The organism is Bacillus sp. SRB_8, from assembly GCF_003264205.1.
Lineage (GTDB): Bacteria > Bacillota > Bacilli > Bacillales > Bacillaceae_G > Bacillus_A > Bacillus_A mycoides.
The window spans coordinates 1-48,462 of record NZ_NADT01000049.1 but is presented as its reverse complement, the minus strand read 5'-3'; the positions used below and the strand labels follow the sequence as shown (position 1 = coordinate 48,462).

Here is a 48,462-nt window from a genome sequence, read left to right as displayed (position 1 = left end):
CCGTTCCCATACCGAACACGGAAGTTAAGCTCTCTAGCGCCGATGGTAGTTGGGACCTTGTCCCTGTGAGAGTAGGACGTCGCCAAGCAAGATAAAAACACAAGTCTTTTGACTTGTGTTTTTTTGTTTTTAAACAGTACATGAAAGAAGTAAAGGGAATACATAAGTAATACAAACACGTTGCCCAAGAATAAATCATATTATATAAGAAATTGATGTATATTTTCCAGAAATTTGTTAAGGAATAGAGGTATATAATATGTTTATTTAAAAAGGGAGGAAAGATTATGAAATTACCAAGTGAAATTTGCATTGTTTGTGAGACAAAAAGAGGGGAAGGAATATATGTATATAATAATTTAATATGTTACGAGTGCGAAAGAAATCTGGTGAATACTGAGACAACTGACCCGAAGTATATACATTATTTAAAACAACTGCGAAAATTAGAAGTATCATATTTTTAAATAGGCATTATGCCTATTATTTTTTTTGCCCTAATATCTGTATAATAGATACAGAATGAATAATAAGGAAGATATATATATATGAATCAAAATCGTATGCCTTTATATGAGGCGCTAATGGAATTTAAAGAAAGGCGACTACTATCTTTTCATGTTCCGGGTCATAAGAATGGTTTAAACTTCCCTCAGAAAGCTTCAGGGGGGTTTAAGGACATATTATCAATTGATGTAACAGAGTTAACAGGATTAGATGATTTACATAGCCCGTTTGAATGTATAGATGAAGCACAGCAATTATTAGCTGAAGTATATGGCGTGCACAAAAGTTATTTTTTAATTAATGGTTCAACAGTTGGAAATTTAGCAATGATTTTGTCTTGCTGCGGCGAACATGATATTGTCCTCGTACAAAGAAATTGTCATAAATCGATCATTAATGGTTTGAAATTAGCAGGGGCTAATCCGGTCTTTTTAAATCCATGGATTGATGAAGTACATAACGTACCAGTAGGTGTTCATGATGAAATTATTAAGGAGGCAATTACAAAGTATCCAAATGCAAAAGCACTTATTTTAACACATCCTAATTACTATGGTATGGGAATTGATTTAGAGGCAAGTATCGCTTACGCACATGCACATAAAATTCCTGTTCTAGTAGATGAAGCACATGGGGCGCATTTTTGTATAGGGGACCCCTTCCCGAAGTCAGCATTAGTTTATGGTGCGGATATTGTGGTTCATTCCGCACATAAAACATTACCTGCGATGACAATGGGATCTTATTTACATATAAATAGCCGTTTGGTGAGCGAAGAAAAAGTTTCCTCCTATTTAAGTATGCTACAATCTAGTAGCCCATCGTATCCAATTATGGCTTCTCTTGATATAGCACGTTTTGCAATAGCAGTTATAAAGGAAGAGGGTCATGATGAAATCGTTGAGTTTTTACGCCGATTTAAAGAAGGATTGCGATCTATCCCACAAATAGCCATTTTGCAATATCCATCGCAAGATGAATTAAAAGTTACGGTGCAAACTCGCTGTCAGTTATCGGGGTATGAATTACAGTCTGTATTTGAAAAAGTCGGTATATATACGGAAATGGCAGATCCATATAACGTCCTATTTATATTACCGTTACAAGTAAATGAGGGGTATATGAAAGCTATAGAGATCATTCGATTAGCTATGCAGCAATATAAGGTAAAAGACAAGATAGCATCAATTCGTTATACTTATAAAGGGGAGATTTCCCCTTTACCGTATACGTATAAACAATTAGAGAGATACGAAACGAAGTTAGTATCTATAGAAGAAGCCGTTGGTATGATAGCTGCAGAAATGGTGATTCCGTATCCACCTGGAATTCCATTGATCATGTATGGAGAGAGAATTACTCAAGAACATACAAAGCAAATTACTCATTTAGAGAAAACAGGGGCTCGTTTTCAAGGTAGTACGAAATATATGAACGTGTATGATATAGAAAGTAGGTTTTAGGATGAAGGGATTATTTGTAACAATTGAAGGGCCAGAAGGTTCGGGTAAAACAACATTAATTAAAAGTTTATTACCATATTTTGAGCAAAAGGAACAAAAGGTAATGGCGACCAGAGAACCGGGTGGTATTGCAATTTCTGAAGATATTAGAACAATTTTACATAAACAAGAGTATACGATGATGGAAGCACGTACAGAGGCGCTCTTATATGCTGCTGCACGTAGACAACATTTAGTGGAAAAAGTTATGCCAGCACTTGAGGAAAACTATCTTGTACTATGTGATCGTTTTATAGATAGCTCTTTAGCATATCAAGGATATGCAAGAGGCTTAGGTATGGATAAAGTATTTGAAATTAATCGTTTCGCAACGGAAGATTGTATGCCTAGTTTAACAATCTATTTAGATATTGAGCCAGAGGTAGGTTTAGCACGAATTGGAAAAGATGCAGGACGTGAAGTAAATCGACTAGATATGGAAGATATCTCTTTCCATAAACGTGTGCGTGAAGGGTATTTACAAGTTGTAGAGCGTTTCTCTAATCGCATTGTATTAGTAAATGCTGATCAACCAATGAAAAAACTTATAGAAGAAGTTGTTCAGATTATAGAAGATAAATTGTTATAATAGAAGGAAAGAATGAAATAAGTGAGGTATGCAGTATGATAAATACGTGGGAGCAGCTTTCTGCTATACAGCCCATCGGTGTCAAAATGTTGATGAATAGCATTGCAAAAGAGCGTATATCCCACGCTTACTTGTTAGAGGGAGGGAAAGGGACTGGGAAGTTCGCCACAGCAATTCAAATGGCAAAAAGTTTTCTCTGTTCACAAAGAAATGGTGTAGAGCCTTGTCATGTATGTACGAATTGTCGCCGAATTGATTCAGGTAACTACCCAAACTTACATATTGTAAAACCAGATGGATTATCTATTAAAAAACAGCAAATTCATGATTTACAAGAAGAGTTTTCAAAAACAGGATTAGAAGCAAATAAAAAAGTATATATTATTGAGCATGCAGATCGTATGACAGCAAATGCAGCGAATACGCTCTTAAAGTTTTTAGAAGAACCAAGTAGTGATACAACAGCTATTTTACTTACTGAACAAAGTCATCAGATTTTAAATACAATCTTATCTCGTTGTCAAGTTGTTACGTTTAGGCCGTTGCCTACAGAATCTTTAATTAAGAGGTTAAAGGAAGAAGGTATTACAGTTTCTTTATCTACACTTGCTGCGCAGCTTACAAATAGTTTTGAAGAAGCTTTATTAATGTGTAATGATGAATGGTTTGCACAAGCGAGAGCTTTAGTGATAAAATTATGTGAAGCACTCGAAAAAGATAAGGCCTCTATTTTTTTTGTACAAGAAAAATGGGGGAAGCACTTTGGAGAGAAAGAACAATTACAGCAAGGCTTAGATATGTTACTCCTTATTTATAAGGATTTATTATATGTTCAACTTGGAGAAGAAGATCGTCTTGTTTTTCATGAGCAGAAAGAGATGTTTGAATCCTTTTCTTATGCTCAGAAGCGCATTGTATCAGCTCTCTTTAATATATTAGAGGCAAAAAATAGAATCAACGCTAATGTAAATGCGCAGCTTGTGTTCGAACAGTTAGTGTTGCGGTTGCAGGAGGGATGACCGTTTTGTATGATGTAGTAGGTGTTCGCTTTAAGAAGGCCGGAAAGGTATATTACTTTGATCCAAATCAGTTCGATATCTCAGAAAATGAGTTTGTAATTGTAGAAACGGTAAGAGGTATTGAGTACGGAAAAGTAGTTATTACCAAAAAGCAAGTTGATGAAAATGATGTTGTATTACCGCTAAAAAAAGTTATTCGTATTGCAAATGAAAATGATCGTACCATTGTTGAAGAGAATAGGCATGCTGCGAAAGAAGCATATCAAGTTTGTCAACAAAAGGTAGGAGAACATAATCTTGATATGAAGCTTGTAGATGTAGAGTATACGTTCGATCGTAATAAGATTATTTTTTACTTTACTGCGGATGGTCGGATTGATTTCCGGGAACTAGTGAAAGACTTAGCGGCAATTTTTAGGACAAGAATTGAGCTGAGACAGATCGGCGTTCGTGACGAAGCAAAAATGCTTGGTGGTATTGGTCCATGTGGTCGTATGCTTTGTTGTTCTACTTTTTTAGGAGATTTTGAACCTGTATCCATTAAAATGGCAAAGGATCAAAATTTATCATTAAATCCTGCAAAAATCTCTGGTTTATGTGGTCGCTTAATGTGTTGCTTAAAATATGAGAATGATGAATATGAGGCAGCAAAGGAACAGCTTCCTGATTTAGATCAACGTATACAAACACCGCACGGTACTGGCCGTGTTATCGGATTAAATATTTTAGAAAGATTAATTCAAGTGGAACTAGTAGACAAGGAACGGATAGTAGAATATACGTTAGATGAATTAATGAATAAAGGGGTCGTTTCGAGTCAAACCACAGATTAATGAGGTGGGTGCTTGTGGAGAAAAAGGATATTTTTGCATCGGTTTCTAGTATGGAAGAGCAAATTGGACATTTATACAAACAGTTGGGAGAATTAAAACAACATCTTGCAGAATTATTGGAAGAAAACCAACATATAAAAATGGAAAATGAAAATTTGCGACATCGTTTTGAAGAAGTGCAGAACAAGGAAAAACAAAAAACTCAAAAACGCAAAGAAATGAAGGCGAAGACAGATATTGGTGAAGGCTACGATAATCTAGCGAGACTATATCAAGAAGGTTTTCATATTTGCAATCTACATTATGGAAGTGTACGTAAAGAGGGAGATTGTTTATTCTGTCTGTCATTTTTAAATAAAAAGTGAGATTACCTTTCCAATATAATTGGAAAGGTAATTTTTTATACATGAGAGTAGAATGAAATTTATTTTTACATTAATAGAAGATGAAATAGGGTAGGTTAAGTGTAAGAAAGGGAGCAATATATGAATTTATATGAAGATGAGCGTTTAGATTACTTATTAGCGCAAGATATGAAGATTGTACAAAGTCCATCAGTATTTAATTTTTCTTTGGATGCTGTTTTACTTGCAGATTTTGCTTGGGTGCCAATTCAAAAAGGTAATTTACTTGATTTGTGTACAGGTAACGCAGTTATCCCTCTTTTATTAAGTACAAGGACAAAAGGGAAGATTACAGGTGTAGAAATTCAAGAGCGCTTATATGATATGGGAATAAGAAGCGTTCAATACAATAATTTAGCAGAAAGAATTCATTTAATCCATGGAGATTTGAAAGATATGCCGGAGAAACTTGGACGTCATCAATATGATGTTGTAACATGTAATCCTCCTTATTTTCAAACACCACAAACTTCTGAGAAGAATATGAATGAACATTTAGCGATAGCTCGTCATGAAATTATGTGCACACTAGAAGATGTTGTATACGCAAGTAGCCAGCTAGTGAAACAGGGTGGGAAAGTAGCATTTGTACATCGTCCAGGTCGTTTGCTCGACATCGTCACATTAATGCGTAAATACAAAATTGAACCGAAACGTGTGCGATTGGTTTATCCTAAGGCTGGTAAAGAAGCGAATACATTGTTAATTGAAGGAATTAAGGATGGGAATGCAGATTTAAAAATCTTACCACCTCTTTTTGTATATGAAGAAAACAATGAATATACAAAGGAGCTTCGTTCAATTTTATATGGAGAAGAATAAGCATTGTTTTTATGTGGTGGAGTGTTCTGATGGAAGTTATTATGCTGGATACACGAATCATATAGAAAAACGGATTCAGACCCATAATAGTGGAAAAGGTGCTAGATATACACGCGCTAGACTTCCAGTTGTTTTAAAATATGTAGAGGATTACGAGGATAAACGAACAGCTATGCAAGCTGAGTATCACTTTAAGCAGTTAACGAGGAAAAAAAAAGAAGAATATATGCAAAAAGGAGAACGCTATGTGGCAGCAAAAAAGCTTTCAGCAAAATGAAAAGGGAGTTTTATATTTAGTACCGACTCCAATCGGAAATTTAGAGGATATGACATTTCGTGCAATCCGAATTTTAAAAGAGGCAGACATTATTGCAGCGGAAGATACAAGGCAAACGAAGAAACTTTGTAATTACTTTGAAATTGAAACACCAGTTATGAGTTATCATGAGCATAATAAAGGAGTAAGTGGACGGAAAATTTTAGATAAGTTAGAAGAAGGTAAGACTGTAGCCATTGTGAGCGATGCTGGTATGCCATGTATTTCAGATCCTGGTTATGATATCGTTGTAGAGGCTGTAGCAGAACAATATCATGTTATCCCGCTTCCTGGGGCAAATGCAGCCCTTACAGCATTGATTGCATCAGGACTTGAGACAAAACATTTTTATTTCTATGGTTTCCTGCAAAGAAATAAAAAGGGACGTAAGCTTGAATTAGAAAAACTACGCTATATTCCAACTACAATGATGTTTTATGAGGCGCCACATCGTTTAGATGATACTTTAATCTCTATGCAAGAAGTATTAGGAAATAGGGAAATCGTATTATGTCGTGAGCTAACGAAAAAATTTGAAGAGTTTATTCGTGGAACAATTGAAGAAGCGATTGAGTGGACGAAGCAAAATGAAGTTCGTGGTGAGTTTTGTATTTTAGTAGCAGGTTCAACAGAAGAACCTACTCCAGAAGAACAATGGTGGGAATCTATTTCAGTATATAATCATATTGAACATTATATAAATGAAAAAGGTATGAATTCAAAAGAAGCGATAAAAACAGTCGCTAAAGACCGAGATTTGTCGAAACGAGACGTATATCAAATCTATCATGTGGATAAAAAATAAGCTTCTCATAATTGAGAAGCTTATTTTGCTGTTTCGATATAATCTTGAAGTTCGTTTAAGACTTGTTCAGCGCCTTCTTTACTTAAGATAATTTTACCTTCAGCTAAAGATAGGTTACCATCAGATACTTCACCAGTTACTTGGCAAGTCATGTTTGGTTTATATTTCTTTAAGATGATTTTTTCATCATCAACGTAGATTTCAAGAGCATCCTTTTCTGCAATACCTAAAGTACGGCGTAATTCGATTGGAATTACTACACGACCTAATTCATCAACTTTACGAACGATACCAGTAGATTTCATAATTCTTTTCCTCCTAAATAAATAGTTTATAAGTTTCGAGTCTATTTTTTTGATTCGTCATTTTTCGACAAAATACCCTATGGACATATGATACCAATCATTTACATTTCCGTCAATTATTAAATTCTATATTTTTAAAAAAGATTTATAGATTTTTATACTTCTTATATATGATAGAATGTAAGTCATTTCTACAATTGTTTTGTATTATTTTTTATAATGTTTATACTTTTCGGGAAATATATTGTATATTTTTTTGAATATGAGTAATAGATGATAAAGATATCGAGCATTAACTCGTTTTTATCCCGCATTAACGAGCAGTAAGACTCCCACTTTAAAATTTAGCCGGAGCAAAGAAGTTAAGTGGGAGATCAACTGCTCGTAAAAGCCCGATTGGTGTGAGCTAATAATCCATGGGGGATGAACCCTCCCCACGGATTAAAGTTTCACTTTATATATGAGTTTTTGATATACTGTTTATAAATACATATGAGGTTATTCGGGAGGTCCAAAACGATGAAAGAGGAAAATAAGTCCTTTTATATTACTACCCCAATTTATTATCCAAGTGGAAAGTTACACATTGGACATGCTTATACGACAGTAGCAGGAGATGCGATGGCACGATATAAGCGTATGCAAGGATACAATGTTCATTATTTAACAGGAACTGATGAGCATGGACAGAAGATCCAAAAGAAAGCAGAAGAACTAAATGTTACACCACAGGCATATGTGGATAACATTGTATCAGGGATTAAAGAACTTTGGGAGAAGATGGATATCTCTTATGATGATTTTATTCGTACAACTGAAGATCGTCATAAAGATGTTGTTGAGAAAATCTTCAAGCAGCTAGTAGATCAAGGCGATATTTATCTTGATGAATATGAAGGTTGGTATTCTGTACAGGATGAAACATTCTATACAGCGCATCAATTAGTAGATCCAATTATGGAAGGTGACAAAGTAGTTGGTGGAAAAAGCCCAGATAGTGGTCACGCTGTAGAACTTGTTCGCGAAGAGTCTTATTTCTTTAGAATGGGTAAATATGTAGACCGACTATTAAAGTTCTATGAAGATAACCCTCATTTCATTCAGCCGGAGTCCCGTAAAAATGAAATGATTAATAACTTCATTAAACCAGGATTAGAAGATTTAGCTGTTTCTCGTACTTCATTTGACTGGGGAGTTCGTGTTCCAGGTAACCCAAAACACGTTATTTACGTATGGGTAGATGCGTTGTCTAATTACATTACTGCATTAGGATATGGAACAGAAAATGAAGAGAAGTATAAAAAATTCTGGCCAGCAGATGTCCATTTAGTTGGGAAAGAAATCGTTCGTTTCCACACAATTTATTGGCCAATTATTTTAATGGCTTTAGATTTACCACTTCCGAAGAAAGTCTTTGCTCATGGCTGGATTTTAATGAAGGATGGAAAAATGAGTAAGTCAAAAGGAAACGTAGTAGATCCAGTTACACTAATTGATCGTTACGGATTAGATGCATTGCGTTACTACTTACTTCGCGAAGTTCCATTTGGATCTGATGGAGTATTCACACCAGAAGGATTTGTTGAACGAATCAACTTTGATTTAGCGAATGATTTAGGTAACTTATTAAATCGTACAGTAGCTATGATTGATAAATACTTTAACGGGGAAATCCCTGCATTTAAAGCAAATGTAACTGAGTTCGATGAAACGTTAGTGACATTTGCCAAAGATACATTGAAAAAAGTAGAAGAGGCAATGGAGAATATGGAATTCTCTGTAGCGCTAAGTTCCATTTGGCAATTAGTTAGCCGTACGAACAAATATATTGATGAAACGCAGCCGTGGGTATTAGCGAAGGATGAGAATGATCGCGAAAAACTTGCGTCTGTAATGGCCCACTTAGCTGAGGTACTTCGTCAAACAGGTATTATGCTTATGCCATTCCTAACAGTAGCACCAAGTAAGATGTTTGCTCAACTTGGACTTACTGAAGAGGCGCATAAATCTTGGGAAAGCCTATCTACAATTGGATGTATTCCAGCTGGAACAAAAGTAGAAAAAGGAAACCCAATCTTCCCTCGTTTGGAAATGGAAGTAGAAGTGGGGTATATTAAAGAACAAATGCAAGGTTCTGCTCCTAAAATAGAAGAGAAAAAAGCAGAAGAACCAAAGGCAGAAGAAATTACAATTGATGATTTCTTTAAAGTAGAATTACGAGTAGCTGAAGTAATATCCGCTGAACCTGTGAAAAAAGCAGATAAGTTGTTAAAAATTCAGCTTGATTTAGGTACAGAGAAGCGCCAAGTGGTTTCTGGGATTGCTAAATTCTATTCCTCAGAAGAACTAAAAGGTAAAAAGGTTATTTGTGTAACGAATTTAAAACCTGTAAAATTACGTGGTGAATTATCACAAGGTATGATTTTAGCAGGTGAAGAGAATGGCGTATTGTCATTAGCATCAATTGACCAGAATTTACCAAATGGTACAAAAATCAAGTAATTGAGACAAGAAAAGAGATGTTTCACGTGTAACATTGGTGAAGCGTCTTTTTTCTTTTTACATTCCGTTTTTTGCATTAAAATTGAAGTATTGTTATCGTTAAGTTAGAAAGAGTGTAGTTTTTCTATGAGAGAATTGATTTCAATATAAAAGGAGTTATTTATTATGTTGTTTGATACACATTCACATTTAAATGCAGAGCAATTTGAAGAAGATTTACAAGAAGTTATCGCGAGAATGAAAGAAGCGGGAGTTACATATACAGTTGTTGTTGGATTTGATGAAGTAACGATAAAGAAAGCAATTGAATTAGCAGAGGCTTATGATTTTATTTACGCTGCAGTTGGATGGCATCCTGTTGATGCAATCGATATGAAAGAAGAACATTTAGCTTGGTTAGAAGAATTAGCGGCTCATCCTAAAGTAGTTGCAATTGGGGAAATGGGATTAGATTATCACTGGGATAAGTCTCCAAAAGAAATACAGAAGGAAGTATTCCGTAAACAAATTGCATTAGCGAAAAAGGTGAAATTACCGATTATTATACATAACCGCGATGCAACTCAAGATATTGTTGATATCCTAGAGGAAGAGAATGCAGCTGAAGTAGGGGGCATTATGCATTGCTTTAGCGGTAGTGTAGAAGTAGCGCAGCGATGTGTCGATATGAACTTTTTAATTTCATTAGGTGGGCCAGTAACATTTAAAAATGCCAAGAAACCGAAAGAAGTTGCTATGGAGATTCCGTTAGAAAAATTATTGATAGAGACAGATTGCCCGTATTTAACACCACACCCATTTCGAGGAAAACGAAATGAACCTAGTTATGTAAAACTGGTAGCAGAAGAAATTGCGAATTTAAAAGGAATTTCTTATGACGAAGTAGCACAAGTAACAACAAAGAATGCCAAATCCTTATTTGGTGTTGAATAAAAAAGAATGGGGAGTCCCATTCTTTTTTTGTTTTTTGAGAAGAGAGATAGTAGAAGTGATAAGAACCCACTATTTACTCATAACATAAGTGTAGAAATATTGCGGATAAATTAAGATGGAGATAGAAGTGTTACAATAAGGATAGTGAACAAAGATTTTTCTCTTCTACTTTTTAAAATGTACGATTGGGAAAATAATAATGGAAAAGTCGTCATTTTTTTGTTTTACTAAGTAGAGATGAAAAGAGTGTGGAGGCAAGCATGAAAATTAAAGAGATTATCGTTGTAGAAGGTAAAGATGATACAGTTGCGATTAAACGTGCTGTTGATGCGGATACAATCGAAACGAACGGTTCAGCAATCGGTGATCACGTTATTGAGCAAGTTAAATTAGCGCAGCAAAAACGAGGCGTTATTATTTTCACAGATCCGGATTATCCTGGAGAGCGTATTCGAAAAATTATTTCTGACAAGGTTCCTGGATGTAAGCATGCTTTTTTAACGAAGGAAGAAGCACTTGCTAAAAGGAAAAAAGGTGTTGGAATCGAACATGCTTCTAATGAGTCGATTCGCCGTGCTTTAGAGAATATACATGAAGAAATGGAAGCTTACACAAGTGAAATTAGTTGGAGTGATCTAGTCGATGCGGGCTTAGTGGGCGGAGAAATGGCAAAGAGTCGCAGAGAAAGAGTGGGTAAGCTATTAAAGATTGGTTATACAAACGCAAAACAGTTACATAAACGTTTACAAATGTTTCAGGTTTCAAAGGAATCATTTGCAGAAGCTTATAAGCAAGTAATACAGGAGGAAAAAAAATGAAGGATATCGCAACACCAAATCGTACGAAAGACATTGTTGAAAAGTATGGATTTTCATTCAAAAAAAGTTTAGGACAAAATTTTTTAATTGATACGAATGTATTAAATCGTATCGTTGATCACGCAGAAATCGGTTCAGAAAGTGGCGCAATTGAAATTGGACCAGGTATCGGTGCGTTAACAGAGCAATTGGCGAAGCGTGCTAAAAAAGTAGTGGCTTTTGAAATTGATCAGAGATTATTACCAATTTTAGACGAGACGTTAGCTCCATATAGCAACGTTACAGTTATAAATAAAGATGTACTAAAAGCAGATGTACATGAAGTGTTTAGTGAGCAATTTGAAGAAGGACAAGATGTAATGGTAGTAGCTAACTTACCATACTATATTACAACGCCAATTTTATTTAAATTGCTTGAAGAAAAATTACCGGTTCGTGGATTTGTTGTTATGATGCAAAAAGAAGTTGGGGATCGTTTAGCTGCTAAACCAGGAACGAAAGAGTATGGTTCTTTATCAATTGCCATTCAGTATTATACAGAGGTAGAAACAGTTATGACTGTACCGCGTACAGTGTTTGTGCCACAACCAAATGTTGATTCTGCGATTATCCGTCTTCTAAAGCGTCCTAAACCAGTTGTAGAAGTGACAGATGAAACTTTCTTCTTTGAAGTAGTACGAGCGAGTTTCGCACAGCGTCGTAAAACTTTAATGAATAATTTATCAAATAATTTAAATGGTTTCCCGAAAGATAAAGAGCTGTTGGATCGAATTTTGACAGAAGTAGGAATTGATCCGAAGCGAAGAGGCGAAACGCTATCTATCGAAGAGTTTGCAACATTAAGTAATGCATTAATTCTTCATAAATTGTCATAAGAATATGAAAGGGACAGTTCAACTTGAGCTGTCCCTTTTGTCACCTTTCCTTTCCTAAATTCATACTTTAAAAACAGGTAAGATGGCCTAACGAGTTTGGAGGTAGGAGAATGGATTTACATGTTGGAGAATTAGTTGAACGATATTCTCATAATAGGGATATTCTTTTTCGTATTATAGAAATAAAAGGCGATATGGCAATATTATTTGGAGAGGAAATTAGACTTGTGGCGGATGCACCACTTGCAGATTTAGTTAGTATAGATCAACGAGAACATAAAAATAGAGTGAAGCGTGAAAAAGAAACGATGGAGCGTACTTACCGGTTGTTTCAGCAAGATTACGTGTTGATGAAACAAAGACATGAACATAATTCAACTGGTGGATATACAAGTGAAGTGAATTATTTTCAAATGCCAGGACGTGTATTGCATATAGATGGAGATCCTTTATATTTGCGCAAGTGCTTAGATTTATATAATAAAATAGGCGTTCCTGTTCAAGGTATTCATTGTAAGGAAACGGAGATGCATGAAAAGGTAGTAGACTTAATAGATCATTTTCGCCCAGACATTTTAGTTATTACAGGACATGATGCATATACAAAGTCAAAAGGAGTTATGGGAGATTTAGCAGCATATAGACATTCTAGACATTTTGTACAGGCCGTTCGAGAAGTGCGGAAAAAGTATCCATCGTTAGATCAACTCGTTATTTTTGCTGGGGCTTGTCAATCACACTTTGAGGCGTTGATTCGGGCAGGTGCTAATTTTGCTAGTTCACCGTCTAGAATTAATATTCATGCTCTAGATCCTGTATATGTAGTTGGCAAAATTAGTTTCACTTCATTTATGGAAAGAGTAAATGTATGGGACGTTGTGCGTAATACAATTACTGGCGAAAAGGGACTAGGCGGAATTGAAACAAGAGGGATTTTACGAACAGGATTGCCCTTTCAACATTATGACGAATGAGCAAGGTACATACGTATCTTGCTTTTTTATGTGGAAATGATTTAAATGAGTCTGGATAAAAAGCGGCAAGAACGTGCAGACTATACAATGATACTTTTAGAATATAGTATTTCTTCTATCTATTTGAACGCATGATGCTTTTATAATGATATTGTCTGTGAATTGCGGTTAATAATTGGGATAGATATATCGTGTTTTAAGTGTTCAATCTAAATTACAGCGAGGTGTAGCAAAGTATATGTCAAAACGTTTAGATGAAATTAAAAGCGAATTAGATCACCATCTTGGACAGCGACTTATGTTAAAGGCAAATAGTGGGAGAAGAAAAACTGTGGAGCAATCAGGTGTACTTGCAGAAACGTATCGTTCTGTGTTTGTTGTACAATTAGACCAGCAAGAAGATGCATTGCAACGTGTATCTTATAGTTATGCAGATGTTTTAACAGAGACAGTAGAGCTAACATTTTACGATGAATCTCAAAATGAAGTATTTTATAATTAATGTATTTTTTGTTACATATATTCCCATAAATGAAAAGCTATATTATTTTGCATACTAATTATACCGTAGCAAAATAAGGAGGGACTCTGCATTGAGTAGACGAAGAGGAGTCATGTCAAATCAATTTAAAGAAGAGCTTGCAAAAGAGCTTGGATTTTATGATGTTGTTCAGAAAGAAGGATGGGGCGGAATTCGTGCGAAAGATGCTGGTAATATGGTGAAACGTGCTATAGAAATTGCAGAACAGCAATTAATGAAACGAAACCAGTAGTTGTAAGATACTTTCTATGCTACGGTAGCCGAGGAGAGATTCCTCGGCTTTTTGCACGCTAAAAGGTGCCATCATTTGACATAAGTAGTTTCATTCTGAATGCTTTTCGATATAATTAGGGAAGTGTCATCGTCTTACTATAAATTTATGGTAAAATAAACGATAAAAGATTGAGTACATAGAGTGGGTGAATAGATTGAAGCTACTAGTGAAAGCACCAGCAAAGATTAATCTGTCGTTAGATGTACTGGGAAAAAGACAAGATGGATATCATGAAGTGAAAATGATTATGACAACAATCGACTTGGCAGATCGTTTAGAGCTAACGGAATTAGCAGAAGACCGTATTGAAATTTTGTCCCATAATCGGTATGTCCCAGACGACCAACGCAATTTAGCTTATCAAGCAGCGAAATTATTAAAAGTGAAGTTTAATGTAACAAAAGGTGTGTCTATTACTATTGAAAAAACGATTCCAGTAGCCGCTGGATTAGCAGGTGGAAGTAGTGATGCAGCAGCGACATTACGTGGCCTTAATAAGTTATGGAATTTAGGGCTAACAATCGATGAATTAGCAAAGCTTGGCGCAGAAATTGGATCAGATGTATCGTTCTGTGTATATGGTGGAACTGCTATTGCCACTGGAAGAGGAGAAGAAATTGAACATATAAAGACTCCGCCTTCTTGTTGGGTTGTTTTAGCAAAGCCCCACATTGGTGTATCTACTGCTGACGTGTACGGAAATTTAAAATTAAATCGTGTTACTCATCCAAATGTAGATAAAATGGTTGAAGTCATTAACCATGGCGATTATAAAGGAATTTGTGATACTGTTGGTAACGTTTTAGAAGATGTGACGTTTGCGATGCATCCCGAGGTTGCACGTATTAAATCACAGATGAAACGCTTTGGAGCAGATGCCGTATTAATGAGTGGAAGTGGCCCAACTGTATTTGGTCTTGTACACCATGATTCGCGAATGCACCGCATATATAACGGGTTAAAAGGATTTTGCGAGCAAGTATATGCAGTGCGTTTATTAGGAGAGCGAGAAACGCTTGAATAAAGACGTATAATACGTTATGATTTGTTTAGAATATTCGTGATTTGAGGTGAGAGTATGAAAATTAGACGAAGTACAAGATTGGTCGATCTGACGTATTACTTGTTACAAAATCCTCGTCAGCTAGTTTCTCTCACTTTTTTTGCTGAAAGGTATCAATCGGCTAAATCTTCCATTAGTGAAGATTTAGTTATTATTAAGCAAACGTTTGAACAACAAGGTGTCGGCACATTGCAAACGGTACCAGGAGCAGCAGGAGGAGTGAAATATATTCCTTATATAAGTGAAGAAGAGGCAAATCTGATTATTAACGAGCTTTGTAGCTTATTTGAAAACCCAGACCGTATTTTGCCTGGCGGTTACTTATATATGACGGATCTTTTAAGTAATCCTCGCCAGATTAATGGCGCAGGTCGTTTATTTGCTTCTGTTTTTGCTAGGCAACCAATTGATGCGGTTATGACGGTAGCGACAAAAGGAATTCCGCTTGCTTATGCAGTAGCGAACTACTTAGATGTACCGGTAGTAATTGCGAGAAAAGATAATAAGGTAACAGAAGGACCCACTGTTAGTATTAACTATGTATCAGGTTCCTCTAAGCGAATCCAAACGATGACTTTAGCAAAGCGTAGCCTTCCAGAAGGGTCCAATGTTTTAATTATTGATGACTTTATGAAAGCTGGCGGAACCATTCAAGGTATGATGAGCATGCTAGAAGAGTTTAAAGCTAATGTTGTTGGGATTGGCGTATTAGTAGAGTCTACGGATATTGAAGAAAGACTTATTAATAACTTTGTATCATTAATTCGTCTGTCAGAAGTTGATGTGAAAGAAAAAGCGATTCAAGTGGAAAAGGGGAATTATGCACTTGCACCATTTGATAAAGGGCTTGTAGAGGCTGAGTAAAAAGGTAAAGCAGATAGCTTTACCTTTTTTTATTCCTATTTATAAATTACAAAATAGATGGACAAACTGCCTTTGGTACACTATTTTTAAAGAGTAAAAATAAATAATAAAAGGGTGAAAAGTATGAAAGTTGTTCAAACAAGCAAAGCACCACAGGCAATCGGACCATATTCACAAGGGATTATTGTAAATAATATGTTCTATAGTTCAGGAAAAATTCCGTTAACGGCAAGTGGAGAACTTGTAACAGGAGATGTAACAGTACAAACAGAGCAAGTATTTGAAAATTTACAAGCGGTATTAGCAGAAGCAGGTGCTTCATTTGATACAGTGGTAAAAACAACAGTATTCTTGAAGGATATGGATGATTTTAATGCTGTTAATGAAGTATACGGTTCTTATTTCTCTACTCATAAACCAGCGCGTTCTTGTGTACAAGTAGCAAAATTACCGAAAGATGTTTCTGTTGAAATCGAAGTAATTGCCCTAGTTAAGTAACTCTTTGTAAGCGATAACCTCTACTAATCCTTATATTCAACTACAATAAAAATTTTTATCTTAAAAATTTTTAAAAAATTAAAGGGAAAATAGAAATTTTGTGGAATTTATACAAATATATCGCTTATTTAGAAAAGGGTGGTGAACACAAGATGGAAGTGACTGACGTAAGATTACGCCGCGTAAACACAGAAGGCCGCATGAGAGCAATTGCCTCTATTACTCTAGACCATGAATTTGTTGTTCATGATATTCGTGTAATTGATGGTAATAATGGATTATTTGTAGCAATGCCAAGTAAACGTACTCCAGATGGAGAATTCCGTGACATTGCACATCCAATTAATTCTAATACACGCTCTAAAATTCAAGATGCGGTTTTAACAGAGTATCATCGTTTAGGCGAGTTAGAAGAGGTTGAGTTTGAAGAAGCAGGCGCTTCGTAAAATTCGAATGAAAAGGGCTTTTGAAAGAAAGTCTTATAATTTTGTAGCAAACTCCTGTAAGCATTTACAGGAGTTTGTTTTTTTTTTGAATAATACACGTTTCTAATTATAAAAATTCATATTTTGAAAAAATAAAGATGAAAAACTTCTAATTTTTTCAAAATCATTTAAAATAGTATAGCTTATTCCTTAAAAAAGATACTAAAGAGTAAAACATCTTATAAGAATTATGGTAAAATTTAATAGTTATAATGTGTTTCTTGAAATATATGATGATTTAGGATAATATCGTTAATGGATAAATAGGTTGCGATGGAGGGTCTATATGTCAAACAGATTTGCAGTGATTCTAGCTGCAGGTAAAGGCACACGTATGAAGTCCAAGCTATACAAAGTGCTGCATCCTGTATGTGGAAAACCAATGGTACAACATGTAGTCAATGAAGTATCTCAATTAGGATTGCAGAAACTTGTAACAGTCGTTGGACATGGTGCTGAAAAGGTACAAGAACAGCTAGGAAACGTAAGTGAGTTTGCATTACAAGCAGAACAACTTGGTACAGCTCATGCTGTCGATCAAGCTGCAAGTGTACTTGCAAATGAAGAGGGAACAACTTTAGTTATTTGTGGTGATACACCTCTAATAACTGCTGAAACGATGGAAGCATTGCTTCAGCAACACGAAGAAGCGGGAGCAATGGCGACGGTACTAACAGCGTACATAGAAGAGCCTGCTGGATATGGCCGTATCGTTCGTAATGAGAATGGTCATGTTGAAAAGATTGTTGAGCATAAGGATGCAAATGAAAAAGAATTAGCTATTAAAGAAATCAATACAGGTACGTATTGTTTTGATAATAAAGCTTTATTTGCTTCACTTTCTAAAGTTTCAAATGATAATGTACAGGGCGAATATTACCTTCCGGACGTTATTGAAATTTTAAAAAATGAAGGTCATATTGTATCAGCTTATCAAACAGAGCACTTCGATGAAACGTTAGGTGTTAACGACAGAGTCGCTCTATCGCAAGCGGAAATTATTATGAAAAATCGTATCAACAGAAAGAACATGGTAAATGGTGTTACAATTATTGATCCAAGTAACACATACATTTCTGCGGATGCAATTATTGGTAGTGATACAGTTCTTCACCCAGGAACGGTTATTGAGGGGAACACTGTAATTGGTTCTGATTGTGAAATTGGACCGCATACAGTAATTCGCGATAGTGAAATTGGAGATCGTACGGTAATTCGTCAATCTACTGTACATGACAGCAAACTTGGTACAGAAGTATCAGTTGGTCCATTTGCACATATTCGCCCAGATTCAGTTATTGGAGATGAAGTGCGCGTTGGAAACTTCGTAGAAATCAAAAAAACTGTTTTTGGTAATAGAAGTAAAGCTTCACACTTAAGTTATATCGGGGATGCACAAGTTGGAGAAGACGTGAATCTTGGTTGTGGTTCAATTACGGTGAACTACGACGGCAAGAATAAATTTAAAACTGTAATTGGTAACGGGGTATTTATTGGATGTAATTCAAACCTTGTTGCTCCTGTAACAGTTGAAGATGGTGCTTATGTGGCAGCAGGCTCTACAATAACAGAGAATGTTCCATCAAAAGCATTATCAGTAGCACGTGCACGTCAAGTTAACAAAGAAGACTATGTTGATCAATTGCTGAATAAGAAAAAATCATAATGTGGAGGGTTAATCTAGATGTCGACTCAATATCTAAATTCTAATTTGAAAGTATTCTCTTTAAACTCTAATAAGGAACTTGCTGAGCAAATCGCAAAGCATATTGGAGTAGGACTAGGAAAATGTTCTGTTGATCGTTTTAGTGATGGAGAAGTTCAAATTAACATTGAAGAAAGTATCCGTGGTTGCGATGTATTCATTATTCAATCTACAAGCTTCCCAGTAAACGAACATATCATGGAATTACTTATTATGATTGATGCATTAAAACGTGCATCTGCAAAAACAATTAATATTGTTATTCCTTACTATGGTTATGCGCGTCAAGACCGTAAAGCGCGTTCTCGTGAACCAATTACATCGAAACTTGTAGCAAACTTGCTTGAAACAGCAGGTGCAACTCGTGTAATCACTCTAGATTTACATGCTCCGCAAATTCAAGGATTCTTTGATATCCCGATCGACCACTTAATGGGTGTACCGATTCTTTCAGACTACTTTGAAGCAAAAGGCCTTAAAGATATCGTAATCGTATCTCCTGATCACGGTGGTGTAACGCGTGCTAGAAAAATGGCGGATCGCCTAAAAGCGCCAATCGCTATTATTGATAAGCGTCGTCCTCGTCCGAATGTATCAGAGGTAATGAACATTATCGGTAACATCGAAGGCAAAACAGCAATTTTAATTGATGACATCATTGATACAGCTGGTACAATTACATTAGCAGCAAACGCTCTTGTTGAGAACGGTGCTTCTGAAGTATATGCTTGCTGTACACACCCAGTATTATCTGGTCCAGCAATTGAGCGTATTCAAAATTCGAATATTAAAGAGTTAGTTGTAACGAACTCTATCGTATTACCAGAAGAGAAGAAAATTGATAAAGTACATGAACTTTCAGTTGCTCCATTAATCGGAGAAGCAATCATTCGTGTATACGAAGAAGAATCTGTAAGTGTATTATTCAATTAATTGGATAGAATGAGACGTAACCAAGCTTGGTTACGTCTTTTCGTATCGAAAAAAGAAAGTAGTGGTACAAGAATGAAATTAATAGTAGGACTTGGGAACCCAGGTAGAGAATATGAATTAACAAGGCATAATATTGGATTTATGGCAATCGATGAACTTGCAAAACGTTGGAGTATTTCTTTGAATGAACAAAAGTTTAAAGGGGTATTTGGCGCAGGTTTTGTTAATGGGGAAAAAGTAATCTTACTAAAGCCACTTACATATATGAATTTATCTGGGGAAAGTATCCGTCCACTCATGGATTATTATAAAATTGATGTCGAGGACTTCATTGTTATGTACGATGATTTAGATATTCCTGTAGGTAAATTACGCCTTCGCATGAAAGGTAGTGCGGGTGGACATAATGGTGTGAAATCAACAATTTCACATTTAGGAACACAAGAATTTCAACGTATCCGCATGGGAATCGATCGTCCGAAAAATGGGATAAAAGTAGTGGATTACGTATTAGGACGTTTTACATCTGAAGAAATATCTGGCGTTAATCAATCCATTGAAAATGCAGCAGATGCATGTGAGGAATGGTTAAATAAACCTTTTCTCCAAATCATGAATACTTTTAATAGTTAAGCGCACAATCTGGAATATTTTATTTTGTTTTATCCCATACTAGTAGCAATTGGATATTTAGGAGGCTAGTATGGAAGGTTATTATTACTGTAGACATTGTGGAAGTAATGTGGGCTCCATTATCGCAGAAAAAGTATATAGCGACGTTTTGTTTCAACTAACAGAGCAAGAAGTAGTGGATATGATTCATTTTCATGAGAATGGAAATATATATATAAAAACGATTTGTGAATCGTGTCAAGAAACGCTCGCATCTTATCCTGAGTATTATGAATATGAAAAATTTCTGCAATAAAATGTTGTCGCTTTGGCGTGTCCAAAGCATTTTTCTGTTTTCTTTTTCCAAAATATTTGCATAAAATATAGTAACTTGCTCTTTATGTTGAGAGGAGTTTTGAAAATGATAGGTTTATTAGAGCAATTTTATAAAAATGAAGAAATACAATCGGTTATTAATGGGCTAGAAGATGGGTTGAAAGAACAACTTGTATCGGGTATGGCAACATCCTCTCGTTCATTATTAATGGCAGCTTTATATAAAAAGACAAAGCAATCACAACTTATCGTGACGCACAATTTATACCAAGCACAAAAAGTACATGAAGATTTAGTGGCGTTACTTGGTGAAAAAGATGTTTGGCTATATCCGGTAAATGAATTGATAGCATCGGAGGTTGGTGTTGCAAGTCCAGAATTGAAGGCACAGCGTATTGAAGTGTTAAATCGCTTAGCTGCAGGAGAGAATGGGATTATTGTAGCGCCAGTTGCAGGGCTGCGTAGGTTTTTACCAATAAAAGAATTATGGAAGCAAAGGCAAATTGAAATCAATCTAGGGCAAGAGATTGATTTAGATGCACTCTTGCATACTTTACATCATATTGGCTACGAGCGTAAGTCAATGGTAGAAGCTCCAGGAGAGTTCAGTTTACGCGGGGGAATATTAGATATTTACCCATTAACGGAAGAATTACCGTTTCGTATTGAATTCTTCGATACAGAAGTCGATTCTATTCGATTGTTTGATGTGGATGAACAGCGTTCTCAAGATAAAAAGGAAAGTGTTAAGTTCGGTCCAGCAACAGAGTTTTTATTTTCACAGGAAGAATTGAAATCGGGAATTAAGCATCTTGAAGAAGGTTTGACTAAGACGATGCAAAAGCTTTCCGATGATAAATTAAAGACTACTGTGCTTGAGACGGTTAGTCATGAAATTGAAATGTTGAAAAACGGGCAGAGTATAGAACAAATGTTTAAATATTTATCTATTTTCTATAAAGAACCTGCTAGTCTGATAGATTATTTACCAGAAAATGGTGTTGTAATTTTAGATGAGATTTCCCGTATTCAAGAAACAGCATCACATCTTGAAACAGAAGAAGCGGAATGGTATATCTCACTTCTTGGCGAAGGAACAATTATTCAGGATTTATCTTTCTCCCACTCGTTTGAGGAGTTTCTTCATAATAAAAAAAGAAGTTTTGTATATTTAACGTTATTCTTACGCCATATAGCACACACACATCCTCAAAATATTGTAAATGTGACATGTAAAACGATGCAAGATTTCCACGGACAGATGCATTTGTTAAAAACTGAAATTGATAGATGGAATGAAGGTAATTTTACGACCGTTGTGCTTGGAACAGATGATGAACGTGTAAAAAAACTACAACATATTTTAAGTGATTATGATATTGATGCAGACATTGTAGAGGCGACAGATATCTTATTGCCTGGAAGGTTACAAATTGCTGTAGGTGATTTACATGCAGGCTTTGAAATGCCGATGCAAAAGTTTGTTGTCATTACTGAAAAGGAGCTTTTTCATAAGAAGGTTAAAAAATCACAACGTAAGCAAAAGTTATCTAACGCTGAACGTATTAAAAGTTATTCGGAATTAAAAGTTGGAGACCATGTAGTTCATGTAAATCATGGTATAGGTAAATTTTTAGGTATTGAGACATTAGAGATTAATGGTGTTCATAAAGATTATTTAAATATTAAATATCAAGGTAATGATAAGTTATACGTTCCAATTGAACAAATTGATCAAGTGCAAAAATACGTAGGGTCTGAAGGTAAGGAACCAAAAGTTTATAAATTAGGCGGAAATGATTGGAAGAAGGTCAAAACGAAAGTTGAAAAATCTGTACAAGACATTGCAGATGACCTAATTAAATTATATGCCGAGCGTGAAGCTTCGAAAGGTTATGCATATACACCAGATACGGCAGAGCAACAAGAGTTTGAATCTTTATTCCCATATCAAGAGACAGAGGATCAATTACGTTCTATTGAAGAGATTAAGAAAGATATGGAACGCGGACGTCCGATGGATAGGCTTCTTTGTGGTGACGTAGGATATGGAAAGACGGAAGTAGCTATTCGTGCGGCATTTAAAGCAATTATGGATGAAAAACAAGTTGCGATTTTAGTACCAACAACAATCCTTGCACAACAACACTATGAAACAATTCGAGAGCGTTTTCAAGATTACCCGATTAATATAGGGTTACTAAGTAGATTCCGCACACGAAAACAACAAAATGAAACGATTAAAGGTTTAAAAGATGGAACGGTGGATATTGTAATCGGAACGCATCGTATTTTATCTAAAGATGTTACTTATAAAGATTTAGGACTTCTTATTATTGATGAAGAACAAAGATTCGGCGTTACACATAAAGAAAAAATTAAACAATTGAAAGCAAATGTTGACGTGTTAACATTAACGGCAACTCCGATTCCACGTACACTTCATATGTCTATGCTTGGTGTGCGCGATTTATCTGTTATTGAGACACCACCAGAGAATCGTTTCCCAGTACAAACATATGTAGTAGAGTATAATCCAGCGTTAATGCGAGAAGCGATAGAGCGAGAGTTAGCAAGAGGCGGTCAAATTTACTTCCTATATAACCGTGTGGAGGATATTGAAAGAAAAGCAGATGAAATTTCGATGTTAGTTCCAGATGCTCGTGTAACATACGCACATGGGAAAATGAATGAAGGTGAATTAGAGTCTGTTATGCTATCGTTTTTAGAAGGGCAGCATGATGTTCTTGTAAGTACAACAATTATTGAGACGGGTGTAGATATTCCGAATGTAAATACATTAATTGTATTTGATGCAGATCGTATGGGATTATCGCAGTTGTATCAGCTTCGTGGTCGTGTTGGGCGTTCTAATCGCGTCGCGTATGCATACTTTGCATACAAACGTGATAAAGTGTTATCGGAAGTTGCAGAGAGGCGTCTGCAAGCAATTAAAGAGTTTACAGAGCTTGGATCTGGTTTCAAAATTGCGATGAGAGACTTATCAATTCGTGGTGCGGGTAATTTGTTAGGGGCAGAACAACATGGATTTATTGATTCTGTCGGATTTGATCTATATTCTCAAATGTTAAAAGATGCAATTGAGCAACGTAGAGGAACAGACGGAGTTGAAAATACCGTTAATGTTGAAATTGATTTAGAAGTAGATGCGTATTTACCGGATGCGTACATTTCAGATAGTAAACAAAAAATTATGATGTATAAACAATTTAGAGGTATTTCTGCAATTGAAGATATTGAAGAGTTGCAGGAAGAGATGATCGACAGATTTGGTGATTATCCACAAGAAGTTGGTTATTTATTACAAATTGCAAACATTAAAGTGTTGGCGATGAAAGAAAAAATTGAGTTAATTAAGCAAAATAAATTTGAAGTAACATTCCTGTTTTCTGAACAAGCGAGCCAAAATATAGATGGTGGAAAATTATTCATGCTAGGAAGTAGTTTTGGCCGTATGATCGGTCTTGGTATGGAGGGGTCACAATTGAAAATTGTGATGAAAACGAATGGATTAGAGACGTCGAAATGGTTAACAATTGCTGAAAATTTATTAAAAGGCTTGCCAGATGTAAAAAAAGAAGTAATAAATGCCTAATATAAGATAAAAAATACAATTCGACGTGCATAGAAGAACTAATGTGTAAAATACTATGTTTAATAGTTGGTGATTTTTACATGAACAGGTAAATTCACCACTTTGATCATCAGTAGAAAGTGAGGCAGCATTAGAATGAAAGCAACTGGAATCGTACGTCGAATTGATGATTTAGGCAGGGTAGTAATTCCGAAGGAAATTCGTAGAACTTTACGTATTCGTGAGGGAGATCCACTAGAAATATTTGTTGATCGCGATGGAGAAGTGATTTTGAAAAAATATTCTCCAATTAGTGAACTAGGTAATTTTGCAAAGGAATATACGGAAGCTTTATACGATAGCTTAGGACATAATGTGCTTGTATGCGATCGTGATTCTATTATCGCAGTAGCAGGCGCATCTAAAAAAGAATACTTAAATAAAAGTGTTGGCGATTTAATTGAGAAGACAATGGAAGAGCGTAAGTCTGTAATTATGACAGATGAAAGCGAAATTTCAATTATTGATGGAGTAACAGAAAAAGTGAGCTCTTATACAATTGGCTCGATTATTGCAAATGGAGATCCAATCGGAGCTGTCGTTATCTTCTCTAAAGAGGCTATTATAAGTGAAGTAGAGCATAAATCAGTAAATACAGCTGCAAGCTTTTTAGCGAAACAAATGGAGCAGTAGCGAAGTGTAATTTCTATAAGTAGCAATCTTTCCTAATTATGATATTTCTATTTGAGAAATTAACTACTTGGAGATATAAGTATATTGAACGAAGGTAGCGCTTTGCTACCTTTTTTCATTGAATATTTTTGCTGTTGAAAGAAGTCAGTGAATGTAAGGAATATGAAGGAGAGCCAGTTTTTTCTTTGTGATATAATACGAGGGGTGAGAATAGAAAAAGGAGTTTTCTTGTATGGAAGCGAAGAAGTACCAAGCCTTTTGGCGTGGGGCTATTATATTAACAATCGCAAGTTTTGTTACGAAGGTATTAAGCGCTTTTTACCGTATTCCATATCAAAATATAGCGGGTGATGTTGGTTTTTATATTTACCAACAAATTTATCCGTTTTATGGATTTTGTTTGATTTTAGCTACTTATGGGTTTCCCATTATTATTTCAAAAATGGTCGCAGAAAGATTAGAACGAGGAAAACAAAAAGAAGCAGAAGAAATTATTTGTGTATCTTTTTGGTTTTTATTAGGAATTGGATTTATAGGGTTTTTCACATTATTCTTTGGGGCCGAAACAATTGCATCGGCTATGGGCGATATACATTTAGATAAATTATTACGTGTTATTTCGTTTTCATTCCTACTAATGCCATTTTTATCTGTAGCGAGAGGATATTTTCAAGGTTTCAATAATATGATGCCGACGGCTGTTTCGCAAGTAATTGAACAAACGATTCGTGTTTCTATTATTGTATTTTTATCACTATTCCTTATTGCTCATGGATTTGATTTATATACAGTTGGTGCGGGTGCCATGCTAGGTTCAATTGCAGGCGGGCTTATTGGGATTATCGTACTTTTACTTTATATGCGTCATGATTTCCATGCTATTTTCTTCAAAAGATGGAAGGGAATTAGAAATAAAAAAGGGATTGTTCGAATCCTTTTTTGGCAGGGATTAGCGATTTGTGTTAGTAATTTAGTCCTTATTTTTATACAAATGGCGGATTCTATTTCCTTGTATACTTTGCTTATTCGTGCGGGAGAGCAAGTTGAAAATGCAAAGGTACTAAAAGGTGTTTATGATAGAAGTATCCCGCTTATGCAATTAGGTACTGTTGTGACAACTTCTTTCTCATTGTCACTTATTCCTATTATTACAGCGGCGAAAGAAAGAGGAGATCTTTCATTTATTCAAGAAAAGGTAAAGTTAGCAATGAAAATAACATTTGTTATTGGATCTGCAGCTGCTATTGGATTAACTTGTATTATTCAACCTACAAATATTATGTTGTTTGAAAATAGTGATGGATCAGATGTGTTATCGATTTTATCTTTATCTATTTTATTTAGTTCATTGTCAATTACAACTGCTTCCATTTTGCAAGGAGTGGGACAAACATTAAAACCAGCAATATTCGTTGTATTTGGAGGTTGTTTGAAGTTAGTTTTAAACTATATATTAATGCCGTATTTTGGTGTAAAGGGAGCTGCAATTGCAACTTTAGTTGCGCTTATTGTAATTGCCTTGCTAAATAGTGTGTTACTTATGCGAGCTGTATCGGAGTCGCTTATTGATAGGCGGAATATGTTAGGTGTAGCTATTAGTGGTATCGGTATGGGGTTTGTATTAATAATCTTTATGCGTATGTTACGAATGTCCGGATTAGTAATTGATACAGGACATAGAGGAATTGCGACGCTTGAAGCGCTGTTAGGTGTAGCTATCGGTGGATTAGCATATATGTTTTTAATTTTAAAATTACGTGTATTTACAAAAGAAGAATTAGGAACCGTTATGAAACAAGAGAAAAAAGAAGGTTCATTGAAGAAGAGTGGATAGAGGTGACTGGTTGTGAGTGGAATCATTACTATTTTAGGATTAGGTGCTGGTGAGTTAGATCAGTTAACAATGGGTGTATATCGAAAGATAAAAGAAGCAGACCATATGTTTGTTAGAACGAAGGAGCACCCAGTTATAGAAGAATTGGAGAAAGAAGCTATAAAGTATACGGCCTTTGATAATGTATATGAGGCACATGATACATTTGAAATCGTATATGAAACAATTGCGAATACATTGCTAGAACAAGCTAAAGGCGCAGAAATTATTTATGCTGTTCCAGGTCATCCGCTTGTAGCAGAAAGAACAGTTCAGCTACTTTTGGAAAAAGGAGAAGCAGCAAATATTGAAGTGCGAATTGAAGGTGGACAAAGTTTCCTTGATCCGATGTTTGCAAGTCTAAAAATTGATCCGATTGAAGGGTTCCAATTAATTGATGCTACATCATTTGAAAGAGGACAATTAGAATTACGTCAACATTTAATCTTTTGCCAAGTGTATGATGCATTCGTTGCTTCAGATGTGAAGCTAACGTTAATGGAGATTTTTCCAGATGATTACGAAGTGTATATCGTAACAGCTGCAGGGACTTCATTCGAGCAAGTGAAAAAGGTATCGTTATACATGTTAGATCACGAAACAGAATTAAATAATTTAACGAGTGTGTATGTACCGCCAGTTAAGGAACGTGCGTCCTTATATCAGCAGTTTGATGTGCTTAGAGCAATTATTGCTGATCTTCGTGGACCGAATGGTTGCCCATGGGATAAAAAGCAAACTCATCAATCTTTAAAGAAATACTTAATTGAAGAAGCGTATGAAGTGCTAGAAGCAATTGATGAAGAGGATGATGATCATTTAGTAGAAGAACTAGGTGATATATTATTACAAGTTATGCTTCATGCCCAAATTGGAGAGGATGAAGGTTGGTTCTCTATAGATGATATTATTCGGACTTTAGCTGAGAAAATGGTTCGTCGTCATCCGCATGTGTTTGGGGATACGGATGTAAATAATGCTGATGAAGTGATTGCAAATTGGGAAGAAATTAAAAAACAAGAAAAGGGATTCGTGAAAGAATCTGTTTTAGCGGGTATTCCAAAAAGCTTGCCACAACTAATGCGTGCTTATGAAATTCAGAAGAAAGCTGGAAAGGTTGGATTTGATTGGGTTGATGTGCAGCCGATGATAGAGAAGGCCTTAGAAGAATGGCAAGAATTCCAACAAGAAGTTGTAAACATGGATGAGAAAAAGATGCTAGGTGAATTTGGTGATTTACTATTTGCATTTGTGAATATAGCTCGTCATTATAAATTAGATCCAGAAGAAGCGTTACGTTCAACTAATGAGAAATTTATGGATCGCTTTTTATACATGGAAGCAAAAGTAGCTGAAATGAATAAGGAAATGCAAGATTTATCATTAGAACAGTTAGATATTTTATGGGAAGAGGCAAAACAAACAGAGCGTTAATAGGGGGATTTGATATGCGTCTAGATAAATTTTTGAAAGTATCACGTTTAATTAAAAGAAGAACATTAGCAAAAGAAGTGTCTGACCAAGGAAGAATTTCGATTAATGGCCAAGTGGCAAAAGCGAGTTCAGATGTGAAGGTAGAGGATGAATTAACAATTCGTTTCGGGCAAAAAATAGTAACTGTGAAAGTAAATGAATTGAAAGAAACAACTAAAAAAGAAGATGCAGCAAACATGTATAGTCTCGTTCGTGAGGAAAAGGTGAAAGCGGAAGAAGGCTTGTTCTAAAATAGGTTAGCCCTTCATACATTACTATTAGCTAGTATAAAGCTATGGGGGGATTTTCGTGAATAATGGTTACTCACCTATGTCTTCTAATCAACAAAATGTTTCGGTAGAGCATGATATTATTATGCGTGGCAGGCGTGTAATTGATATTACCGGTGTAAAGCAGGTAGAGAGTTTTGATAGCGAAGAGTTTTTACTCGAGACTGTAATGGGTTTTTTAACAATTCGTGGTCAAAATTTGCAAATGAAGAATTTAGATGTAGAAAAGGGTATTGTATCAATTAAAGGGAAAGTTCATGAAATGCTGTATATTGATGAGAACCAAGGGGAGAAAACTAAAGGCTTCTTTAGTAAGCTGTTTAAATGAGCCTAACAATTCAGTTGTATACAATGCTTTCGATGATTGGAATGGGTGCTTGGATTGGTGCTTCTTTAGATACATACCAACGGTTTTTAAAGCGCCAAGAGCGTAAACGTTGGCTTGTATTTATACATGATATACTATTTTGGATTGTCCAAGCATTATTCGTTTTTTATGTATTACTGCGTGTAAATGAAGCCGAACTACGTATATATGTATTTTTGGCGTTACTATGTGGTTTTGCAGCATATCAAAGCTTATTGAAAGCACTATACATGAAGATGTTAAATTTTCTCATCTATATTTTTGTACAAACAACACAATTTTTTGTTCGAATTATACAGCTACTCATGATAAAACCTGTTATTATTATAGCACAGCTATTTATTGCATTTATATTATTCTTATTTCGTATACTGCTTTCAATTGGACATGTGTTATGGAAAATGGTGATTTGGATATTACTTTTCATATGGAAAGTTTTTTTCTCGCCTGTTCGGTTTATTGCTTCGCTCATATGGAAACTTCTCCCTAATCGTGTTAAACTTTTTATAATGAAGCATGTAGGGTTCCTGCAATATGTAGCAAAATTGAAGGGACATATCTTCCAATTATGGGTGCGTATAAAAAAGAAGTTAGGGGGACCTCGGAAATGAGGGAACTGAGACAAAGAACAATCGACAAACAGAGTCCAAATCCTGTTAAAGAACATATAATACAAACGGATGAGAACAGGAAGCGACTTTATCGCCGTTTAGCGGTTTTTCTTGTCTTTGCTTTTACAATTATTGCTAGTATTAGTGTGACGTTTTATCAACAAAACAGTTCCATTAAAGCAAAAGAAGCAAAAGTTAAGGACATGAAAAAAGAACTGGATTCATTAACGAAAAAAGAAAAGAATCTAAAAGATGAAGTTCAAAAGTTGAATGATGAAGAGTACGTTTTAAAGATTGCTAGAAGGGATTATTTCTTCTCCGGAAAAGGGGAGATAATTTTTCCTGTTTCTAAGTAGAGTATGTCTTATTGACACTGTATTTTAGGATTATATATAATAAAGTAAAATTTGACTTTTTAACCACTAAGGAGGAGCATTTTTTTTATGTCAATCGAGGTAGGCAGCAAGTTACAGGGTAAAGTAACAGGTATTACAAATTTTGGGGCTTTTGTGGAGCTGCCAGAAGGCTTAACAGGTCTTGTTCATATTAGTGAAGTTGCTGATAATTATGTGAAAGATATTAACGATCACTTAAAAGTAGGCGACCAAGTAGAAGTAAAAGTTATCAATGTTGAAAAAGATGGCAAAATTGGCCTATCTATTAAGAAAGCGAAAGAACGTGAAAAAACAGAAGGAGATCGTCCACGCGGTGAATACCAACGTGGTGGTGATCAACAACGTTCTGGACGTCCACAACGTAATAATCGTTCTTCCAACAGAGATAACCGCGGTGGCGGTAACGAACGAGCTCCAAAAGAAACATTTGAGCAAAAGATGGCACGCTTTTTAAAAGATAGTGAAGATCGTTTAACTTCTTTAAAGCGTAACACAGAATCTAAACGTGGTGGCCGTGGCGCACGTCGCGGATAATAAGTCCGTTTAATTCTTAACATATAGAGAGGTACCCAGAGTAATTACTCGGGTACTTTTTTATGTGAGAGAATATATTTTTAAAAAAGTTTTTGAGATGTATTGACTTTAAAATATATCTGATGTAATATACTAATTGTCCGTTAAATACGACGACATGGCGGTGTAGCTCAGCTGGCTAGAGCGTACGGTTCATACCCGTGAGGTCGGGGGTTCGATCCCCTCCGCCGCTATATTTAATTTAACGGCCCGTTGGTCAAGTGGTTAAGACACCGCCCTTTCACGGCGGTAACACGGGTTCGAATCCCGTACGGGTCATCTAAAAAGATCATGCAAATTTGCATGGTCTTTTTTTGTTAAATATAAATTAAGACGTACAATACTTCTACAAAATCACCTATATTTTCTGAAGATTCTTTCAACTCTCTTTAAATAAATTAAATACTATGTATATATGTAGATTTATTTCGAATAAAAAGTCGAACGATTATAAAAGTCAAAACTGTTGTTTTGACAAAAAAACCAATAATCATCTTTTATAATAACAGTAATTAAACTATGCAGGTGGTGTTAAAAATATGCCTAAAGCAGGAAGGAATACTATGAATACAAGTGCATTGGCGATGAATGAAAGTCAGCTTGGAACAATAAAGTGGACGAGTAAGTTGCGAATGAAGTTTGAAAAAGTTTTCTTTAGATGGGGATTCATTATTGCTGTTATTGGTTTTCTTTTGGGACGAGCATATATATTAACAAACATTTTACCGTTTGCATTGCCGTTTTTTGCTGCTGTTTATGTTATGAAGCGAGATAAAATGCCGCTCGCGTTCTTAGCCCTAATGGGGGGAGCACTTTCAGTTTCAATAGATAATTTATTTTTTACTTTTGCATCTATCTTTACCTTCTTTATTTATAATATCTTCTTTAGTCGGTTTACACGTAAAACTGTTGGACTTGTACCATTCCAAGTATTTATCTCCGCATTAACCGCACATTTAGTTGTTGTATATTTTGCACAGCAAACCGTCACCATGTATGATCTGCTCGTCAGTACGATCGAAGCGGGGCTTAGCTTCGTATTAACGATGATATTTTTACAAAGTGTTCCGCTTTTAGTGGAAAGGAAAGGGAAGCAACAAGCGTTAGAAACAGAAGAAATTGTTTGTTTAATTATATTACTAGCATCTGTTTTAACGGGCACAACGGATTGGTTTGTTTATGATGCTTCTATTCAACATATTTTCACTAGATATTTAGTATTAGTATTTGCCTTTATTGCAGGGGCAGCTACAGGGTCCACGGTAGGGGTTGTCACTGGGTTAATATTAAGTTTAGCAAATGTGGCGAGCTTGTCTCAACTTAGTCTCCTTGCCTTTTCAGGATTGCTTGGGGGATTGTTAAAAGAAGGGAAGCGTATAGGAGTTAGTTTAGGTTTATTAATTGGTACAAGCTTAATTACATTATATGTAGACAAGCAAACAAGTATTGTAACAACTTTAATTGAATCTGGTGTAGCGATTGTTTTCTTCTTATTAACACCGAAGCTTATTATGGATCGTATTGCTAAATTTATGCCGGGTACACAGGAACATTCACAGGATCAACAACAATATTTAAGAAGAGTGCGCGATGTTACAGCAAACAAAATCAATCAATTTGCTAATGTATTTGCTGCTTTGTCTAATAGCTTTTCTGTATACGGGTATGTGGAGGAGGAAGATAAAGAAACAGAAGCTGATTTATTTTTAAGTACAATTACTGCAAAAACATGTCAAACATGCTTTAAGAAGGATCAATGTTGGGTAGTTAATTTTGATAAAACATACGATTATATGAAACAAATAATGAGTGAAACAGAAGAAGGAACGCTGCAGCATAATCGGAAGTTAGTTCGTGAATGGGACAAGCATTGTGTGAGAGGGAAGAAAGTAACGGATTTAGTAGCGGGTGAATTAGATCACTTCTATGAGGGGCAGAAATTAAGAAAACAAATGAAGGAAAATCGTAGAATTGTAGCGGAGCAATTACTAGGTGTATCAAAAGTGATGGAGGATTTCGCTAAGGAGATACAACGAGAAAGAGAGAACCATCAAGCGCAGGAGGAGCAAATTTTACAAGCGTTTCGTGATTTTGGTGTCGAAGTGGAGCATGTTGATATTTATTGTTTAGATAGAGGAAGTATTGATATTGAAATGTTGATTCCGGCTGCATCTAATGAACATGGGGAATGTGAGAAGTTGGTTGCTCCAATGCTTTCAGATATTTTAAAAGAGAATATCGTCGTTAAGCATGAAGAGAAATCCTCATATCCAAATGGGCACAGTTTAATATCATTTGGTTCAGCGAAGACGTATTCTCTTGATACAGGATTGGCCACAGCTGCAAAAGGTGGTGGGTTTATTTCAGGTGATTCCTACGCGATGATGGATTTGAGCGTTGGTAAATATGCACTTGCGATTAGTGATGGTATGGGAAATGGACAAAGGGCTCATATGGAGAGTAGGGAAACGGTAAAATTATTACAAAAGATACTTCAATCAGGTATTGATGAAGAAATAGCGATTAAGTCCATCAATTCGATTCTTTCTTTAAGGACGACAGAGGAGATGTATACAACGCTTGACTTGGCTATGGTAGATTTGCGGGATGCGAGTGCGAAGTTTTTAAAGATTGGATCGACGCCGAGTTTTGTTAAACGCGGAAATAATATTTTGAAAATTGAGGCAAGTAATTTGCCGATGGGAATCATTGAAGATGTTGAAGTTGATGTGGTTGGTGAGCAATTAAAAACGGGTGATCTTCTTATCATGATGAGTGACGGCATCTTTGAGGGAGCGCAACATGTGGAGAATCACGAATTATGGATAAAACGTAAAATTAAAGAACTACAAACAGAGGACCCACAGGAAATCGCTGATATTATTATGGAAGAAGTAATTCGCTCTGGTGATGGTTATATAAATGATGATATGACTATTGTGGTGGCGAAAGTAAAGAAAAATATGCCGAAGTGGGCTACGATTCCAATAGTAGGAATGCAGGCGCAATAAAATAATCAAAAAACCTAGGTAGATGCCTAGGTTTTTTTGATTAAAAAGGTAATGTGATTACTTTATTAAATATACAGGAGGGATGTAAGATAAAAATATGGATTTTGTACATCTTTTTTTTGCACAATGTTTGTAAAAGTTGTACCATTATATACAAGGTAACTAATGTTGTTGTTCTTGTTTAATGAAAGGTGATTGCGAAGTTGAAAGATGCATTTGTTGAAAAAGTAGATGACTTTGTAAAGAAGCATGATGTATTAAAGAAACATTCAACAATTGTTGTAGGGGTTTCTGGTGGTCCTGACTCTTTGGCTCTTTTATATTATTTGTTAGAAAAAAGGGCAGAAAAACAGCTAGAAATTGTAGTAGCACATGTGGACCATATGTTTAGAGGTAATGAATCTTATGAGGATTTACAGTTTGTACAGGGTCTTTGCAAAGAGCTAGGAGTTATTTGTGAAACGCTAAGGATTAATGTGTCGCAATATCAACAGCAATATGGAATGAATGCACAAGTTGCAGCTAGAGAATGCAGATATGCATTTTTGGAAAGAATAATGAAGAAATATGATGCGAGATATGTAGCTCTTGGTCACCATGGAGATGATCAAGTAGAGACAATTTTAATGCGCCTTGTACGAGGGAGTACTCCGAAAGGATACGCAGGAATTGCAGTGAAGCGATCTTTTCATAATGGATATTTAATTAGGCCGTTACTTGGGGTAACTAAGGAAGAAATTGTTGATTACTGTAATAAATTAAAAGTTATTCCGCGTATAGATCCGAGTAATAAAAAAGAAGTATATACAAGGAATCGATTACGTAAATATGTCCTTCCTTATTTGAAAGAAGAAAATCCACAAATGCATGAGAAATTCCAAAAATTTAGCGTGCAGATGCAAGAGGATGAGGCTTATTTGCAGGAATTAGCTTTTGAGAAAATGAATAAAGTAATTACAAAAAAAAGCGATAAACAAATTAGCTTATCAATTCCTGCCTTTGAATCCATGTCTATGCCTTTACAAAGAAGAGGGATTCAACTAATATTAAACTATCTTTATGAATATAAGATTCCATCTTCGCTTTCTTCTATACATATTGACAAGGTGATTGAATTTTTTAAGCGGGCACAACCTTCAGGTTCACTAGATTTTCCAGGTGGTTTGAAAATTGTTCGCACATACGAAGAATGTGGTTTTGGATTTAAACAAGAAATTGTTTCTCCTTTTTCGCAAGATTTATCAGTACCTGGGACAATTATATTGCCGAATGGGGATAAACTTGTAACAGAGGTGAGCGAAGATATACCGAGTAACATGAATGAAACAGTATTTGTTGCTAAGTATAATGATATATCGTATCCACTTCGTATTCGGTCTAGGGAAAATGGAGATCGCATGTCAATGCAAGGTATGGATGGTACAAAAAAGATAAAAGCTGTTTTTATCGAAGCAAAAGTACCAAAAGAAAAAAGAGAAGAATGGCCGATCGTTTGTGACGCAAGTGGAAATATTATTTGGGTACCCTTGTTGAAACGATCTGCGTTTGCTACTTCGAAAGAGCTAGCAAAGAAGGGTAAATACATGATTATTCACTACAAAAGCAAGGAGTCTTCCGGGAGGATAATGAAATGATGAATCAAGATATCGAAAAAGTATTAATTTCTGAAGAACAAATACAAGAAAAGGTGCACGAACTAGGTGCAGTTATTGCAGAGGATTACAAAAATACAGTACCTCTTGCGATTGGTGTACTAAAGGGTGCAATGCCATTTATGGCAGATTTATTAAAGAGAACAGATACATATCTTGAAATGGATTTTATGGCTGTATCTAGCTACGGTCACTCTACAGTTTCGACAGGCGAAGTAAAAATCTTAAAAGATCTTGATACTTCGGTAGAAGGTCGCGATATTTTAATCGTTGAAGATATTATTGATAGCGGTCTTACACTAAGCTATTTAGTGGATCTGTTTAAATATCGTAAAGCGAAATCTGTAAAAATTGTTACTTTATTAGATAAGCCAACAGGCCGTAAGGTTGATCTGAAAGCAGATTATGTTGGATTTACTGTTCCTCATGAATTTGTTGTAGGATATGGATTAGATTATAAAGAGCAGTACCGTAATCTTCCTTATGTAGGAGTATTAAAACCAAGTGTTTACTCAAATTAATTAAATATAGGCGTTACAATTGTATAGGAAATTTTTTTTATGTTACGATTTACTATAGTGTTTATGCCGTGAGAGGAGGTTAGGAATGAATCGTATCTTCCGTAATACCATCTTTTATTTACTGATATTCTTAGTAGTAATTGGAATCGTGAGCTATTTTAATGGTTCGACGCAAAAAACGACATCAGTTAGCTACGATAAATTCATTACTCAACTTGAAAAAGGTGAAGTGCGTAATGTGCAGCTTCAACCGAAAAATGGTGTGTTTGAGGTAAAGGGACAATTCAAGACTTCTAGCCAAGGAGAACAATTTGTTACTTATGCACCAAATACTGAGGAATTACAAAAGAAAATTAATGATAAAGCGCAAGGGGCTGAAGTTAAGTATCAACCAGCAGAAGAAACAAGTGCTTGGGTAACGTTCTTTACTTCTATCATTCCATTTGTCATTATCTTCATTTTATTCTTCTTCTTATTAAACCAAGCTCAGGGCGGCGGTAGCCGTGTTATGAACTTCGGGAAAAGTAAGGCGAAGCTATACAATGATGAAAAGAAAAAAATTCGTTTCAGAGATGTTGCTGGAGCGGATGAAGAGAAACAAGAACTTGTTGAGGTAGTTGAATTCTTGAAAGACCCTCGTAAGTTCGCTGAAGTTGGTGCCCGTATTCCGAAGGGTGTTCTATTAGTGGGACCTCCAGGTACAGGTAAAACTTTACTAGCACGTGCTGTTGCAGGTGAAGCAGGCGTTCCGTTCTTCTCTATTAGTGGTTCTGACTTCGTAGAGATGTTCGTCGGTGTCGGTGCATCCCGTGTACGTGATTTATTTGAAAATGCAAAGAAAAATGCTCCTTGTATCATTTTCATTGATGAAATTGATGCAGTAGGACGTCAACGTGGCGCGGGTCTTGGCGGTGGTCATGATGAGCGTGAACAAACGTTGAACCAATTGCTTGTTGAAATGGATGGATTCGGTGCAAATGAAGGTATTATTATCATCGCTGCGACAAACCGTCCTGATATTCTTGATCCAGCGTTATTACGTCCAGGTCGTTTTGACCGTCAAATTACAGTAGATCGTCCAGATGTAAATGGTCGTGAAGCTGTACTTAAGGTACACGCTCGTAATAAACCGCTTGATGAGAATGTCAACTTAAGAGCAATTGCAACTCGTACACCAGGATTCTCTGGTGCCGATCTTGAAAACTTATTAAACGAAGCTGCTTTAGTAGCTGCGCGTCAAGATAAGAAGAAAATTGATATGAGTGACATCGATGAAGCGACGGATCGTGTTATTGCAGGTCCAGCTAAGAAAAGTCGCGTTATCTCTGAAAAAGAACGTAATATCGTTGCATTCCATGAGGCTGGCCATACTGTAATTGGTGTTGTCCTTGATGAAGCAGATATCGTTCATAAAGTAACAATTGTCCCTCGTGGTCAAGCTGGTGGATATGCGGTAATGCTTCCGAAGGAAGATCGTTACTTCATGACAAAACCAGAGTTACTTGATAAAATCACTGGTTTACTTGGTGGCCGAGTAGCTGAGGAGATTGTATTTGGTGAAGCAAGTACAGGTGCTCACAACGACTTCCAACGTGCGACTGGTATTGCAAGACGTATGGTTACAGAATTCGGGATGAGTGATAAGCTTGGACCGATGCAATTTGGTAGCTCACAAGGTGGTCAGGTATTCTTAGGAAGAGACTTCCATTCAGAACAAAACTACAGTGATGCAATCGCGCATGAAATTGATGTGGAAATGCAAATAATTATTAAAGACTGTTATGCTCGCGCGAAACAAATTCTTACTGAAAAACGAGATAAGCTTGATATTATCGCGAAAACGTTACTTGAAGTAGAAACATTAGATGCAGAGCAAATTAATCATTTATATGATTATGGCAGATTACCTGAGCGTCCAACATCTTCAGATGATGTGAAAGTAAACATCAATATGAAGAAAGACGATGAAGATACAGAAGATAAGTAAGAAAAAAGGAGTGACAATAGTCACTCCTTTTTTTTGTGGAATGAATTTAAGTGGCAAAAAAAATTGAATGAAACTATTATTAAAAATTGAAATAGAGAGTAATCTTTTTGTACAATGATGAGTATAGAAAAAATGATTATATAAGTATGTGTGATATGATGTTTTTATAAGTTTTATACATACTGCGCAAATATAGATTAAATAAGATAAGTGGTGAGAATATGATTTTTGTATTGGATGTAGGGAACACAAATGCGGTACTAGGTGTGTTTGAAGAGGGAGAACTTCGTCAGCATTGGCGCATGGAAACAGATCGTCATAAAACAGAAGATGAGTATGGGATGCTTGTAAAGCAGTTACTTGAGCATGAAGGTCTTTCTTTTGAAGATGTGAAAGGTATTATTGTGTCTTCAGTCGTACCGCCAATTATGTTCGCTTTAGAGCGTATGTGTGAAAAGTATTTTAAAATTAAACCGCTTGTAGTGGGGCCTGGGATAAAAACTGGCTTGAATATTAAATATGAAAATCCACGTGAAGTAGGCGCGGACCGAATTGTAAATGCAGTAGCAGGAATCCACTTATATGGAAGTCCGCTTATTATTGTTGATTTTGGTACGGCTACTACATATTGTTATATTAACGAAGAGAAGCATTATATGGGTGGCGTCATTACGCCAGGAATTATGATTTCGGCAGAGGCTTTATATAGCAGGGCAGCAAAGCTTCCTCGTATTGAAATTACAAAACCGGGTAGTGTTATCGGGAAGAATACAGTAAGTGCAATGCAATCAGGTATTCTTTATGGATACGTTGGACAAGTGGAAGGTATTGTTAAGCGTATGAAGGAAGAAGCTAAGCAAGAACCGAAAGTTATTGCAACAGGTGGATTAGCAAAATTAATTTCAGAAGAATCAAATGTAATTGATATTGTAGATCCGTTTTTAACGTTAAAAGGTTTGTATATGTTATATGAGCGTAATGCAAATTTACAACATGAGAAGGGTGAATAAATAAGTATGAAAGATTATTTAGTAAAAGCGTTAGCGTTTAATGGAGAGGTTCGTGCTTATAGTGTACGTACAACAAATACAGTAAGTGAGGCGCAAAAGCGTCATGATACATGGAGAACAGCTTCAGCGGCGCTTGGTCGTTCCTTAACTGCGGGTACAATGATGGGTGCTATGTTAAAAGGCGAGCAGAAGTTAACGATTAAAGTAGAGGGTAACGGCCCGATTGGTCCTATTTTAGTCGATGCTCATGCAAATGGGGATGTACGTGGTTATGTAACGAATCCGCATGTTGATTTTGAAGGAACGGAACAAGGAAAATTACGTGTATATCAAGCGGTAGGTACAGAAGGATTTGTAACGGTAATTAAAGATATCGGTATGCGTGAACCGTTTATTGGTCAATCTCCCATTGTTTCAGGAGAACTAGGGGAAGATTTCACATATTATTTCGCGGTTTCTGAGCAGACACCTTCTTCTGTAGGTGTTGGTGTTCTTGTAAATGGAGATGATAGCGTATTAGCGGCGGGTGGATTCATTCTTCAAATTATGCCAGGTGCGCAGGAAGAAACAATTTCATTTATTGAAGAGCGTCTTCAACAAATCCCGCCAGTATCACAATTAATCGAACAAGGTCTTTCTCCAGAAGAATTACTGTATGAAGTGCTTGGAGAAGATAAAGTGAAAGTGCTAGAAACAATGGATGTTCAATTTAATTGTACATGTTCACGTGAGCGTATTGAAAGTGTACTAATTAGTTTAGGTAAAGCGGAGTTAGAACAAATTCGTGCAGAAGAAGAAGAGACGGAAGTTCACTGTCACTTCTGTAATGAACGACATAAATTCGCTAAAGAAGATATTACAAGTCTAATTGAGAAGCTGTAATAAAGAAGTTTAGGTGGAGAATCAGCCGCCCAAATAGATTGACAAACAGGGAATTTTCTGACAAAATCTAAATATAGATAAAACCAATAAAAATACTCGGTGTTAGGAGTGACAGGAATGCGAGTGGCACAATCAGTTTCAGAATTAATCGGGAAAACGCCGATCGTTAAGTTGAACCGCATCGTAGAATCAGACAGCGCAGATGTATACTTAAAATTAGAATTTATGAATCCGGGGAGCAGTGTTAAAGATCGTATCGCGTTAGCTATGATTGAAGATGCTGAAAATAAAGGATTATTAAAAGAGGGCGATACAATCATTGAGCCGACAAGTGGTAACACAGGTATTGGCTTAGCGATGGTAGCAGCTGCTAAAGGATATAAGGCAATTTTAGTAATGCCAGAAACAATGAGTATTGAGCGTCGTAATTTATTACGCGCTTACGGTGCTGAATTAGTATTGACTCCAGGACCTGAAGGAATGGGCGGAGCAATTCGAAAGGCAACTGAATTAGCAGAAGAACATGGGTACTTTATACCACAACAGTTCCAAAATCAAGCGAATCCAGAAATCCATCGTATAACAACAGGTCCAGAAATTGTTGAACAGATGGGGGATCAATTAGATGCGTTTATCGCAGGTATTGGTACAGGTGGAACAATTACAGGTGCCGGTGAAGTGCTGAAAGAGGCTTATAAAGATATCAAAATTTACGCGGTAGAACCTGCGGATTCACCAGTATTATCTGGTGGAAAGCCAGGACCACATAAGATTCAAGGAATTGGAGCGGGGTTTGTTCCGGAGACATTGGATGTAGAGGTATATGATGAAATTATTCAAGTGAAAACGGAGCGAGCGTTCGAATATGCGAGAAGAGTGGCTAAAGAAGAAGGTATTTTAGTTGGTATCTCTTCGGGAGCAGTCGTTTATGCAGCGACAGAAGTTGCGAAGAAATTAGGTAAAGGGAAAAAGGTACTTGTTATTATCCCAAGTAACGGTGAACGTTATTTAAGTACACCACTTTATCAATTTGAGTCATAAGTGAATGTGATTTGAAAAGCATCCTTAAAAAAGGATGCTTTTTCTTTTTTGATTGGAAAAAGGAAAAGAGTGAATGACTAGAAAACTTCATGTAAAATAAGAAGTAGTATAATTAATTTATTTTCACTAGCCCTCAAGTATAATCATTCTCTATATAAATAATTTTATGTAGTTTGATTTGATTGGCTTAAGAGGGTGGGATAACAGAAGACGGGGTGTTGATATGCAACGAAGAAAATCTTTAGCGCTTTCTATTCCATATCAGTTAGATTTCTTTAAGCAATATAAATTTCTTTCTCAGGATAAGCCGCAACATATTTTGTTAGAAAGTGGACGTGGTGGTCGTTATAATATTGTTGGGCTGGATCCAGTAGCGGTAATTCAGGGTAAGAATGAGACGTTACATATAAGTGAAAGTGGTAAGGAAACAATAAAGCGAGGGAATCCGTTAGATTTAATGCAAGCGTATATGGAGAAATGGAAAACGGATTATAATCCGGAGTACCCACCTTTTCAGGGTGGGGCAATTGGATACTTTAGTTATGATTGTATCCGTTATATTGAAAAACTTTCTTCTCTTGCGAAGGATGATATTAATATACCTGACATATTCTTTTTGTTATTTGATGACGTGTTTGTGTATGATCAACAGGAGAGAGTATTATGGATTATTACGCATTATGTAGATGAGTGTGAAGAGGCAGAAGAACGATTAAATGAATGGAAGGGTCTTTGGATGAAAGGAGCCCCCGAAGTGACTATGCCGTTTGAATCTCCTGAAAAGAAAAATGAAGCAGTCGCTTTTACGGAAGAGGGCTTTATGAAGGCCGTTGAACGTATTCAAGAATATATTGGAGCGGGTGATGTGTTTCAAGTAAACTTGTCGACAAGACAAGAAAGAACATTACAAACACATCCACTAGAAATATATACAAGTCTTCGTGAAATTAATCCATCTCCATATATGGGTTACTTGGAGTTTGGAGATTTTCAAATTGTTAGTGCTTCGCCTGAATTGCTAATTAAAAAGCAAGGAAAAGAAGTGAGTACAAGACCGATTGCTGGTACGCGCTCTCGAGGAGCAAGTGAGCAAGAGGATGAAGAATTAGCGAAAGAATTAATTGAAAATGAAAAGGAAAGAGCAGAGCATGTAATGCTTGTGGATTTAGAACGAAATGACTTGGGCCGGGTTTGTAAATATGGCACTGTTGAAGTAGATGAATTTATGGTGATTGAAAAATACTCACACGTTATGCATATTGTTTCTAATGTGCGTGGTGAGGTGGAAGCAGATAAAGATGCTTTCGATTTGGTGAAGGCTGTATTTCCTGGTGGGACAATTACCGGTGCCCCGAAAATACGTACGATGGAAATTATTGAAGAATTAGAACCTGTTCGCCGAGGAATTTATACAGGGTCAATTGGTTGGATTGGTTATTCTGGAGATACGGAATTGAATATTGTAATCCGAACACTACTTGCTAAAGATGGACAAGCGCATGTGCAAGCTGGAGCGGGTATTGTAATTGATTCAAATCCAAAAAATGAATATAAAGAGTCGTTAAAAAAAGCAATCGCTTTATGGCGTGCAAAAGAAAGTAGCGAAGAAACGGTTAGGTGAGAGAAATGATATTAATGATTGATAATTATGATTCTTTTACATTTAATTTAGTGCAGTTTCTTGGAGAACTTGGACAAGAGCTTGTTGTTAGGCGTAATGATGAAGTTACTATTTCGGATATTGAGAATATGAAACCGGATTTTTTAATGATTTCGCCAGGTCCATGTAGTCCTAATGAGGCGGGAATCAGTATGGATGTTATTAAATATTTTGCAGGTAAGCTTCCGATTTTTGGGGTCTGTCTTGGACATCAATCAATTGCACAAGTATTTGGAGGGGATGTTGTCAGGGCAGAGCGTTTGATGCATGGAAAAACATCTTTAATGCATCATGATGGGCAGACGATTTTTTCTGATATCCCAAATCCATTTACCGCGACACGTTATCACTCTCTTATCGTTAAAAAAGAGACGTTACCGAATTGTTTAGAGATAACATCTTGGACTGAAGAAGGTGAAATTATGGCGCTTCGTCATAAAACGTTGCCGATTGAAGGGGTACAATTCCATCCGGAATCTATTATGACTTCTCACGGGAAAGAATTGCTACAGAATTTCATTCGCAAATATAGCCCAAGTGTGACATCGTGTTAATTTACGTAAATGGCGCGTATGTAGAAGCGAGTGAAGCGAAAATTTCTCCTTATGACCACGGTTACCTATATGGACTTGGGGTTTTTGAGACATTTCGTATTTATAATGGTCATCTCTTTTTATTGGATGATCATTATGAACGCTTAATGGATGCGCTCGATATATTGCAAATCAAATGGACAATGACAAAAGATGAAGTGATGCTTATTTTAAAGAATCTACTTGTTAAGAATGGGTTAAAGCATGCATATGTGCGCTTAAATGTATCGGCGGGTATAGATGAAATAGGATTACAAACGGAAGTATATGAAGAACCGTCTGTTATTGTTTTTATAAAACCTTTAGCAGCTCCAGGGAATGTAGTGGAAAAAGAAGGAGTTATTTTAAAGCAAGTGAGAAATACACCAGAGGGTGCATTTCGCTTGAAGTCCCATCATTATTTAAATAATATTTTAGGGAAACGCGAAATTGGAAATGTTGTGAATAAGGAAGGTATTTTTCTTACCGAAACAGGTTATGTTGCAGAGGGTATTGTTTCGAATCTCTTTTTTGTTAAAGGAGATATTTTATATACTCCTTCATTAGAAACAGGGATTTTAAACGGAATCACTCGTGCGTTTATTATAAAGGCTGCTGAAGAGCTAGATATAGAAGTAAAGGAAGGTTTCTTTACAAAAGATGAATTGCTTTCAGCGGATGAAGTGTTCGTAACGAACTCTATTCAAGAGATTGTCCCCCTTTATCGTATAGAGGAGAAAGATTTCCCGGGTAAAGTGGGAGTGGTTACAAAAAGACTTATGGATCTTTATGGAGTGCAGAGAGAGAAATTGTGGAGCAGAAATGAATTGCGAAGAGGAGATGTGTAGTTTGAAGTGGGATTATGATTTGCGCTGCGGCGAATATACATTGAACTTAAATGAAAAGACATTAATTATGGGGATTTTAAATGTAACGCCAGATTCATTTTCTGATGGCGGGAGTTACAACGAAGTAGATGCTGCGGTGCGACATGCGAAAGAAATGAAAAGTGAAGGTGCCCATATTATTGATATTGGCGGCGAATCTACCCGTCCGGGTTTCGCTAAAGTTTCAGTAGAAGAGGAAATAAAGCGAGTTGTTCCAATGATTCAGGCAGTGTCAAAAGAAGTAAAGCTACCTATTTCTATTGATACGTATAAAGCTGAGGTTGCGAAACAAGCGATTGAAGCTGGTGCTCATATTATTAATGATATTTGGGGAGCGAAGGCGGAACCGAGGATTGCTGAAGTTGCAGCCTATTATGATGTGCCCATTATCTTAATGCATAACCGAGATAATATGAATTACCGCAATTTAATGGCCGATATGATTGCTGATTTGTATGAAAGTATTAAAATTGCTAAAGATGCTGGTGTGCGAGATGAGAATATTATTTTAGACCCAGGTATCGGTTTTGCGAAAACACCTGAGCAAAATTTAGAAGCGATGCGCAATTTAGAACAGTTAAATGTACTGGGTTACCCAGTTCTCTTAGGTACTTCAAGAAAGTCCTTTATTGGCCATGTGTTAGATTTGCCAGTGGAGGAACGTCTTGAAGGAACAGGAGCTACCGTTTGTCTTGGTATTGAAAAGGGCTGTGAGTTTATCCGTGTTCATGATGTGAAAGAAATGGCGCGTATGGCTAAGATGATGGACGCGATGATTGGTAAGGGGGTAAAGTAATTGGATAAAATTTATATCCATGATATGGAGTTTTACGGTTATCATGGTGTATTCCCAGAAGAGAATAAATTAGGTCAGAGATTTAAAGTAGATTTAACGGTGGAGTTGGATTTAAAACGCGCAGGAGAAAGTGACGACTTAGAGCATTCTGTCAATTACGGGGAGCTTTTCGAACTATGTAGAAAAGTGGTTGAAGATAGAACGTATAAGCTTGTAGAGAGTATCGCTGAAAATATCGCTACAGATATATTGAAACAATATGAGAGTATTTCACGGTGTACAATTAAGGTAATTAAACCGGATCCGCCGATACCAGGACATTATCGTGCTGTAGCGGTAGAAATTACGAGAGAGCGTCCATGAATAATATAGCGTACATTGCATTAGGTTCCAATATTGGGGAGCGTTATACTTATTTAACTGAAGCAATTCAGTTTTTAAATAAAAACCAGCATATCCAAGTTGATGATGTTTCGTCTGTATATGAAACTGATCCGGTTGGCTATACTGACCAAAATTGCTTTTTAAATTTAGTTATAAAAATTTCTACCAATTTATCACCGCAAGAATTATTGAAAGTAACACAAAGGGTAGAGAATGACCTAGGAAGAAAAAGGGAAATCAGATGGGGCCCGAGGACCATCGACCTTGACATTTTACTATATAATCAAGAAAATATTGAAGCAGAGAATCTTATTGTTCCGCATCCGCGGATGTTCGAAAGAGCTTTTGTTATCGTTCCGTTGTTAGAAATCAATCAAGATATAAAACAAGACATTTCACGTTCACAAGTAGAAGAAATGAAAAGGCGAGAGGGAGTAACGGTATGGAAGCAGAAAAATGGGGAAGACGCATTCGTGCTTTTCGAAAGCTAAAAGGCTATACGCAAGAAGGTTTTGCGAAAGAATTAGGGGTATCTGTATCGGTTTTAGGTGAAGTTGAGAGGGGCAATAGATCACCTTCCCAAGATTTTGTAGTAGAAGTCGCTAAAACATTAAACGTTTCAATAGACGAATTGATGCCAAAGTGACCGTAAAGGAAGGAGTAAGTCGGGTGTTAAAGATTGCAAATATTGAGATGAAAAATCCAGTTGTACTAGCACCGATGGCGGGAGTGTGTAACTCTGCATTCCGTTTGACGGTAAAAGAATTTGGTGCAGGTTTAGTTTGTGCTGAAATGGTAAGTGATAAGGCAATATTACTTAATAACAAAAGAACATTAGATATGCTATATATCGATGAGAGAGAAAAGCCATTAAGTTTACAAATTTTTGGTGGAGAGAAAGAAACTCTTGTGGATGCTGCGAAATACGTAGATAAATATACGACAGCAGACATTATTGATATTAATATGGGGTGCCCAGTACCAAAAATCACTAAGTGTGATGCAGGAGCAAAGTGGCTTTTAGACCCAAATAAAATATATGAGATGGTAGCGGCGGTTGTAGATGCTGTTGAAAAGCCAGTTACAGTTAAAATGCGTATTGGTTGGGATGAAGAACATATTTTCGCAATAGAAAATGCTAGAGCTGTTGAGCGTGCTGGTGGACAAGCGATAGCGGTTCATGGGCGTACACGAGTGCAAATGTATGAAGGTAAAGCGGATTGGAATATTATTAAACAAGTAAAGCAGGCTGTAAATATTCCGGTTATCGGAAATGGTGATGTCGAAACACCACAAGATGCAAAGCGTATGCTTGATGAAATTGGTGTAGATGGTGTTATGATTGGTCGCGCTGCTCTTGGAGATCCGTGGATGATTTATCGTACGGTAAAGTATTTAGAGACAGGTGAGTTAATGCCGGAACCAACAGTGCGTGAGAAAATTGATGTATGTATGTTGCATCTAGATCGTCTTATCGATTTAAAGAACGAAAATGTTGCCGTAAGAGAGATGAGAAAGCATGCAGCTTGGTATTTAAAAGGTGTTCGTGGTAATGCGAGTGTGCGTAATGGTATCAATACTTGCGACACACGTGAAGACCTTGCGAATGTATTAGGTGCATTTGTAGAAGAAGTAGAAGCGAAACAACAAACAATTTATGTTGGTTAATAAGGGGGCGTAGGAGATTGACATTCTTCTATACACTTCCTATAATTACGTGAAAGAAAGAAGAACTGCCAGTTAGTTGCTGGCAGTTTTTCTAGTTGAGTAGAAAATGCTATACTGTATATATTGTAAAAATTAATAGAGCTGGAGTGATATTAATATCATGGATAACATGAACCACGAAGAATTAAACGACCAATTGCTTGTTCGTCGTGAAAAGCTACATAATTTACGTGAGCAAGGAATCGATCCGTTCGGTAAACGATTTGAACGCACAAATTCAACAACTGACTTAGTAAGTCTATATGGAGAATTCTCTAAAGAGGAATTAGAAGAGAAAGAAATCACTGTTTCGATCGCTGGTCGTATTATGACAAAACGCGGTAAAGGAAAAGCGGGATTTGCGCATATTCAAGATTTACAGGGGCAAGTTCAAATTTATGTTCGTAAAGATACTGTTGGAGATGAAGAGTACGAGTTATTTACGACAGCAGATTTAGGTGACTTAGTAGGTATTGAAGGTAAAGTGTTCAAAACAAACGTTGGAGAACTTTCAGTAAAAGCAATAGGATTTACACTTTTAACGAAATCCCTTCGTCCATTACCGGATAAATACCATGGATTAAAAGATGTTGAACAACGCTATCGTCAACGTTACTTGGACTTAATTACAAGTATGGAAAGCCGTGAAACGTTCGTTACCCGTAGTAAAATCATTCGTGAAATGAGAAGATATTTAGATGACAACGGTTATCTTGAAGTGGAAACGCCTATGATGCACGCGATTGCAGGTGGAGCGTCTGCTCGTCCTTTCACTACACACCATAATGCGTTAGATATGGAATTATATATGCGTATCGCAATTGAACTTCATTTAAAACGTCTTATTGTGGGTGGATTAGAAAAGGTTTATGAGATCGGCCGTGTATTCCGTAATGAGGGTGTATCAACTCGTCATAACCCTGAGTTTACGATGATTGAATTATATGAAGCGTACGCTGATTATAATGATATTATGAAACTAACAGAAAATATGGTTGCTCATATCGCGAAAAAAGTATTGGGTACAACAACAATCCAATATGGTGATTATGAAATTAATCTAGAGCCAGAATGGACACGTCTTCATATGGTAGATGCAATTAAGCAACACTCTGGAGCAGATTTCTGGAATCCAATGAGTGTAGAAGAAGCACGTGAACTTGCAAAAGAACATAATGTGGAAATTAAGAATACAATGGAAGTTGGTCATATTATTAATGAGTTCTTCGAACAAAAAGTAGAAGATAAATTAATCCAACCAACATTTATTTACGGTCATCCGGTAGAAATTTCGCCACTTGCGAAAAAGAATGACGAAGATCCACGATTCACAGATCGTTTCGAGTTATTTATCGTTGCACGTGAACATGCAAATGCATTCACTGAGTTAAATGATCCAATCGATCAAAAAGAACGTTTTGAAGCTCAACTAAAAGAGCGCGAGCAAGGTAATGACGAAGCTCACATGATGGATGATGATTATATCGAAGCTCTTGAGTACGGTATGCCTCCTACGGGTGGGTTAGGAATCGGTATTGATCGTCTTGTTATGTTATTAACAAACGCACCATCTATTCGTGACGTACTATTATTCCCAGCTATGCGCCATAAACAAGACTAAGCTTTGGAGATTTCTCCAAAGCTTTTTTTATTTCTTTATTTGAGGGGAGGGAAACCTTCTATTAAAAGGAAAGCGAGATTATTACTCGTTAAGTGGATGCCAGATTAAAAAACTATACTTATATAGAAGAAAGTTGCTGTTTTTATGCTTTTTTACTAAGTTAAAAATTTTATTAGAAAAACTATTGCATTTTATTTTTCTACATGATATATTAATAACCGTCGCTGATGCGGAAACGCAGAAAACGACAAAAAAGAAATTGAAAAACTTAGTTGACATCGAAAAATGAAGATGTTAACATAAGGAAGTCGCAAATGAGCGACTAAGTAGTTCTTTGAAAACTGAA

Annotated in this window: 50 protein-coding genes, 2 tRNA genes and 1 rRNA gene; 52 read left to right on the top strand and 1 reads right to left on the bottom strand. The window is 36.2% G+C overall.

Annotation, left to right across the window (positions count from 1 at the left end; genetic code table 11):
• From rrf to rsmI, 10 genes are all read left to right on the top strand, one after another.
• Positions 1 to 88: ribosomal RNA gene (rrf, locus tag B5P40_RS28420) — 5S ribosomal RNA — on the top strand; the annotation flags it as partial.
• Positions 89 to 287: 199 nt separating this feature from the next.
• Complete coding sequence (locus B5P40_RS28415) at positions 288 to 467, top strand: sigma factor G inhibitor Gin (RefSeq protein ID WP_002130199.1); 180 nt, start codon at positions 288 to 290, stop codon at positions 465 to 467.
• An 81-nt stretch (positions 468 to 548) separates the two neighbouring features.
• Positions 549 to 1,970 carry an aminotransferase class I/II-fold pyridoxal phosphate-dependent enzyme gene (locus B5P40_RS28410; protein WP_098636433.1) on the top strand — a complete coding sequence of 474 codons (1,422 nt, stop codon included), beginning with the start codon at positions 549 to 551 and terminating at the stop codon, positions 1,968 to 1,970.
• 1 nt (position 1,971) lies between these two features.
• Entirely contained in the window at positions 1,972 to 2,598 is a 627-nt protein-coding gene (tmk, locus tag B5P40_RS28405) for a dTMP kinase (protein ID WP_002009634.1), read from the top strand.
• A 35-nt stretch (positions 2,599 to 2,633) separates the two neighbouring features.
• A complete protein-coding gene (gene holB, locus B5P40_RS28400) occupies positions 2,634 to 3,617 on the top strand; it encodes a DNA polymerase III subunit delta' (protein ID WP_113710299.1) in 984 nt (327 codons plus the stop codon).
• 5 nt (positions 3,618 to 3,622) lie between these two features.
• Entirely contained in the window at positions 3,623 to 4,450 is an 828-nt protein-coding gene (locus tag B5P40_RS28395) for a PSP1 domain-containing protein (protein ID WP_002009637.1), read from the top strand.
• 14 nt (positions 4,451 to 4,464) lie between these two features.
• Positions 4,465 to 4,815: a DNA replication initiation control protein YabA gene (gene yabA / locus B5P40_RS28390; protein ID WP_002009639.1), complete on the top strand. Its 351-nt coding sequence runs from the start codon at positions 4,465 to 4,467 to the stop codon at positions 4,813 to 4,815.
• A 120-nt stretch (positions 4,816 to 4,935) separates the two neighbouring features.
• Positions 4,936 to 5,676 (top strand): tRNA1(Val) (adenine(37)-N6)-methyltransferase, encoded by a 741-nt coding sequence (locus B5P40_RS28385; RefSeq protein ID WP_113710298.1) that lies wholly within the window; start codon positions 4,936 to 4,938, stop codon positions 5,674 to 5,676.
• Positions 5,663 to 5,953 carry a GIY-YIG nuclease family protein gene (locus B5P40_RS28380; RefSeq protein ID WP_113710297.1) on the top strand — a complete coding sequence of 97 codons (291 nt, stop codon included), beginning with the start codon at positions 5,663 to 5,665 and terminating at the stop codon, positions 5,951 to 5,953. The genes B5P40_RS28385 and B5P40_RS28380 overlap by 14 nt, the downstream gene beginning before the upstream one ends.
• On the top strand, positions 5,922 to 6,797 hold the full coding sequence (gene rsmI / locus B5P40_RS28375; RefSeq protein WP_113710296.1) for a 16S rRNA (cytidine(1402)-2'-O)-methyltransferase: 876 nt from the start codon (positions 5,922 to 5,924) through the stop codon (positions 6,795 to 6,797). The genes B5P40_RS28380 and rsmI overlap by 32 nt, the downstream gene beginning before the upstream one ends.
• A 20-nt stretch (positions 6,798 to 6,817) precedes the next feature.
• Here the strand turns inward: rsmI and B5P40_RS28370 are convergent, their stop codons facing one another.
• Entirely contained in the window at positions 6,818 to 7,102 is a 285-nt protein-coding gene (locus tag B5P40_RS28370; RefSeq protein ID WP_000843037.1) for a transition state genes transcriptional regulator AbrB, read from the bottom strand.
• A gap of 519 nt (positions 7,103 to 7,621) precedes the next feature.
• Between B5P40_RS28370 and metG the strand changes: the two genes are divergently transcribed.
• The 42 genes from metG to lysS all read left to right on the top strand — a co-directional run bounded on the left by metG (position 7,622) and on the right by lysS (position 48,116).
• Positions 7,622 to 9,604 (top strand): methionine--tRNA ligase, encoded by a 1,983-nt coding sequence (metG, locus tag B5P40_RS28365; RefSeq protein ID WP_412675364.1) that lies wholly within the window; start codon positions 7,622 to 7,624, stop codon positions 9,602 to 9,604.
• A gap of 165 nt (positions 9,605 to 9,769) precedes the next feature.
• Complete coding sequence (locus B5P40_RS28360; RefSeq protein ID WP_002009645.1) at positions 9,770 to 10,537, top strand: TatD family hydrolase; 768 nt, start codon at positions 9,770 to 9,772, stop codon at positions 10,535 to 10,537.
• Between the two features lie 260 nt (positions 10,538 to 10,797).
• Positions 10,798 to 11,355 carry a ribonuclease M5 gene (rnmV, locus tag B5P40_RS28355; RefSeq protein ID WP_002029323.1) on the top strand — a complete coding sequence of 186 codons (558 nt, stop codon included), beginning with the start codon at positions 10,798 to 10,800 and terminating at the stop codon, positions 11,353 to 11,355.
• Positions 11,352 to 12,230 carry a 16S rRNA (adenine(1518)-N(6)/adenine(1519)-N(6))-dimethyltransferase RsmA gene (gene rsmA, locus B5P40_RS28350; RefSeq protein WP_002091590.1) on the top strand — a complete coding sequence of 293 codons (879 nt, stop codon included), beginning with the start codon at positions 11,352 to 11,354 and terminating at the stop codon, positions 12,228 to 12,230. Before rnmV ends, rsmA begins: the two co-directional genes overlap by 4 nt.
• 110 nt (positions 12,231 to 12,340) lie before the next feature.
• Positions 12,341 to 13,204: a sporulation peptidase YabG gene (gene yabG, locus B5P40_RS28345; protein WP_002009651.1), complete on the top strand. Its 864-nt coding sequence runs from the start codon at positions 12,341 to 12,343 to the stop codon at positions 13,202 to 13,204.
• Positions 13,205 to 13,442: 238 nt separating this feature from the next.
• Complete coding sequence (veg, locus tag B5P40_RS28340; protein ID WP_002009653.1) at positions 13,443 to 13,706, top strand: biofilm formation stimulator Veg; 264 nt, start codon at positions 13,443 to 13,445, stop codon at positions 13,704 to 13,706.
• A gap of 91 nt (positions 13,707 to 13,797) precedes the next feature.
• Entirely contained in the window at positions 13,798 to 13,977 is a 180-nt protein-coding gene (gene sspF, locus B5P40_RS28335; protein ID WP_002094215.1) for an acid-soluble spore protein SspF, read from the top strand.
• Positions 13,978 to 14,173: 196 nt separating this feature from the next.
• Positions 14,174 to 15,043, top strand: a complete 870-nt coding sequence (gene ispE / locus B5P40_RS28330) for a 4-(cytidine 5'-diphospho)-2-C-methyl-D-erythritol kinase (RefSeq protein WP_113710294.1) — start codon at positions 14,174 to 14,176, stop codon at positions 15,041 to 15,043.
• 54 nt (positions 15,044 to 15,097) lie between these two features.
• The gene (purR, locus tag B5P40_RS28325; protein ID WP_002091587.1) at positions 15,098 to 15,946 is read left to right on the top strand and encodes a pur operon repressor; all 849 of its coding nucleotides are present in this window, start codon (positions 15,098 to 15,100) and stop codon (positions 15,944 to 15,946) included.
• A gap of 123 nt (positions 15,947 to 16,069) precedes the next feature.
• Positions 16,070 to 16,444 carry a RidA family protein gene (locus B5P40_RS28320; RefSeq protein ID WP_113710293.1) on the top strand — a complete coding sequence of 125 codons (375 nt, stop codon included), beginning with the start codon at positions 16,070 to 16,072 and terminating at the stop codon, positions 16,442 to 16,444.
• Positions 16,445 to 16,596: 152 nt separating this feature from the next.
• Entirely contained in the window at positions 16,597 to 16,890 is a 294-nt protein-coding gene (gene spoVG / locus B5P40_RS28315) for a septation regulator SpoVG (protein ID WP_000454042.1), read from the top strand.
• 325 nt (positions 16,891 to 17,215) lie between these two features.
• On the top strand, positions 17,216 to 18,595 hold the full coding sequence (glmU, locus tag B5P40_RS28310; protein WP_002091584.1) for a bifunctional UDP-N-acetylglucosamine diphosphorylase/glucosamine-1-phosphate N-acetyltransferase GlmU: 1,380 nt from the start codon (positions 17,216 to 17,218) through the stop codon (positions 18,593 to 18,595).
• 18 nt (positions 18,596 to 18,613) lie between these two features.
• Complete coding sequence (locus B5P40_RS28305) at positions 18,614 to 19,567, top strand: ribose-phosphate diphosphokinase (RefSeq protein ID WP_002091580.1); 954 nt, start codon at positions 18,614 to 18,616, stop codon at positions 19,565 to 19,567.
• Between the two features lie 72 nt (positions 19,568 to 19,639).
• Entirely contained in the window at positions 19,640 to 20,200 is a 561-nt protein-coding gene (pth, locus tag B5P40_RS28300; RefSeq protein WP_087943057.1) for an aminoacyl-tRNA hydrolase, read from the top strand.
• Positions 20,201 to 20,270: 70 nt separating this feature from the next.
• Positions 20,271 to 20,495 carry an anti-sigma-F factor Fin family protein gene (locus tag B5P40_RS28295; protein WP_002091576.1) on the top strand — a complete coding sequence of 75 codons (225 nt, stop codon included), beginning with the start codon at positions 20,271 to 20,273 and terminating at the stop codon, positions 20,493 to 20,495.
• Between the two features lie 105 nt (positions 20,496 to 20,600).
• Complete coding sequence (mfd, locus tag B5P40_RS28290) at positions 20,601 to 24,131, top strand: transcription-repair coupling factor (RefSeq protein ID WP_002130216.1); 3,531 nt, start codon at positions 20,601 to 20,603, stop codon at positions 24,129 to 24,131.
• Positions 24,132 to 24,266: 135 nt separating this feature from the next.
• Positions 24,267 to 24,803 (top strand): stage V sporulation protein T, encoded by a 537-nt coding sequence (gene spoVT, locus B5P40_RS28285; protein WP_002009670.1) that lies wholly within the window; start codon positions 24,267 to 24,269, stop codon positions 24,801 to 24,803.
• 232 nt (positions 24,804 to 25,035) lie between these two features.
• Positions 25,036 to 26,637, top strand: coding sequence for a putative polysaccharide biosynthesis protein (locus tag B5P40_RS28280; RefSeq protein WP_016127590.1), 1,602 nt, complete (start codon positions 25,036 to 25,038; stop codon positions 26,635 to 26,637).
• A gap of 12 nt (positions 26,638 to 26,649) precedes the next feature.
• Positions 26,650 to 28,110 (top strand): bifunctional methyltransferase/pyrophosphohydrolase YabN, encoded by a 1,461-nt coding sequence (yabN, locus tag B5P40_RS28275; RefSeq protein WP_113710292.1) that lies wholly within the window; start codon positions 26,650 to 26,652, stop codon positions 28,108 to 28,110.
• A gap of 14 nt (positions 28,111 to 28,124) precedes the next feature.
• Entirely contained in the window at positions 28,125 to 28,400 is a 276-nt protein-coding gene (locus B5P40_RS28270) for an RNA-binding S4 domain-containing protein (RefSeq protein ID WP_002009677.1), read from the top strand.
• 79 nt (positions 28,401 to 28,479) lie between these two features.
• Complete coding sequence (yabP, locus tag B5P40_RS28265) at positions 28,480 to 28,767, top strand: sporulation protein YabP (RefSeq protein ID WP_003186823.1); 288 nt, start codon at positions 28,480 to 28,482, stop codon at positions 28,765 to 28,767.
• On the top strand, positions 28,764 to 29,417 hold the full coding sequence (gene yabQ / locus B5P40_RS28260; RefSeq protein ID WP_002091573.1) for a spore cortex biosynthesis protein YabQ: 654 nt from the start codon (positions 28,764 to 28,766) through the stop codon (positions 29,415 to 29,417). The genes yabP and yabQ overlap by 4 nt, the downstream gene beginning before the upstream one ends.
• Positions 29,414 to 29,773 carry a cell division protein DivIC gene (gene divIC / locus B5P40_RS28255; RefSeq protein WP_002091572.1) on the top strand — a complete coding sequence of 120 codons (360 nt, stop codon included), beginning with the start codon at positions 29,414 to 29,416 and terminating at the stop codon, positions 29,771 to 29,773. Before yabQ ends, divIC begins: the two co-directional genes overlap by 4 nt.
• 87 nt (positions 29,774 to 29,860) lie before the next feature.
• On the top strand, positions 29,861 to 30,346 hold the full coding sequence (locus tag B5P40_RS28250) for a S1 domain-containing RNA-binding protein (RefSeq protein ID WP_002009683.1): 486 nt from the start codon (positions 29,861 to 29,863) through the stop codon (positions 30,344 to 30,346).
• A 159-nt stretch (positions 30,347 to 30,505) separates the two neighbouring features.
• Positions 30,506 to 30,579 (top strand) — tRNA-Met (locus B5P40_RS28245).
• Positions 30,580 to 30,592: 13 nt separating this feature from the next.
• A tRNA-Glu gene (locus tag B5P40_RS28240) sits at positions 30,593 to 30,664 on the top strand.
• Positions 30,665 to 30,924: 260 nt separating this feature from the next.
• A complete protein-coding gene (gene spoIIE / locus B5P40_RS28235) occupies positions 30,925 to 33,396 on the top strand; it encodes a stage II sporulation protein E (RefSeq protein WP_113710291.1) in 2,472 nt (823 codons plus the stop codon).
• Between the two features lie 203 nt (positions 33,397 to 33,599).
• Entirely contained in the window at positions 33,600 to 35,030 is a 1,431-nt protein-coding gene (gene tilS, locus B5P40_RS28230) for a tRNA lysidine(34) synthetase TilS (protein WP_002191385.1), read from the top strand.
• The gene (hpt, locus tag B5P40_RS28225; RefSeq protein ID WP_002124550.1) at positions 35,027 to 35,569 is read left to right on the top strand and encodes a hypoxanthine phosphoribosyltransferase; all 543 of its coding nucleotides are present in this window, start codon (positions 35,027 to 35,029) and stop codon (positions 35,567 to 35,569) included. Before tilS ends, hpt begins: the two co-directional genes overlap by 4 nt.
• Positions 35,570 to 35,654: 85 nt before the next feature.
• On the top strand, positions 35,655 to 37,556 hold the full coding sequence (gene ftsH / locus B5P40_RS28220) for an ATP-dependent zinc metalloprotease FtsH (protein WP_002091565.1): 1,902 nt from the start codon (positions 35,655 to 35,657) through the stop codon (positions 37,554 to 37,556).
• Between the two features lie 221 nt (positions 37,557 to 37,777).
• Positions 37,778 to 38,566, top strand: coding sequence for a type III pantothenate kinase (locus B5P40_RS28215; RefSeq protein ID WP_002009692.1), 789 nt, complete (start codon positions 37,778 to 37,780; stop codon positions 38,564 to 38,566).
• Between the two features lie 6 nt (positions 38,567 to 38,572).
• Positions 38,573 to 39,448, top strand: coding sequence for a redox-regulated molecular chaperone HslO (gene hslO / locus B5P40_RS28210; RefSeq protein WP_002009693.1), 876 nt, complete (start codon positions 38,573 to 38,575; stop codon positions 39,446 to 39,448).
• 117 nt (positions 39,449 to 39,565) lie between these two features.
• Positions 39,566 to 40,489, top strand: a complete 924-nt coding sequence (cysK, locus tag B5P40_RS28205) for a cysteine synthase A (RefSeq protein WP_002191387.1) — start codon at positions 39,566 to 39,568, stop codon at positions 40,487 to 40,489.
• A 223-nt stretch (positions 40,490 to 40,712) separates the two neighbouring features.
• Positions 40,713 to 42,110 (top strand): anthranilate synthase component I, encoded by a 1,398-nt coding sequence (gene trpE / locus B5P40_RS28200; protein ID WP_002009697.1) that lies wholly within the window; start codon positions 40,713 to 40,715, stop codon positions 42,108 to 42,110.
• Positions 42,111 to 42,115: 5 nt separating this feature from the next.
• Positions 42,116 to 42,703: an aminodeoxychorismate/anthranilate synthase component II gene (gene pabA / locus B5P40_RS28195; RefSeq protein ID WP_002029312.1), complete on the top strand. Its 588-nt coding sequence runs from the start codon at positions 42,116 to 42,118 to the stop codon at positions 42,701 to 42,703.
• Complete coding sequence (gene pabC / locus B5P40_RS28190) at positions 42,697 to 43,569, top strand: aminodeoxychorismate lyase (protein WP_002091560.1); 873 nt, start codon at positions 42,697 to 42,699, stop codon at positions 43,567 to 43,569. Before pabA ends, pabC begins: the two co-directional genes overlap by 7 nt.
• Positions 43,544 to 44,404, top strand: coding sequence for a dihydropteroate synthase (gene folP / locus B5P40_RS28185; protein WP_002091558.1), 861 nt, complete (start codon positions 43,544 to 43,546; stop codon positions 44,402 to 44,404). Before pabC ends, folP begins: the two co-directional genes overlap by 26 nt.
• Positions 44,405 to 44,767, top strand: a complete 363-nt coding sequence (folB, locus tag B5P40_RS28180; protein WP_000358063.1) for a dihydroneopterin aldolase — start codon at positions 44,405 to 44,407, stop codon at positions 44,765 to 44,767.
• Complete coding sequence (gene folK / locus B5P40_RS28175; protein ID WP_002138868.1) at positions 44,764 to 45,279, top strand: 2-amino-4-hydroxy-6-hydroxymethyldihydropteridine diphosphokinase; 516 nt, start codon at positions 44,764 to 44,766, stop codon at positions 45,277 to 45,279. Before folB ends, folK begins: the two co-directional genes overlap by 4 nt.
• The gene (locus tag B5P40_RS28170) at positions 45,231 to 45,434 is read left to right on the top strand and encodes a helix-turn-helix domain-containing protein (protein WP_002009706.1); all 204 of its coding nucleotides are present in this window, start codon (positions 45,231 to 45,233) and stop codon (positions 45,432 to 45,434) included. Before folK ends, B5P40_RS28170 begins: the two co-directional genes overlap by 49 nt.
• A 23-nt stretch (positions 45,435 to 45,457) precedes the next feature.
• Positions 45,458 to 46,456: a tRNA dihydrouridine synthase DusB gene (gene dusB / locus B5P40_RS28165; RefSeq protein WP_002009708.1), complete on the top strand. Its 999-nt coding sequence runs from the start codon at positions 45,458 to 45,460 to the stop codon at positions 46,454 to 46,456.
• 160 nt (positions 46,457 to 46,616) lie between these two features.
• Entirely contained in the window at positions 46,617 to 48,116 is a 1,500-nt protein-coding gene (gene lysS, locus B5P40_RS28160; RefSeq protein ID WP_002009709.1) for a lysine--tRNA ligase, read from the top strand.
• Positions 48,117 to 48,462 lie beyond the last annotated feature (346 nt).

Coding starts and splice junctions, on each gene's coding strand:
- B5P40_RS28280 (WP_016127590.1), top strand. CDS start 25,036: ATGGAAGCGAAGAAGTACCAAGCCTTTTGGCGTGGGGCTATTATATTA.
- spoIIE (WP_113710291.1), top strand. CDS start 30,925: ATGCCTAAAGCAGGAAGGAATACTATGAATACAAGTGCATTGGCGATG.
- mfd (WP_002130216.1), top strand. CDS start 20,601: ATGATAGGTTTATTAGAGCAATTTTATAAAAATGAAGAAATACAATCG.
- B5P40_RS28380 (WP_113710297.1), top strand. CDS start 5,663: ATGGAGAAGAATAAGCATTGTTTTTATGTGGTGGAGTGTTCTGATGGA.
- B5P40_RS28270 (WP_002009677.1), top strand. CDS start 28,125: ATGCGTCTAGATAAATTTTTGAAAGTATCACGTTTAATTAAAAGAAGA.
- B5P40_RS28295 (WP_002091576.1), top strand. CDS start 20,271: ATGGAAGGTTATTATTACTGTAGACATTGTGGAAGTAATGTGGGCTCC.
- cysK (WP_002191387.1), top strand. CDS start 39,566: ATGCGAGTGGCACAATCAGTTTCAGAATTAATCGGGAAAACGCCGATC.
- folK (WP_002138868.1), top strand. CDS start 44,764: ATGAATAATATAGCGTACATTGCATTAGGTTCCAATATTGGGGAGCGT.
- trpE (WP_002009697.1), top strand. CDS start 40,713: ATGCAACGAAGAAAATCTTTAGCGCTTTCTATTCCATATCAGTTAGAT.
- yabQ (WP_002091573.1), top strand. CDS start 28,764: ATGAGCCTAACAATTCAGTTGTATACAATGCTTTCGATGATTGGAATG.
- B5P40_RS28370 (WP_000843037.1), bottom strand. CDS start 7,102: ATGAAATCTACTGGTATCGTTCGTAAAGTTGATGAATTAGGTCGTGTA.
- B5P40_RS28385 (WP_113710298.1), top strand. CDS start 4,936: ATGAATTTATATGAAGATGAGCGTTTAGATTACTTATTAGCGCAAGAT.
- rsmI (WP_113710296.1), top strand. CDS start 5,922: ATGTGGCAGCAAAAAAGCTTTCAGCAAAATGAAAAGGGAGTTTTATAT.
- B5P40_RS28360 (WP_002009645.1), top strand. CDS start 9,770: ATGTTGTTTGATACACATTCACATTTAAATGCAGAGCAATTTGAAGAA.
- lysS (WP_002009709.1), top strand. CDS start 46,617: ATGGATAACATGAACCACGAAGAATTAAACGACCAATTGCTTGTTCGT.
- folP (WP_002091558.1), top strand. CDS start 43,544: ATGAATTGCGAAGAGGAGATGTGTAGTTTGAAGTGGGATTATGATTTG.
- B5P40_RS28415 (WP_002130199.1), top strand. CDS start 288: ATGAAATTACCAAGTGAAATTTGCATTGTTTGTGAGACAAAAAGAGGG.
- spoVT (WP_002009670.1), top strand. CDS start 24,267: ATGAAAGCAACTGGAATCGTACGTCGAATTGATGATTTAGGCAGGGTA.
- holB (WP_113710299.1), top strand. CDS start 2,634: ATGATAAATACGTGGGAGCAGCTTTCTGCTATACAGCCCATCGGTGTC.
- rnmV (WP_002029323.1), top strand. CDS start 10,798: ATGAAAATTAAAGAGATTATCGTTGTAGAAGGTAAAGATGATACAGTT.
- glmU (WP_002091584.1), top strand. CDS start 17,216: ATGTCAAACAGATTTGCAGTGATTCTAGCTGCAGGTAAAGGCACACGT.
- tmk (WP_002009634.1), top strand. CDS start 1,972: ATGAAGGGATTATTTGTAACAATTGAAGGGCCAGAAGGTTCGGGTAAA.
- divIC (WP_002091572.1), top strand. CDS start 29,414: ATGAGGGAACTGAGACAAAGAACAATCGACAAACAGAGTCCAAATCCT.
- yabP (WP_003186823.1), top strand. CDS start 28,480: ATGTCTTCTAATCAACAAAATGTTTCGGTAGAGCATGATATTATTATG.
- B5P40_RS28410 (WP_098636433.1), top strand. CDS start 549: ATGAATCAAAATCGTATGCCTTTATATGAGGCGCTAATGGAATTTAAA.
- B5P40_RS28305 (WP_002091580.1), top strand. CDS start 18,614: ATGTCGACTCAATATCTAAATTCTAATTTGAAAGTATTCTCTTTAAAC.
- B5P40_RS28320 (WP_113710293.1), top strand. CDS start 16,070: ATGAAAGTTGTTCAAACAAGCAAAGCACCACAGGCAATCGGACCATAT.
- purR (WP_002091587.1), top strand. CDS start 15,098: ATGAAAATTAGACGAAGTACAAGATTGGTCGATCTGACGTATTACTTG.
- ftsH (WP_002091565.1), top strand. CDS start 35,655: ATGAATCGTATCTTCCGTAATACCATCTTTTATTTACTGATATTCTTA.
- spoVG (WP_000454042.1), top strand. CDS start 16,597: ATGGAAGTGACTGACGTAAGATTACGCCGCGTAAACACAGAAGGCCGC.
- metG (WP_412675364.1), top strand. CDS start 7,622: ATGAAAGAGGAAAATAAGTCCTTTTATATTACTACCCCAATTTATTAT.
- yabG (WP_002009651.1), top strand. CDS start 12,341: ATGGATTTACATGTTGGAGAATTAGTTGAACGATATTCTCATAATAGG.
- hpt (WP_002124550.1), top strand. CDS start 35,027: ATGATGAATCAAGATATCGAAAAAGTATTAATTTCTGAAGAACAAATA.
- hslO (WP_002009693.1), top strand. CDS start 38,573: ATGAAAGATTATTTAGTAAAAGCGTTAGCGTTTAATGGAGAGGTTCGT.
- rsmA (WP_002091590.1), top strand. CDS start 11,352: ATGAAGGATATCGCAACACCAAATCGTACGAAAGACATTGTTGAAAAG.
- pabA (WP_002029312.1), top strand. CDS start 42,116: ATGATATTAATGATTGATAATTATGATTCTTTTACATTTAATTTAGTG.
- B5P40_RS28215 (WP_002009692.1), top strand. CDS start 37,778: ATGATTTTTGTATTGGATGTAGGGAACACAAATGCGGTACTAGGTGTG.
- veg (WP_002009653.1), top strand. CDS start 13,443: ATGTCAAAACGTTTAGATGAAATTAAAAGCGAATTAGATCACCATCTT.
- B5P40_RS28170 (WP_002009706.1), top strand. CDS start 45,231: ATGGAAGCAGAAAAATGGGGAAGACGCATTCGTGCTTTTCGAAAGCTA.
- pth (WP_087943057.1), top strand. CDS start 19,640: ATGAAATTAATAGTAGGACTTGGGAACCCAGGTAGAGAATATGAATTA.
- B5P40_RS28250 (WP_002009683.1), top strand. CDS start 29,861: ATGTCAATCGAGGTAGGCAGCAAGTTACAGGGTAAAGTAACAGGTATT.